The 55,689-nt window shown below is 58.2% G+C and carries 55 protein-coding genes and 4 pseudogenes; 23 read left to right on the forward strand and 36 right to left on the reverse strand.

Features of this window, described 5'->3' with window-relative positions; all coding sequences use genetic code 11:
- Positions 1-55: 55 nt before the first annotated feature.
- From GGE33_RS28040 to GGE33_RS23895, 5 genes and pseudogenes are all read right to left on the reverse strand, one after another.
- Positions 56-295 carry a DUF4167 domain-containing protein gene (locus tag GGE33_RS28040; RefSeq protein ID WP_183828949.1) on the reverse strand — a complete coding sequence of 80 codons (240 nt, stop codon included), beginning with the start codon at positions 293-295 and terminating at the stop codon, positions 56-58.
- A 456-nt stretch (positions 296-751) separates the two neighbouring features.
- Positions 752-979, reverse strand: a complete 228-nt coding sequence (locus GGE33_RS23880; RefSeq protein WP_183828952.1) for a hypothetical protein — start codon at positions 977-979, stop codon at positions 752-754.
- Between the two features lie 393 nt (positions 980-1,372).
- Positions 1,373-1,657, reverse strand: a complete 285-nt coding sequence (locus GGE33_RS23885; protein ID WP_183828955.1) for a DUF1488 family protein — start codon at positions 1,655-1,657, stop codon at positions 1,373-1,375.
- Positions 1,657-1,971, reverse strand: a complete 315-nt coding sequence (locus tag GGE33_RS23890; protein WP_183828960.1) for a hypothetical protein — start codon at positions 1,969-1,971, stop codon at positions 1,657-1,659. The genes GGE33_RS23885 and GGE33_RS23890 overlap by 1 nt, the downstream gene beginning before the upstream one ends.
- A gap of 248 nt (positions 1,972-2,219) precedes the next feature.
- Positions 2,220-3,680, reverse strand: a pseudogene (locus GGE33_RS23895) (ISL3 family transposase).
- Between the two features lie 554 nt (positions 3,681-4,234).
- On the opposite strand from GGE33_RS23895, the gene GGE33_RS23900 reads away from it, so the two are divergent.
- The 4 genes from GGE33_RS23900 (at position 4,235) to GGE33_RS23915 (ending at position 6,877) form a co-directional block, all read left to right on the forward strand.
- Positions 4,235-4,630: a DUF1236 domain-containing protein gene (locus GGE33_RS23900; RefSeq protein WP_183828964.1), complete on the forward strand. Its 396-nt coding sequence runs from the start codon at positions 4,235-4,237 to the stop codon at positions 4,628-4,630.
- Positions 4,631-4,700: 70 nt separating this feature from the next.
- The gene (locus GGE33_RS23905; RefSeq protein WP_183828967.1) at positions 4,701-4,853 is read left to right on the forward strand and encodes a hypothetical protein; all 153 of its coding nucleotides are present in this window, start codon (positions 4,701-4,703) and stop codon (positions 4,851-4,853) included.
- A gap of 51 nt (positions 4,854-4,904) precedes the next feature.
- The gene (locus GGE33_RS23910; RefSeq protein ID WP_343062644.1) at positions 4,905-6,257 is read left to right on the forward strand and encodes a sensor histidine kinase; all 1,353 of its coding nucleotides are present in this window, start codon (positions 4,905-4,907) and stop codon (positions 6,255-6,257) included.
- On the forward strand, positions 6,254-6,877 hold the full coding sequence (locus GGE33_RS23915) for a response regulator (protein ID WP_183828970.1): 624 nt from the start codon (positions 6,254-6,256) through the stop codon (positions 6,875-6,877). The genes GGE33_RS23910 and GGE33_RS23915 overlap by 4 nt, the downstream gene beginning before the upstream one ends.
- A 10-nt stretch (positions 6,878-6,887) precedes the next feature.
- Here GGE33_RS23915 and GGE33_RS23920 read toward each other — a convergent pair whose 3' ends face one another.
- From GGE33_RS23920 to GGE33_RS23945, 8 genes are all read right to left on the reverse strand, one after another.
- Positions 6,888-7,364, reverse strand: a complete 477-nt coding sequence (locus GGE33_RS23920; protein WP_183828973.1) for a hypothetical protein — start codon at positions 7,362-7,364, stop codon at positions 6,888-6,890.
- A gap of 135 nt (positions 7,365-7,499) precedes the next feature.
- A complete protein-coding gene (locus GGE33_RS23925) occupies positions 7,500-7,826 on the reverse strand; it encodes a hypothetical protein (protein ID WP_183828976.1) in 327 nt (108 codons plus the stop codon).
- Between the two features lie 177 nt (positions 7,827-8,003).
- On the reverse strand, positions 8,004-8,603 hold the full coding sequence (locus GGE33_RS23930; RefSeq protein WP_183828981.1) for a general stress protein: 600 nt from the start codon (positions 8,601-8,603) through the stop codon (positions 8,004-8,006).
- A gap of 16 nt (positions 8,604-8,619) precedes the next feature.
- The gene (locus tag GGE33_RS23935; RefSeq protein WP_183828984.1) at positions 8,620-8,937 is read right to left on the reverse strand and encodes a PepSY domain-containing protein; all 318 of its coding nucleotides are present in this window, start codon (positions 8,935-8,937) and stop codon (positions 8,620-8,622) included.
- Between the two features lie 188 nt (positions 8,938-9,125).
- On the reverse strand, positions 9,126-9,569 hold the full coding sequence (locus tag GGE33_RS27600; RefSeq protein ID WP_394353689.1) for a hypothetical protein: 444 nt from the start codon (positions 9,567-9,569) through the stop codon (positions 9,126-9,128).
- Between the two features lie 13 nt (positions 9,570-9,582).
- A complete protein-coding gene (locus GGE33_RS27605; RefSeq protein ID WP_246436436.1) occupies positions 9,583-9,975 on the reverse strand; it encodes a hypothetical protein in 393 nt (130 codons plus the stop codon).
- Positions 9,976-10,029: 54 nt separating this feature from the next.
- Positions 10,030-10,602 (reverse strand): hypothetical protein, encoded by a 573-nt coding sequence (locus GGE33_RS23940; protein ID WP_183828986.1) that lies wholly within the window; start codon positions 10,600-10,602, stop codon positions 10,030-10,032.
- 768 nt (positions 10,603-11,370) lie between these two features.
- Positions 11,371-11,622, reverse strand: a complete 252-nt coding sequence (locus tag GGE33_RS23945; protein WP_183828989.1) for a glycine zipper domain-containing protein — start codon at positions 11,620-11,622, stop codon at positions 11,371-11,373.
- 396 nt (positions 11,623-12,018) lie between these two features.
- On the opposite strand from GGE33_RS23945, the gene GGE33_RS23950 reads away from it, so the two are divergent.
- Both GGE33_RS23950 and GGE33_RS28045 read left to right on the forward strand, forming a co-directional pair.
- Positions 12,019-12,264, forward strand: coding sequence for a DUF982 domain-containing protein (locus GGE33_RS23950; RefSeq protein ID WP_183828992.1), 246 nt, complete (start codon positions 12,019-12,021; stop codon positions 12,262-12,264).
- Between the two features lie 185 nt (positions 12,265-12,449).
- A complete protein-coding gene (locus tag GGE33_RS28045) occupies positions 12,450-13,034 on the forward strand; it encodes a BA14K family protein (protein ID WP_425486666.1) in 585 nt (194 codons plus the stop codon).
- Between the two features lie 275 nt (positions 13,035-13,309).
- On the opposite strand, the gene GGE33_RS23960 is transcribed toward GGE33_RS28045, so the two are convergent.
- The 4 genes and pseudogenes from GGE33_RS23960 to GGE33_RS23970 form a co-directional block, all read right to left on the reverse strand.
- A protein-coding gene (locus tag GGE33_RS23960) for an IS3 family transposase (RefSeq protein ID WP_394353691.1) occupies positions 13,310-14,439 on the reverse strand; the annotation gives its coding sequence in 2 pieces (ribosomal slippage) (positions 13,310-14,211 and positions 14,211-14,439; 1,131 coding nt in all).
- A 171-nt stretch (positions 14,440-14,610) separates the two neighbouring features.
- The gene (locus GGE33_RS23965; protein ID WP_183829144.1) at positions 14,611-15,042 is read right to left on the reverse strand and encodes a type II toxin-antitoxin system VapC family toxin; all 432 of its coding nucleotides are present in this window, start codon (positions 15,040-15,042) and stop codon (positions 14,611-14,613) included.
- Positions 15,042-15,341 carry a hypothetical protein gene (locus GGE33_RS27610; protein ID WP_246436437.1) on the reverse strand — a complete coding sequence of 100 codons (300 nt, stop codon included), beginning with the start codon at positions 15,339-15,341 and terminating at the stop codon, positions 15,042-15,044. The genes GGE33_RS23965 and GGE33_RS27610 overlap by 1 nt, the downstream gene beginning before the upstream one ends.
- 128 nt (positions 15,342-15,469) lie before the next feature.
- Positions 15,470-15,709, reverse strand: a pseudogene (locus tag GGE33_RS23970) (IS6 family transposase); the annotation flags it as partial.
- A 48-nt stretch (positions 15,710-15,757) separates the two neighbouring features.
- On the opposite strand from GGE33_RS23970, the pseudogene GGE33_RS23975 reads away from it, so the two are divergent.
- A pseudogene (locus GGE33_RS23975) lies at positions 15,758-16,126 on the forward strand (TIM barrel protein); the annotation flags it as partial.
- A gap of 25 nt (positions 16,127-16,151) precedes the next feature.
- Here the strand turns inward: GGE33_RS23975 and GGE33_RS23980 are convergent.
- The 8 genes from GGE33_RS23980 to GGE33_RS24015 all read right to left on the reverse strand — a co-directional run bounded on the left by GGE33_RS23980 (position 16,152) and on the right by GGE33_RS24015 (position 25,630).
- Positions 16,152-17,195 carry a sn-glycerol-3-phosphate import ATP-binding protein UgpC gene (locus tag GGE33_RS23980; protein ID WP_183829000.1) on the reverse strand — a complete coding sequence of 348 codons (1,044 nt, stop codon included), beginning with the start codon at positions 17,193-17,195 and terminating at the stop codon, positions 16,152-16,154.
- Positions 17,195-18,043: a sn-glycerol-3-phosphate ABC transporter permease UgpE gene (ugpE, locus tag GGE33_RS23985; RefSeq protein ID WP_183829002.1), complete on the reverse strand. Its 849-nt coding sequence runs from the start codon at positions 18,041-18,043 to the stop codon at positions 17,195-17,197. Before ugpE ends, GGE33_RS23980 begins: the two co-directional genes overlap by 1 nt.
- A 9-nt stretch (positions 18,044-18,052) precedes the next feature.
- Positions 18,053-18,934 (reverse strand): sn-glycerol-3-phosphate ABC transporter permease UgpA, encoded by an 882-nt coding sequence (ugpA, locus tag GGE33_RS23990; RefSeq protein ID WP_148142978.1) that lies wholly within the window; start codon positions 18,932-18,934, stop codon positions 18,053-18,055.
- A gap of 68 nt (positions 18,935-19,002) precedes the next feature.
- Positions 19,003-20,307, reverse strand: a complete 1,305-nt coding sequence (ugpB, locus tag GGE33_RS23995; protein WP_183829005.1) for a sn-glycerol-3-phosphate ABC transporter substrate-binding protein UgpB — start codon at positions 20,305-20,307, stop codon at positions 19,003-19,005.
- 105 nt (positions 20,308-20,412) lie between these two features.
- On the reverse strand, positions 20,413-21,234 hold the full coding sequence (locus GGE33_RS24000; protein WP_183829008.1) for an inositol monophosphatase family protein: 822 nt from the start codon (positions 21,232-21,234) through the stop codon (positions 20,413-20,415).
- A gap of 10 nt (positions 21,235-21,244) precedes the next feature.
- On the reverse strand, positions 21,245-22,303 hold the full coding sequence (locus tag GGE33_RS24005) for an ABC transporter ATP-binding protein (RefSeq protein ID WP_183829011.1): 1,059 nt from the start codon (positions 22,301-22,303) through the stop codon (positions 21,245-21,247).
- The gene (locus GGE33_RS24010; protein WP_394353687.1) at positions 22,300-24,525 is read right to left on the reverse strand and encodes an ABC transporter permease; all 2,226 of its coding nucleotides are present in this window, start codon (positions 24,523-24,525) and stop codon (positions 22,300-22,302) included. Before GGE33_RS24010 ends, GGE33_RS24005 begins: the two co-directional genes overlap by 4 nt.
- A gap of 79 nt (positions 24,526-24,604) precedes the next feature.
- A complete protein-coding gene (locus GGE33_RS24015; protein WP_183829017.1) occupies positions 24,605-25,630 on the reverse strand; it encodes an ABC transporter substrate-binding protein in 1,026 nt (341 codons plus the stop codon).
- A 195-nt stretch (positions 25,631-25,825) separates the two neighbouring features.
- On the opposite strand from GGE33_RS24015, the gene GGE33_RS24020 reads away from it, so the two are divergent.
- On the forward strand, positions 25,826-26,827 hold the full coding sequence (locus GGE33_RS24020; protein ID WP_183829021.1) for a substrate-binding domain-containing protein: 1,002 nt from the start codon (positions 25,826-25,828) through the stop codon (positions 26,825-26,827).
- Positions 26,828-27,127: 300 nt separating this feature from the next.
- Entirely contained in the window at positions 27,128-27,595 is a 468-nt protein-coding gene (locus tag GGE33_RS24025; RefSeq protein ID WP_183829024.1) for an MgtC/SapB family protein, read from the forward strand.
- Between the two features lie 66 nt (positions 27,596-27,661).
- Here the strand turns inward: GGE33_RS24025 and GGE33_RS24030 are convergent, their stop codons facing one another.
- From GGE33_RS24030 to GGE33_RS24045, 4 genes are all read right to left on the reverse strand, one after another.
- Positions 27,662-27,958 (reverse strand): PRC-barrel domain-containing protein, encoded by a 297-nt coding sequence (locus GGE33_RS24030; protein WP_183829027.1) that lies wholly within the window; start codon positions 27,956-27,958, stop codon positions 27,662-27,664.
- A gap of 491 nt (positions 27,959-28,449) precedes the next feature.
- Complete coding sequence (locus GGE33_RS24035; RefSeq protein ID WP_183829030.1) at positions 28,450-28,770, reverse strand: hypothetical protein; 321 nt, start codon at positions 28,768-28,770, stop codon at positions 28,450-28,452.
- Positions 28,771-28,993: 223 nt separating this feature from the next.
- Positions 28,994-30,544: a PQQ-dependent sugar dehydrogenase gene (locus tag GGE33_RS24040; RefSeq protein WP_183829035.1), complete on the reverse strand. Its 1,551-nt coding sequence runs from the start codon at positions 30,542-30,544 to the stop codon at positions 28,994-28,996.
- Between the two features lies 1 nt (position 30,545).
- Positions 30,546-30,986 (reverse strand): DUF2231 domain-containing protein, encoded by a 441-nt coding sequence (locus GGE33_RS24045; protein WP_183829039.1) that lies wholly within the window; start codon positions 30,984-30,986, stop codon positions 30,546-30,548.
- Positions 30,987-31,191: 205 nt separating this feature from the next.
- Between GGE33_RS24045 and coxB the strand changes: the two genes are divergently transcribed.
- Genes coxB through GGE33_RS24070 form a run of 5 tightly spaced genes read left to right on the forward strand, consistent with a single transcriptional unit; the run spans position 31,192 to position 36,806 of the window.
- A complete protein-coding gene (gene coxB / locus GGE33_RS24050) occupies positions 31,192-32,223 on the forward strand; it encodes a cytochrome c oxidase subunit II (protein WP_183829042.1) in 1,032 nt (343 codons plus the stop codon).
- Entirely contained in the window at positions 32,223-34,736 is a 2,514-nt protein-coding gene (gene ctaD, locus GGE33_RS24055) for a cytochrome c oxidase subunit I (RefSeq protein WP_183829045.1), read from the forward strand. Before coxB ends, ctaD begins: the two co-directional genes overlap by 1 nt.
- On the forward strand, positions 34,733-35,116 hold the full coding sequence (locus tag GGE33_RS24060; protein WP_183829048.1) for a hypothetical protein: 384 nt from the start codon (positions 34,733-34,735) through the stop codon (positions 35,114-35,116). Before ctaD ends, GGE33_RS24060 begins: the two co-directional genes overlap by 4 nt.
- The gene (locus GGE33_RS24065; RefSeq protein ID WP_183829051.1) at positions 35,113-35,754 is read left to right on the forward strand and encodes a cytochrome c oxidase assembly protein; all 642 of its coding nucleotides are present in this window, start codon (positions 35,113-35,115) and stop codon (positions 35,752-35,754) included. The genes GGE33_RS24060 and GGE33_RS24065 overlap by 4 nt, the downstream gene beginning before the upstream one ends.
- The gene (locus tag GGE33_RS24070; protein ID WP_183829054.1) at positions 35,754-36,806 is read left to right on the forward strand and encodes a c-type cytochrome; all 1,053 of its coding nucleotides are present in this window, start codon (positions 35,754-35,756) and stop codon (positions 36,804-36,806) included. Before GGE33_RS24065 ends, GGE33_RS24070 begins: the two co-directional genes overlap by 1 nt.
- A gap of 79 nt (positions 36,807-36,885) precedes the next feature.
- Here GGE33_RS24070 and GGE33_RS24075 read toward each other — a convergent pair whose 3' ends face one another.
- Positions 36,886-37,137, reverse strand: coding sequence for a YMGG-like glycine zipper-containing protein (locus GGE33_RS24075; protein WP_148148365.1), 252 nt, complete (start codon positions 37,135-37,137; stop codon positions 36,886-36,888).
- Positions 37,138-37,196: 59 nt separating this feature from the next.
- On the reverse strand, positions 37,197-38,924 hold the full coding sequence (poxB, locus tag GGE33_RS24080; protein ID WP_183829057.1) for a ubiquinone-dependent pyruvate dehydrogenase: 1,728 nt from the start codon (positions 38,922-38,924) through the stop codon (positions 37,197-37,199).
- Between the two features lie 203 nt (positions 38,925-39,127).
- Between poxB and GGE33_RS24085 the strand changes: the two genes are divergently transcribed.
- Positions 39,128-39,451: a hypothetical protein gene (locus tag GGE33_RS24085; RefSeq protein ID WP_246436439.1), complete on the forward strand. Its 324-nt coding sequence runs from the start codon at positions 39,128-39,130 to the stop codon at positions 39,449-39,451.
- 6 nt (positions 39,452-39,457) lie between these two features.
- Complete coding sequence (ligD, locus tag GGE33_RS24090; protein WP_183829060.1) at positions 39,458-42,091, forward strand: DNA ligase D; 2,634 nt, start codon at positions 39,458-39,460, stop codon at positions 42,089-42,091.
- 8 nt (positions 42,092-42,099) lie between these two features.
- On the opposite strand, the gene ku (GGE33_RS24095) is transcribed toward ligD, so the two are convergent.
- Positions 42,100-42,915, reverse strand: a complete 816-nt coding sequence (ku, locus tag GGE33_RS24095; protein WP_183829063.1) for a non-homologous end joining protein Ku — start codon at positions 42,913-42,915, stop codon at positions 42,100-42,102.
- 14 nt (positions 42,916-42,929) lie between these two features.
- Positions 42,930-43,814: a non-homologous end joining protein Ku gene (gene ku / locus GGE33_RS24100; RefSeq protein ID WP_183829065.1), complete on the reverse strand. Its 885-nt coding sequence runs from the start codon at positions 43,812-43,814 to the stop codon at positions 42,930-42,932.
- Positions 43,815-44,040: 226 nt separating this feature from the next.
- Here ku (GGE33_RS24100) and GGE33_RS24105 point away from each other — a divergent pair.
- From GGE33_RS24105 to GGE33_RS24130, 6 genes and pseudogenes are all read left to right on the forward strand, one after another.
- Positions 44,041-45,110 (forward strand): annotated as a pseudogene (locus GGE33_RS24105) (LacI family DNA-binding transcriptional regulator).
- Positions 45,107-46,717, forward strand: a complete 1,611-nt coding sequence (locus tag GGE33_RS24110; protein WP_343062650.1) for an FAD-dependent oxidoreductase — start codon at positions 45,107-45,109, stop codon at positions 46,715-46,717. The pseudogene GGE33_RS24105 and the gene GGE33_RS24110 overlap by 4 nt, the downstream one beginning before the upstream one ends.
- 36 nt (positions 46,718-46,753) lie before the next feature.
- On the forward strand, positions 46,754-48,025 hold the full coding sequence (locus GGE33_RS24115; protein ID WP_183829071.1) for an ABC transporter substrate-binding protein: 1,272 nt from the start codon (positions 46,754-46,756) through the stop codon (positions 48,023-48,025).
- 12 nt (positions 48,026-48,037) lie between these two features.
- A complete protein-coding gene (locus GGE33_RS24120) occupies positions 48,038-48,970 on the forward strand; it encodes a carbohydrate ABC transporter permease (protein ID WP_183829074.1) in 933 nt (310 codons plus the stop codon).
- The gene (locus GGE33_RS24125; RefSeq protein WP_183829077.1) at positions 48,960-49,802 is read left to right on the forward strand and encodes a carbohydrate ABC transporter permease; all 843 of its coding nucleotides are present in this window, start codon (positions 48,960-48,962) and stop codon (positions 49,800-49,802) included. Before GGE33_RS24120 ends, GGE33_RS24125 begins: the two co-directional genes overlap by 11 nt.
- Positions 49,803-49,818: 16 nt before the next feature.
- The gene (locus GGE33_RS24130; protein ID WP_183829080.1) at positions 49,819-50,883 is read left to right on the forward strand and encodes an ABC transporter ATP-binding protein; all 1,065 of its coding nucleotides are present in this window, start codon (positions 49,819-49,821) and stop codon (positions 50,881-50,883) included.
- A 185-nt stretch (positions 50,884-51,068) separates the two neighbouring features.
- Here the strand turns inward: GGE33_RS24130 and GGE33_RS24135 are convergent, their stop codons facing one another.
- Genes GGE33_RS24135 through GGE33_RS24145 form a run of 3 tightly spaced genes read right to left on the reverse strand, consistent with a single transcriptional unit; the run spans position 51,069 to position 54,891 of the window.
- The gene (locus tag GGE33_RS24135; RefSeq protein ID WP_183829083.1) at positions 51,069-52,115 is read right to left on the reverse strand and encodes a glutathione synthase; all 1,047 of its coding nucleotides are present in this window, start codon (positions 52,113-52,115) and stop codon (positions 51,069-51,071) included.
- Positions 52,115-54,004, reverse strand: coding sequence for a flavohemoglobin expression-modulating QEGLA motif protein (locus GGE33_RS24140; RefSeq protein WP_183829086.1), 1,890 nt, complete (start codon positions 54,002-54,004; stop codon positions 52,115-52,117). The genes GGE33_RS24135 and GGE33_RS24140 overlap by 1 nt, the downstream gene beginning before the upstream one ends.
- Positions 54,001-54,891: an N-formylglutamate amidohydrolase gene (locus GGE33_RS24145; protein ID WP_183829089.1), complete on the reverse strand. Its 891-nt coding sequence runs from the start codon at positions 54,889-54,891 to the stop codon at positions 54,001-54,003. Before GGE33_RS24145 ends, GGE33_RS24140 begins: the two co-directional genes overlap by 4 nt.
- Before the next feature lie 476 nt (positions 54,892-55,367).
- On the opposite strand from GGE33_RS24145, the gene GGE33_RS24150 reads away from it, so the two are divergent.
- A complete protein-coding gene (locus tag GGE33_RS24150) occupies positions 55,368-55,589 on the forward strand; it encodes a response regulator (RefSeq protein WP_183829093.1) in 222 nt (73 codons plus the stop codon).
- Positions 55,590-55,689: the final 100 nt, after the last annotated feature.

Consider the following 55,689-nt stretch of genomic DNA (forward strand, 5'->3'; position numbering starts at 1 on the left):
TGACGATCTGTAGCCAAGCTTTTCCTGAAAGTCCTGCGGGCCGGTTTCAGCTGCTTCATGTTAATTGTTGCTTACGCGCTTTCTGGAGGGCTGCCGTCCGATAGAAGTGTTCTGCGTGCTGATAAAGATTCTCCGCCTCGATTCTGTCTCCCGCCTGGGCAGTTTCCCGCGCCAGAGCGAGGTATTGCTCATATCGCTTGGTCAGGCTCTGCCAGTTAGGAGTTTCGGTTGCGGTCAGGCGAGCCTTTGCAGGCCTGATGGTCGATGGGCGGCAATTTTGGCGTGATGAATTCAAAAGAACACTTCAAGCCTCACAAGGCTTGCCTCTTAAACGGAATTATTTCTGAGAATGATTGAGTGCCACGAATGTCGGCGAACGCGCCAATGACATAGCCGCATCGGCGCGGCGTCATGAGCTGAAGGGACTAAGCTCTCATTGCGGCTTAATGTTGTGCCCGCCCAACGATAATAAACTCGCACGGCAGATGATTATCTGTTGCGCTTAACTCATTCGCGACGAGTTTAAGAAAATGACTGCAGCCCTGGAGTGCCCCCGTCAGAGCGCTGTCGGAATGCCCGACATAAAGTGCATCGGGCGCAGATTCAAAGCCTCGCCCCTTTAATTCACCTGATCGGCGTGGATGCCTTCCAGAGTTTCAGATACGGTTCTCGACCCCAGACGCGCAGCTTGCCGAGTTCGGTCTGCCGACCGGAAGGTCTCGTGTGAGGCGGCCAAAACAGAGGGTCAGAATCAATGCGACGCCATCGCCTTGTCCAGTTCTTCTTCAGACACCGGCCATGCCTCGGTCAGGCCATCCGAGGTCAGGAACAGCGTCATCGTTCGGTGATAGGCTTCCCACACCACATCGAGAGGTTCCTCGTCGATTTGGAGCTCGAACGTCCCTGGCGGATGTGGTGCGGCCATCCGAGGCAGTTGAAACGGTCGATCGATGGTAACCGTTTTTATAGTGGTCGTCATGGTTGAGATCCGTTTCTTGAGATGGAACTGTCTAGTGAAGCCGTGATCCGCATCGCGCCTTCATGGTTTGCAAGGCGCTCGGTTTTTGGAGCTATTTCCAGCCCGATGCGCTGTGACATCACGAAGTCCTGCAAGGTCATCGCAGTCGCCGCTGTCAAAGTGAAAATGCGATCCGTCCTGTAAGGGCGAACCAATCCTTCACAATCCGCGCCTATCGGCCCGCGTTTCTGAGAAGATCTGTCTCTCTGGCGATTGGTCCGAGAAGCTTCCGTAATCTGTTCTCCTCGACCCGATCAAGTCGAAACCGTCTTGCGAAGTCGCTGACCAGAACCATTTTCGCTGTGCCGGGTGAGCTGGTTCCTGGAATGGTTGGCTGGCGCATGATCATATCCTTTAAGAAGACAGTCTGCTCAACCGAAATCCTGTAAGCTTAAGGAGATGGAACTCGATTGCGCTTTCAAGTAAGCCACTTGTGGCCACTTTTAGAATTCTCGGTCGTAACGCATCGAACGAGGTCAGGTAGTCGCTCTCGCTGGCGTGCCTGTGCGCTTTCCCACAGGCGAGTACGTCGGTCGCGAGATAGAATTTGACCTCGAACATCCCGTCGTACCCGCTAAATCGAACACAGCGGTTCTTGTCATTGAAACTTCGAGCTTCATTCGGAAACCTGATACCCATCAACGCCCACCTTCATCCCGCCACCGGTCAAGGGCATCTTCTTTCGAAAAACGGCCGAACCGGGCGCCGACCGTTGAAGACCGGCTGCGCCGAGTGAGCGCGTCCAATAGGTTGGCTTTGGTCCTGACCCCACTGCGAAATTCGGAGGTGAGAAAGATCAGTGCGTCGCGCTTCATATCGGAACTCGCATCGGTTTCGACGCCACGAAGACCGGCGGTCCTCAAGACGTCCCGGATCAGCTTGAAGCCGTCGTTGTCGATCTGCGCTGCTGCTGGTGGATTGGAAGACTTGCTGTCCTCCTTTAGTTGGGGCAAGGATCTGCGCCCTTGGCGACAGCGCCCTGAAGACAAGCCGTCGCTGCACTATAAGTCGTGCTAATAAATTCGATTACAAGGCTGGGTCGTGGTAATTGATCGCCCTCGAAACCGCGAATGAGAAGGAGGCCCGGTTGCTCGGCGCAATTCACATCATAGTCGGCAGTTACTCGTACGCAATTCAGATGCTTAGTTTGTTGATTGCCACTGAGAACTGGCTCTGACGCACATTTGCTGACGTTCCGCTCCTACGATGCGCCGATCAGTCTTGCTTGCAGCAAATCGAGCTTTGCTCTTCCGTACATCTGGCGCTTGATGAGCTTTAAGCGTGTGATCTGACCTTCCGTTTGCCCATTTGACCACGGTGATATGATTGCATTCCTGACAGCGTCGAGGTCTTTTTCGACGCCGCCCGCAAACGATCCGACCAAGCTGTTCTTAGCGGCTTCCAACCACTCGTCGAGCTTCCGCGCTGTCTTCGAGCGGATCATGGACTGGAAGTCACCGATGGCCGTACGGGCGACCACAAGCTCCGGGACGTTCACTTCAATTGCAGCTACCAAGATGGCTTCTGCCTTTGCAAGGTCATCACGCGCAGTGGTCATCAGCCGGGCGATTACCCGTGCCGATGGCGTCCTGGCGAGCCCGCTCTGATTGGCCTTTTCCGCAAGACGTCGGCGTTATGCCCATTGCGAGACGACGCCACTCTGCCCCGAAAAACCCTTCGTCTTCATCTCACGCCAGAGTGCCGAAGCATTCCGTGCCCCTTCCTCCCAGCGGCTGTTGAGCCAGGGCAGCCAGCTATCCAGAGAGCTGGGTCGAGTTCGGAATACGTCGAGACGCTGCCCCCTTAAAACGTCGCGAACGAGCTTACGGCTATGGCCGGTTTGCTGCACGATCTGTCGAATGGATGTTCCCTTCTTCGACAGCCCCCGGACCGCCTCGTTCGTTTCCTGGCGGCGTAGGTATCCCTCAGACTGCAGCTTCTCAGCGTATGTCAGAAGCTTGGGATCAACGACATTGCTGCCGACCGCCTGCCTGATCTGCCGCATCGATTTGCCGACAGCGTCCAGGAAGGCCCGACTGGAATTCTCCATCAGGTGCCACCGATCGGCGACCTGCGCAGCATCGGGCAAGGCCTTTGCGATGGCCTCACCATAGCCACCGCCGCGATCACGGGCGACTATCGATATCGACGGATGCTCGGCAAGCCATGTTCGAGATGTATCCAGCGCACGATCCGGCAACAGGGTAACGGGTCTGCGCCGTTCAAGGTCACAAACAATCGTGCCGTAGGTTTGCCCACGCCTAAAGGCAAAGTCGTCGATGCCTATAACGTTGAGGTCTTCGTTCCGATCACCAATACGGCCGCGAACCACCCGCAATAACGTGTCGTTGCTCACTGGCACCATCAAGCGATTGGCAAATGCTGCGGCAGGTCTACCGCCAAGCGCCAGGCCGAGATGGTGAACAATCGTCTCCAGCCTCTGGGTGCGTCGACCATAGCGAGCCAGCACGTTGTTACCGAATTGTTCGCAGAAGATACGCCGGCCGCATAGTACGGCATCGCACCAGAACCGACGCGTCACGACCGTCAGCTCCACCCGCCGGCCACTGAGAGGTAAGTCAGCAGGTCTCTTGCAGCAGCTGTTTTCTGACATTTTTTGGCCGGCAATGGCGCAGTACCGAGGGGTGTGCGGAACGCGCAAATGGTCCCTCAGCCCGAAGAGATCCGCGCGTTCGCTCTCGACGTACTACATGGCGTCCGCGGGAGCCCTTCCCAACGACGGGAAGCTGGCGCGGATACACCCCCGCTGACCGCGCCAGCATCTCATCTGACGCCGGTCGGATACCGCCCCTTTTCCAGTTGCGCTGTCGGCTTGTACATCGGACCAGGGTGCATGGTTCGGAGACGGCAACTACGCAACTTTCAGCCGGGAGCGGGCTTCTGGCGAAACATGATCAATTCATCACGCGGAGGATTGGGCGGATCTCCAGGTCAGCTGTTGCGGTCTGCCGCTGTCTGACGACCTATCGATACTTTCAGTGAAACTGATCGAATGCGGCTTGGAAAATGCTTTTGCTCACACCGTCGGCTTCATTCTTTTGGATGAGGGCCGTCGGTTTGTCATGGATCCGGCACATTAGGCCTAAAGGCGTAATGATCGGCAAGGGATTGGGCACAAAGTCCCACTCTGGAACTTGTTGGATAGCTTCTCCATTGGTTGGGCGACGAACACCTCGGTCAAAAAGGAGAAAGCAGATGAACAAGAAGCGAGCCGTAGTTTTTGCCACCGCAATGTTCGTGGCAGGTGGTGCATTGGCGCAGCAGTCCACGGTGAACGGGGCTGCAGGCGGCGCGGTGACGGGAGCAATTGTCGGCGGTCCGGTTGGTGCAGCTGTTGGCGGGGTTGTCGGTGCAATCGCGGGAACCGCTATTGACCCACCGCCGGAACGTGTTGTGACTTATGTTCGTGAGGCTCCCATGCCCACCGATACCGTCGTCGTGCAGGAAAAGGTGGTCGTCGGTGAACCGCTTCCGTCGACCGTCGTCGTCCAGCAGGTTCCGGACAATCCCAACTATTCCTACGCCATCGTGAACAAGCAGCGCGTCATCGTCGAGCCTTCAAGCCGCAAGGTGATCCAGGTGATTAACTAACCGGTCGGTTTGGCCAAGATGGTGTGGTGGATAGTATCTGCCACACCAATTTTCTTATGGGAGGTGGAAGATGAAGTCGCTTGTTGCAGGCATCCTTGTCATTATGGGTGGAATGGTGTTGGTGCTCATAGGTCTTAACGATCCCGTTAACCAGCCACGCGTCGGCTTCATCCCCGAGGCTCCCGTGAGCGGATCGAGCCTGTCTTCCGAATTAATCCGCTGATATTCTATATAAGTCTCCCAATACGCGGATCTTGGAACTTGGAACGGGCCGGTGAAGTCAGCTCTAGATTTCGTGAACTCACTCAGTCTCGCCAAGCAGTTTTTTCTGGCAGGTGGTATAGTTACCGCAATTGCCACGATCATCATCGGACTTCATGTTACAGAGCAAATCGCACAGACGGTTACGCGGAATGCTGCCGCTACCACAGCCTTATATGTTGACAGCATTATCGCGCCAGTTCTGCCGGACCTGACCCGCGAGACGAAGCTCGATGAGTCCATAGAGCGGACGCTCGACGAAACCCTGGGCCAGGGCGCTCTCGGAAAGCGGCTGGTCTCGTTTCGCCTATGGCGCAAGGACGGCCTGATCCTGTATTCGAATAACAAGAAGCTTATGGGCCGTGTCGTACCTCCTGGCGAAAATCGAAAGCGGGCCTTCAATGGCGAACTTGTGGCGAAATTTGACGAGGTCGATGATCCTGAAAGTGATGCAGAACGAGCGGTTGGTGAGCCTCTGCTTGAGATTTACAATCCGATCCTACAGCCCTGGTCGGGCCAGGTTGTTGCCGTCACAGAGTTTTACGAAAGGGCGGGAGAGCTCGAGCGCAGCCTGACACGGGCGCGTTTTAGAAGCTGGGTCGTGACCATCACTGTGACGGCCGGTTTTTTCCTGATCCTCTCGGCAATCGTCCTGCGCGGAAGCCGAACCATAGAACGTCAGCTTCATGAAAACCTCGATCTTACCCTCCGTGTCAAGAAAGGTTCTCAGCGAGCGGTCGCCCTCAATGAAAAATTTCTCAGGAGGGTGGGCGCGGACCTGCACGATGGGCCAGCACAGCTAATGGCCTACGCTGCTCTGCGCATGGATAGCGAACAGATCCTCAGCGACGACAGCAATAGAGCCACCCGCGAGGAAGAGGTTGCGACAATCAAAGCTAGCCTGGACGAGGCTATACGCGATATCCGCGTCATCTGCCGTGGCTTGATCTTACCCCACATCGAGACCTTGTCAGTCAGCGAAGCGGCCCGCCGAGCAGTCGAGCACTACCAATCACGTACAGGCGCATCGGTCGATACTGCGATCGAGCCGTTGAATGAGGAGATACCAGCGGCGGTGAAAATCTGTGTCTACAGGTTCATTCAGGAGGGACTCAACAACGGCTGGCGGCATGCCGAGGGCAAGGGGCAACGGGTTGAATTAAGGCTTCCTGGCGACGAGATTACAGTCGTCGTGCAAGATGCCGGCCAAGGTTTTAAAGCAGAAAACGCGTCATTTCTCGGTCTAGGCCTGTCAGGGTTGCGTGAACGCGTTGAAAGCCTTGGCGGGAAATTCGAGATAAATTCGTCTTTTGCCGGAACTACTCTAACTATGTTCCTCAATATCCAGGATCCGATGGTGTCATGACCGAGAAAATCCGCCTTGTGCTTGTCGACGATCACCCGATGTTTCGCGCGGGGGTCTACAAGAGTTTGGGAGATCTAGGCTTCGAAATCGTCGGAGAGGGAGGCTCGGCGAGCGATGCCGTGTCATTAGCCACGACGCACTGTCCTGAGGCTGTTTTGCTCGATATATCGATGCCGGGAAATGGGCTCTCCGCGGTTCAAACTATCCTTGCCAACGCTCCTGCTACGAAAGTGATAGTATTGACTGCATCAGAAGACGGGGACGACGTGCGTGCCGCGATGCAGTCGGGAGCTTGTGGCTATGTTCTTAAAGGTATCGGGTCTCGCGATCTGGCAAGCGTGGTTCGGACAGTTGTACTTGGCGGAAGTTACGTCCCCCCCAACCTGAGCGCAAGACTGATTTCAGAACGCAAGCCGCATCCAGCAGCTATGCAAGAGCATGATGGGCTTAGTGCGCGCGAGCGTGAGGTCATGGATCTGATCGCGGTGGGTATGAGTAACAAGTTGGTTGCGAGAAAGCTTGGCCTTCACGAGAAAACGGTCAAGCACCACGCAACTCGCATCTTCGCAAAGCTAAGCGTCTCAAATCGAACCGAGGCCGCCCTGCGCTGGCGTAGGTAGATCCCTTTTCTCATTTGAGCAGAGATTGAATCCGTGCCCGGTCGTCAGATGTTGCAGGGCGGTCTACGATTGTGCGCCCCCGCCGATCAGTCATCGAGAAGCGCCGATTGGTAAGGCGTTCCAGGATCCCGTTCGCATAGCGAATTTCAACGATCCCGCCTCTGACAGAAACTGAGTAGCCCCCCGGCAGCTGATTGGCTTCGGTGACACCCGCAGAATTATTAAAACTGCCCTTGCTATTATTATCTCCTGCGGGATTGCTTCTTCCGAAGCCTTGGTCGCCGTTTCCACCGCCGTTTCCACCGCCGTTTCCACCGCCGTTTCCACCGCCGTTTCCACCGCCGTTTCCACCGCCGTTTCCACCGCCGTTTCCACCGCCACCCCTTGCAAGTACCGGGCTAGCGGTCGCAACAGTCTCCAGCGCGATGAGGCTAGCTGGTCGCGCAAAAAAAGCCAATGCAGCTATGAGCGATCTGCGTGAAATCATCGGTCACTCCATCTCAGACTACTTCGCGCGCCCTTTTTAAAACTGTTGGCGTGGCTCTGGTCCCTGTTAGAGGGAAGTTGTCAGCGCTCCCATAGGCTGTTGCTCCCGTGCCTCGACAGAGCAGTGCCTTGAGGATCAGTGTATGGTCACCGTCGCGTCCTCATACTCTGATGGGATCGCTTGAATGGTGAACTCGCAGGCAAGTTCCACGGCCTTAACCATCGAGCAGCCCTCGGCGTCGTGAGGCACACGCTCGAAGAATTCTAAGATTTCGGTGAGCTTCTGGGCTGAGGTAGCCCATCGTCTCTGTGCTTGAGGATCGAGCATGCAGAAGCTGCGATTAACCTCATTTTTGAGCCCCGCGAAAAGTAACTGTCTTTGCTGATAAGAGAGACAGGTAAGGGCAGTCCGCTTTGCATTTTCCAGCTGCACTTCCGTTTTTCCCCTGTAGACCATCTGCATCTTAGCAAAGGTATCGGTGTTCGATAACCGACCAACGTCTGAGCTAGGGTAGCTGATGTGCCCATACCGCCCACATAGATAATTGGTCTTCGAATATGTTGCACTATCGACGTTATACGAAATGAGACCACCTGTCGGGCGGCGAAAGGGGCGCCTTGAGGCGCCCCTCTGCTGAGTTCAGATGCCGCCTCGGCGGTAGCGAAGCCTTTCCTGTTCGACCTGTTCAGCATCATAGGGATCGAGCGTTTCGTCGAACCTTGTCCAGCCTTGCTGTTCATACGAAACGCGACGTTCTGCAGGATCGACCCAGTTGGAGCGTTTAAGGATAGCTTCAGCTTCCGGCGCCAGAGCGTCCTCCACCTTGGCAGTCACAAGTGTGCCACCGCGACGGACGCCTTCTGCATAGAAATGCGCATCGCGTTCCGAGACGCCGGAGCTCGTCAGCCCACCGATAATACCGCCGGCGGCCCCACCAGCAACTGCGCCGACTGCAGCACCGGCCGCCGTTGCGGCAAGCCACCCTGCTGCGACAACCGGGCCAACGCCTGGGATTGCCATCAGGCCGAGACCGGTGAGCAGGCCACCCGTGCCACCAACGACCGCGCCGATCCCGGCGCCGGTTCCTGCTCCTTCTGCGGCGCTGGAGTCGCCGTGCCGCCGATCCGCGTTGTTTGAAACAATGCTGATATCGCTGGACCGCACGCCCGCGGTTTCCAGCTCGCCAACCGCGGCGCTGGCATCGGCATAATCGTCAAAAAGTCCAGTAACAGTTCTCATCGATAGTCTCCCTTCGCTACTTGGCGACGACATTGCCCTGATAGTCGAGTGCGATTGAAACGCTCTTGCCGTCTTTCATGCCAGCGGCATTCCAGATGCCCTTGTCATCCTTTTTAAGATCCTTGACGCCGGTGTAGCCGGCCTCTTCGATCCGTTCCTTGGCTTGATTTTCTGTAAAGCTGTTGGCGCCTTCTACAGGGGCTGTCGGGTTCTTGGTGTCGGGCGTAGCGACAGCAGGTGTGTTCCCCTCGCTATTGGCTGCAGGCGCGGTCTGCGAGAATGCTGACAAAGCTGAAACGGAGACAAAGGCGGCGGTCAGAATAAGTCTACGCATGGTTTCCTCCTAGCTCGGATCTTCGTCGATGAGATCCGCAGCGTTAAAATCCCTTGATGGTACGATCGTTCCAGCGTCGGACTTAAGGCCGAAGCTGTGGGAGAAGCCGCGGCCGCGAAGCAGCCAGGTGCCTTTCACGGTGCGCCTCACGTTACCGGTCTGCGCCCATACGCCAGACTTGTGGCTTCTCACGGTTGCGGTAGCACAACGTTACTGTCTGTGGTGCTCTTTACCGGCTTTTCGCCTGGCACATGGGACATGCTGCGTGTCCTGCTCTGAAGTTCATCACCCTTCACACGAGTCTTTGTCTGCGACTTACTAAAGGTGCCCTTATCCATCGCTTGCGCTCTGGATTGCGCGCGCAACTGTTTCGGGTTTTCGTTCACCTTCGTCTGGCTTTTCGACTTGCCGTCCACGGCGGCAGCACTAGAGCCTGAACCGATCGAGGCTGTCGTACCCCCGTCTGTCTGGCAAGCACCCGCTGTGCCAACTGTGCTGGCTGAGGTTCCGCCTGCGGCGGCGCTGCCAGCAGAACCCACAGTGCCCGCGGCACTACAATCTTGTGCGAGTACCGGCGTGGAGAACACCGAGGCGAGCAGAGCGATAACTCCCATTGTGATCATTTTAGGCATAATGATTTCTCCTCTATTTCGTAGGTTTCGTGACGTCGCAGGTCCCGTCGGAGCGGCGGGTGATGATGGTCCCGTCAGGACGGGTGACGCTCGCTGTCGAAAAAGACTGCGTACCAGCCGGGCCGGTCGTAATCGACGAACCCGCGCTTGAGGATGTTGAGCCATTGCCTGACTGTACTGTTGTCGTAGTGCCGCCGATCGTCGTCGAAGACGACACGCCACCGCCGCTAGCGGTAACTGACGTCGATGACCCATTTCTCGCCGAGCTGCCGCTGTCAGTAACGCTACACGTAGTACCGTCGGTGAGCTTGATGGTTTCGTTGGCCAAAGCCGCACCGGCTATCAGGATCGCGAAAATCAGCGGCAGGGCGAAAGCGCTCTTATGTAAGAATGATGCCGAGGTCATACCGGGTCCTCCTGAAGAAAGGACGGAAGCGCTATGGCTTCCGCCCATTGACGATTAGCAGGAACTGCCGTCCTTCTTGGCTTGGCCAGGAGGGCAACCTTTTTTGCCTTTGCCATGATCGTCGCCGGATGCCCCCGCCGAACTCCCGCCGGTACCGACCGAGCTTGAGGACTGGCCGCCGCCAGCCGAGGCGCCTCCTGTTCCGAGTGTGGACGCCGAACCAGAACCACTACCTGATCCCGCAGCCGAACCACCGGTTCCGACAGAACTGCTGGACTGCCCGTCACCGGCGGACGTGCCACCGGTACCAAGCGTCGAGGCGGAGCCCGAACCGCTGCCGGAGCCTGCGGCCGAACCGCCGGTGCCCACGGAACTGCTGGACGTGCCGCCGCCGGCAGAGGTGCCACCGGTACCAAGCGTCGATGCGGATCCGGAGCCGCAATCGGTGCCAGTCGCACAATTCGTACCGCCGGCAGAGCTGCCACCGGTGCCAACGGAGCTGCTGGATGTTCCGCCACCCGCTGATGTGCCCCCGGTACCGACCGTGCTGCTGGTTTGGGCATAAGCCGACAGGGCTGTACCTGTGAGAAGTGCTGCGGCTAACGCCGCACGTACTGCGATATTCATGCTCATCTCCTTGGTTTTCCTCCAGCTTCTGACGCACATTGCGTTCTCGAAGCTGGTTGAGAAACAGGAGATAGACACTGTTGTTCCTACTTTGGGCCGTCAGTCGGACTGAAGGTGAGACCTTAGGCCCAGCTGTACTGATCAATGTCCGAACGAGATCATGCTCCTGAAAATGGAAGCAATTGGGAGCTCGCCGGTGCCGTAATCGCAAGCATCCAATCAACGAATTTTGCCACTGGAAGATTCCGGCACCACTAGTCCTCTGGACGCCCAGGAAGCTTTGCAACTGTGTCAGCGCGACGGAGACTATCTGGATGCCTCTTTTATCGGGTGGTTGGTCAGCTTAGGTATTTTAGAGGGTTTAGGAGACGAGGATTCGCTGTCCTTTGAAAGTCGTCGGCCTATGATTGGCCTGATCCTAGAGATTTGGGTATTTGATTAAGCGAGAGCGATCGGCTGGATGCTAGTGCTAAAGCGAGATTTGAGCCCGGAAGACGGGAGACGAGTGACGGACTATATTCGGAGCTTTAGCCACTTGTTCCCCCAGGAAAATATGACGGATGGGAGAAGCCACCGCGAGGTCGTCAACGAACCCGATCTCAGTTTGCACTCGCATCGCAAGTTCGCGGAGGTTCGTGGGATGCTGATATCGGTACTCTGCAGTCAGCGATCCACACACTTGGTAATTGTTCGCCGGCGAGGTTTGTATCTTGGCGGAGATACAGGCATGTGAAACATCCGCTTCACATGCCCTAGATTGCGTACTGGTTAGCAGCGGTCGACATATCGGCGTCCGTATTGGTCGCGGTAGTAGCACCGGCCAGGCTGCTCTGCGACCCTGCCGATCAATGCGCCCGAGACACCGCCAATTGCGGCGCCGACGGCTGCGCCGCGGACGTTGCCGGTGGCGACGCCGCCGATGACAGCACCGGTTGCCGCTCCAACCCCCGCCCCTTGTTCGGTTGCCGTGCAGGCGGCGAGAGATGCCGTCATAAGGCTGATGATTACGATGCGTTTCATGGATATCCTCCCTGTTGAATCCACCACGCCTGTTCCAATCCTCGATTGGGAGGCAGTGCCGATGCCCTTGGAAATATGTTGCGGCACCGCTCAAAGACCATTCCCGCTGGACCTTTGGCCCGAAAGCTCAACCTAACGGGCGGCACGGAGTTGCAAATGTCCCGCGGATGAATCGAAGCAATTCCGAAGCGGCCTTTTTCGGCAAAATGGGAGAAAAGCTAGACTTTTCGACATAGCGACCGAGCTTGTCGAAACCTATCCTTCGCCTTCCTACCGGTACCTCGTAGATCGCTCCTGTAGCATAGCAGCGTGACGGTGGGACTGAAGTCCTAGTCTGGAACGAGCCGAGAGCACTTCACGTTCGAGGGAAAGGAAGTTGGGACCAGGAGGAACGTCATGCAGAACGACCTATGGGAAGTCACTTATGAGATCAGCCTCGATTGTGGCGACCACTTCAAACGCGTTGGCAATAGCCGTGAAGCTTTGGAAGTCTTGATGACCTGCTGGCCCCGACCCGCCGGAAAGAATTTCAAGGTCGCAAAAAAAGCTTGCCTCGGTGCGCTTAAGGGCAACGTCAGCTCTGTGGTCGCGGCCCAAGCTTTTCTGAGTGCGGCGAAAGAAGTTGGGCTGCTGAGACCTTGAGCGACCATGCCAGAAACATGATGAAGCACTGATGCAGGGCCAGCCGATATCGGACTTTTGGCCTAGGAACAAACCAGTCTCTCTCGACATTTTGGATAGCGAATTCCGAAGGTTGATGTCCTATGCGCGAACTACTAACAGGTCTCGTTCTAGCTTCTTGTCTCCTGCCGATTGCAGCGGCTGGGATGCGGGTGTCATCCTACTTGGCGGCACCTTTTGCGCCGCATCGATTTGCTGATATTTATGGCGAGCCACTGTGGTCGCCCGAGGTTCGGAGGGTTGATTCCAGCTTGCAGGCTTACGAGAGGCTTCCCGCTGTGTTGCCCGAGAATACACTCGTGGCCGAAGCGAAGTCCGAGCAGCGCGTGAATGTGCCGCTAATCCCCACGAACAAACCCGATGTGACCGGGGCCCAGGTTGCTTTCCTGTCCGAAACGCTATCTGCCAAGGCGCAGGAGTGGTGTGGCGCTCGGTACCGCTCATATAATGCTGCCGACAACACGTACCAGCCATATGGGGGCGGGCCGCGGCGCGCCTGTGCCGCTCCGATCGAAGCGGCCTCCGTCCCCGTTCAGCAGGTTGCCGACGGCGGTGCGAGCGAGCCAGACGTCAACGAGCGGTGGTGCATGGAGCGATACACCTCATATCGGATAGAGGACAATACGTACCAGCCTTTTTCGGGTGGCAGGAAGGTGTGCTCCAGGCCGATATCGGAGTCGGCAAATAACTCGATCAGGAGTGCTGCGGACACTACCGTTGCCCAGTTCTAAAGTCTCCCGGCTCGCTGGTACCGGGGATATAGGACCTCGGGGAATCACGACGCGAGATAGCCCTCAACCGGGGATTCGTCAAATGCACACCAAAACGCTCGTGCAATAGCCGTACGGGAAGCCGATGGCGAGCAGGCAGGCGATGGATTCCGTTCGAAGTATTTGAGTGAGATGCCCGCAGCGAAGTTCAAAGACGAAGTTCAACTTTGATGACTGGTTCTTCCTGCATGATGATAACCACATGAATAGCCCCGAGTTTCGTAGACACCCTCGGGTTAGATTTTCTGCTGCTTCTCGAACTCGATGGGCGACAGCATTCCGTATCTGACGTGCTTGCGTTTCGGGTTGTAGAACATCTCGATGTAGTCGAACACATCCTGACGAGCTTCATCGCGTGAGCGGTAGACCTTGCGACGTATCCGCTCTCGCTTCAGAAGATTGAAGAAGCTCTCGGCCACCGCATTGTCATGGCAGTTGCCACGTCGGCTCATCGAGTGAACAAGATTGTGGTGCCTGAGGAACGATGCCCAGTCCATGCTGGTGAACTGCGAACCCTGATCCGAATGAACCAGCACCTTGTCCTTCGGCTTTCGCCTCCACACCGCCATGAGCAGAGCCTGTAATACGACGTCCGTGGTCTGTCGGCTCTGCATCGCCCAACCGATGACCCGGCGGGAATAGAGGTCGATGACAACCGCAAGGTAAGCGAAGCCCTCGCAGGTTCGGATGTAGGTGATATCCGTCACCCAGGCCTTGTCGGGAGCCGCTACGTCAAATTGCCGGTCGAGCGTGTTCTCGATAGCGACGGCAGGCCTGCCGCCATAGATGCCGGGACGGCGTTTGTAGCCGATCTGCGCCTTGATCCCGGCGAGACGCGTCAGACGCGCGACCCGGTTCGGGCAGCACACCTCTCCCTGATCGAGAAGATCATCGTGCAGCTTGCGATAACCGTAGACCTTGCCGCTTTCTTCCCATGCCTTCAGGAGCAGATCGGTCTGTCGCTTGTCCTCGCTGGCTCGCATGCTCAGCGGGTTCTTCAGCCAGGTGTAAAATCCGCTGGGATGAACCCGCAGAAGACGGCACATCGTCCGCACGGAAAACTGCAAGCGATGCAGGGCGATGAACGCGTACTTCACTTTGCATCCCTGGCGAAATACGCGGCCGCTTTTTTTAAGATGTCTCGCTCCTCGGTGACGCGGGCCAATTCCTTCTTCAGCCGCCTGATCTCCTCGGCCTCGTCGTTGCCCTTGGCGTTCGACGCGGCAAACCTCTTCTTCCATTCGTAAAGCGAATGCTGGCTGACGCCGAGGCGCTGCGAAACCTCCGCAACCGGATAGCCTCGCTCCGTGATCTGACGCACGGCGTCGCGCTTAAAATCTTCGCTGAAATTCGATTTGCTCTTGATGCTCTTCTTGCCTCAAAATTAGGAAAGAAGGCGTCTACAAATCTAGGGGCTATTCACAGCGAGTAGCTAGGCCGAGTTCATCTAAGGGTGATCGCTTTCCGTCATTTTCTTGCCTAACAACGGGGTCGGGAGTTCGATGCCGCTCAAGAGCTAAAAACTTTGGCGAGTAACTTAGATTACGGTCGCACGGAGTGGATTGATAATGTCGATCCCCTGAAAATCTCCCTCATTATCGGTGACAACGATGCAGCTATTGGATTGCGCAATAGCAGCCACGATTGTGTCCAAGGCACTCCGTGGGCGGCCCGTCGCCTTGCCGTGTGCCATTAGCTCGCCCCAGATCAGAGCTGCCTTTTCGTCGAACGGAAGGATGCGACCAGCAAAGAGCGATTGCGGCCCTTCATTGCCAACAAACCAAGCTTCGAGAGCAGCTCGCTTCTTTCCCGCCGGCTTTTCAAGTATTCCTCGGTGTATCTCGGCGATAGTAAGCGAAGCGATGCACAAATCATCGTCGGCCTGCTCGGCCATCCATGTCATCAATGACGTCGAAGGCTCTGGTTTGGTGATATTGCTAAGGATGTTTGTGTCGAGCAAGTAGCGCATCATAGATCTATCGCGCGACCTACCTCGCGTGAACGGGCTGTGTCGAGATCGGCTCCGACCATCGGCGATCGGCGGAGAGCCGCGAGAATACCACCCTTTTTAGGCGGCTCTCCGGCAAGCGTTTCGCTGACAACGGCACGCAGATTGGCTGCTTCCGGGCCATCTTCTGCCAATCTACGCGCGAGTGATCTAATTAAACCGCGATCACTATCGCGCCCAAGTACCTCGAAACGGGCGAGGCCGCGGTCCCCCAAGCGGCTTCTGTAGTTCTGAATTGCACGTGTCTGAGAGCTGGCCATCGGATCCTCCGGATATTTCCAGTAATATAGCCAGATACGACGGTGTCTGCAAGTCGCCTGCAGAAAGGATGGTTGGGCTCGGCTTGCGAGCCACATAATCACAATCGTGGGCCACTGGTTCTGATCCCATCAAGATACCATTTGTCGCAGAACTGACCTTGCGAGCGTCGCTGGAGCTGATGAGCGAATTTGAGACCGAACTTCGCAGCCCATTCACAGACGGTCTGGAACGAGACGTCTGTGCCGCGTTCGGCCAACAAATCTTCAACATCGCGAAGGCTGAGCGGAGACCGGGAATATAGCCACACCGCATGCACGATGATTTCGGCGGGGAAGCGATGGCGATGATAGTGAGGCTCTTGCATCATGCCCACCAAATAGCAACTCCATCAGCAGAATCCGTTGAGGCGCCGCCGCCCGTTGATCACCCCGGCACGCCCTTCGGCCGGGCCGAGGACACGCTGGCGCTGGTATCGAGCGTCGATCATCAGCACCTGCAACTCAATCTCGATCTCTACCATGTGCAGATCGACGAGGGGAATTTGATCGAGACCTGCCGCGCCTGCCTGCCGTGGATCGGCGAGGTGCAGGTGGCGGACGTGCCGGGGCGGTGCGAGCCGGGGCGGTGCGAGCCGGGGACGGGAGAGATCAATTATTCCATGATCGTGCAGAAATTTCACGACATGGGATATCGCGGGCCCGTCGGTCTGGAAGCCTATGCCAAAGGCGATGCCGAAAAAGCGCTTGGGGCATTTCGGACAGCTTTCACTTTGAACACAGCATGAATGCTGCCTGATACGGATGTCGTTGCTAAATCCGCTTGCCCTGCTGGTCGAACAAGTGAAACCGCTCGCGGTCGGCGATCAGATCTAGCGTTTCTCCGATTGCGATTATCGACCTGCCTGACACGCGAAAGACGATCGCGCTGCCGTCCTCAGCCACGCCATGGACGTAGCTTTCTGCTCCGACGAGTTCTACTGCGACGACCTCCACCCTGGTGCTGAATCCGGTAGGCGAGGATCCATTGGCAATAACGAGGTCTTCGGGCCGTATCCCGATAGTGGCAGCGTTACTGGGCAGCCCGGAACGATCTCCTCCTGTCCATGCTGAGCCATTGCCAAGCTTCATCAGGTTCATCGACGGAGAACCTATGAAGGTTGCGACAAAGGTGGTGGCCGGCTTTTCGTAAAGCTCGATCGGTGTGCCGACCTGCTCGATCCGTCCGGCATTCAGCACCACCAGCCGGTCGGCCAGCGTCATGGCCTCCATCTGGTCGTGGGTGACATAGATTGAGGTGGTGGCGAGCGACCGTTGCAGACGGCGGATCTCCACCCGCATCTGCACGCGCAGTTTGGCGTCGAGGTTTGAGAGCGGCTCGTCGAACAGAAAGGCCGATGGTTTGCGCACAATGGCGCGGCCCATGGCGACGCGCTGGCGCTGGCCGCCGGAAAGCTGGCGGGGTTTCCGTTCGAGAAACTGTTCGATTTCCAGGGCGCGGGCGGCTTCCGTGATACGCCGGTCGATCTCGTCCTTCGGCGTGTTGCGGTTCTTCAGTCCATAGGCGAGATTCTGGCGAACGGTCATATGCGGGTAAAGCGCATAATTCTGGAAAACCATGGCGATATCGCGCTCGGATGGTTCGAGATTGTTAACCCGCCGACCGGCTATCGTCACGTCGCCTGAGGTGATGCTTTCCAGCCCTGCGACCATGCGCAGAAGCGTCGATTTTCCGCAGCCGGATGGGCCAACCAGAACGATCATCTCGCCATCCTTGATATCGAGCGATACGCCCTTGATCGCCTCGATATTGATGCCATAGGTCTTGCGGACGTCGTTCAGTTCAATCGTTGCCATTACTTTTCGGTCTCCACCAACCCCTTGACGAACCATCGCTGCATCAGCACAACGACGATGACGGGAGGAATGATTGCCAGGATCGCCGTCACCATCACGTAGTTCCACGGTGTCGAAGCATCTGCGAAATCCACCATGCGGCGCAGGCCGATGATGATCGTGTTCATGTCTGCCCTGTCAGTAACAAGCAGCGGCCAGAGATATTGCGTCCATCCGTAGATGAACAGGATTACGAACAGCGCCGCGATATTGGTCATCGACAGCGGCAGCAGGATATCCTTCATGAAGCGGAATGGTCCGGCATTGTCGATGCGCGCGGCCTCCAGCATCTCGCCCGGAATGGTCAGGAAGAACTGCCGGAACAGGAAGGTCGCCGTCGCGGATGCCATCAACGGCAGGGTGAGGCCCGCATAGGTGTTCAAGAGCCCGAGATCGACGATCACCTTGTAGGTCGGCAGGATGCGCACTTCCACCGGCAGCATCAGCGTGATGAAGATCATCCAGAAGAAGCCCATGCGGAAGGGAAAGCGGAAAAACACGATTGCAAAGGCCGACAGGAAGGAAATGACGATTTTGCCGATGGCAATGGCGACAGCGACAACAAAACTGTTGAACAGCAGCCTTTCGAGACTGACGCCAACGACACGTTCGACGCCGCCAGAAATGGATTCCGAATAGTTTTCCATCATATGCCCGCCGGGCAGAAGGGAGAGCGGCGGGCGGATGATGGCGCCGGAGGGCGCCGTCGAGGCGATGAAGGTGTAATAGATCGGGAAGGCGACGATGATGATGCCAAGGATCAGCATCAGATGCGCCATCAGGCTCGCAATCGGTCTGTTTTCGATCATCTTTTCACCTCACGCATAATGCACGCGCCGCTCGACGAAGCGGAACTGGAAGGCGGTCAGCGCAATGACGATGACCATCAGGATGACAGACTGGGCGGCCGACGAGCCGAGATTGAGGTTCACGAAACCGTCGTTATAGACCTTGTAGACCAGCGTTTCCGTAGCTCTGGCCGGACCTCCGCCGGTGACAGAATGAATGATACCAAAGGTGTCGAAAAAGGCGTAGACGGTGTTGACCACCAGCAGGAAGAAGGTGGTGGGCGCCAGAAGCGGAAAGACGATGGTCCAGAACCGACGAGATCCGCGCGCTCCGTCTATGGACGCCGCTTCCAGCAGCGATTTCGGGATCGCCTGCAGGCCGGCGACGAAGAACAGAAAATTGTAGCTGATCTGTTTCCACGCAGCGGCCACCACGACCAGCGCCATGGCCTGATCGCCATTCAGGAGCGGATCCCAGGCAATGCCGTTGCGGCGCAGGATATAGGCGAATGTGCCCATGGCCGGGTTGAACATGAACAGCCACAACATGCCGGCGACCGCGGGCGCCACCGCATAGGGGATGATCATCATCGTGCGGTAAAAGCCTTTGCCGCGCACGACGAGATCTGCGGCGGTCGCGAGCAGCAGCGCGATGCCCATGGAAAGCACGGCCGTGGCGATACTGAAGACGACGGTGACGCGCAGCGCATGGAGATAATTGGCGTCCGACAGGATCGTCGTGAAATTGGCAAGGCCTACAAACGTGCTTTGCAGCCCAAACGGGTCTTCCCGCATAGCCGACTGGTAAAGCGCCTGGCTGGCCGGCCAGAAGAAGAAGACGATGGTCAGCACGATCTGCGGGGCGACCAGAAAATAGGGAAGGATCTTGTTCGGAAAGACGGTGCTTTGCACGGGCAGGCTCCTTGAGGATCAGGAAAGCCGCCCGCATGTTTGTCTCATGCGGACGGCAAAGACCGATGTCAGTTCCCAAGCGCCTGCTGGATCGCCGCATTACCGCGTTCGACGGACTTGTCGAGAGCGGCCTTGGCGTCCTGCTTGCCAGCGAGCATCGCCTCAAACTCCTCGTTCATGATGTCGCGCACCTGCGGCAGGTTGACGAGGCGAACGCCCTTGGAGTTTTCGGTCGGCGCCTTGCCCATCATCTGCAGAAGCGGGGTCTCGCGGCCCGGATTCTTGTCGTAGAAACCGGATTTCTTGGTCTCTTCATAAGCCGCCATCGTGACCGGCATATAGCCGGAGACCTGATGCAGACGGGCCTGTATCTTTGTCTGCGACAGGAAATTGAAGAAGGTGGCGACACCCTTGTATTCCGCATCGCTCTTGCCACCGAATACCCACAGGCTTGCGCCGCCCGGAATGGTGTTCTGCGGCCGTCCTTCGCCCTCGTAATAGGGCAGCTGGCCGATACCGTATTTCATACTGGACTTGATGATGTCGCCAAGACCACCGGAGGATTCCGTCAGGATGCCGCATTCACCGGAAGTGAACAGCTGCTTGGCTTCCGACGTGCGACCGCCATAGCGGAAGGTGCCGTCCTTAGCGAGATCTGCGATTGACTGGAAATGCTTAACGAAGGGCTCGGAGTTGAAGGCGAGTTTCACGTTGGTGCCACCGAGACCGTTCTCGTCACTCGCATAGGAGAGATTGTTCCATGCCGCAAAGTTCTCGGTCTGGATCCAGGTCAGCCATGTCGAGGTGAAGCCGCAATTGGCGGCGCCGCTCGACTTGATCTTCTTTGCCGCCTCAAAGACTTCCGGCCATGTCTTTGGTGGCGTATCGGCATTCAGCCCTGCCTTCTCGAACACATCCTTGTTGTAATAGAGGATCGGCGAGGATGAGTTGTATGGGAAGGACAGCATCGTGCCGTCCGGTTTCGAATAATAGGAGACGATACCGGGCAGGTATTGGGCCTTGTCGAACTTGAAGCCGCCCTTTTCCAGCACTTCCGCCACCGGGACTACGGCGCCCTGCGCGCCCATCATCACGCCGGTTCCCACATCGAAGACCTGGATAATGGCCGGTGGCTGTTTGGCACGGAAGGCGGCGATGCCGGCATTCAGCGTTTCCGGATAGGTGCCCTTGAAGACCGGCAAGATCTTGTAGTCGGACTGGCTTTCATTGAACTCCTTGGCCAACTGGTCGACGACTTCGTTATTGGTGCCGGTCATGGCATGCCACCACGAGATCTCGGTGGCGGCGAGCGCACTCGATGCCATCAGAGCCAAGGCTGCGGTTGAAAGAACTGATACGAAAGCGGTTTTCATGGTCGATTTCCTCCCTTTCCATGAATTGGCCTGCCGACGTCCGGCGGTATTTCCGGAACCCTCCCCGGTCCCGTCATTTGCAGCGTATATTCACATGGTGCGCGATCAGGCGGCGGCAACGCCATCCGAGCCGATGCCGGCGATCCGACATAGGTCCTCAATCGCGCCTGGACCGGCTGCCAGAACCGGCGCGCCTTTCGTCAACCTTTCGCCTTCGCTTGGAAATGGCAGGAACCAGCCGCCGGCTTCGCGCACGAGGCAGTAGCCGCCGAGACAATCCCAAGCATGCATATAAGGCTCGTAGTAGCCCACGAGACGACCGGCCGCGACATACGCAATCATTAACGCGCCCGAGCCGAGCCGCACGAAATTGCCGCCGCCTGCCAGCAGATCCTCGACGATCTTCCCGACCGATGCCGGCGTCACATGATGGTTGGCGCCGATGCCGGTCACGGCGTTACGGATCGTTTTGGTGCTCTCGAGCTCCAGCTGCCTACCGTTCAACGTCGCGCCCATGCCGGAAGCGCCCGAATAAAGCTCGTCATGGCAGGGGACATGGATGACGCCGATCACGGGCTCGCCCTTATAGAGAACGGCGATCGAGACGCACCAGTTGGGCATCCCGTGTACGAAAGGACTGGTGCCGTCGATTGGATCGACCACCCAGGTATAACCGCTATCGCCAACGGTCAGCCCGTATTCCTCGCCGAGAAAACCATCGGCGGGAAAGGTTTCCCCCGTTCTTTCCCGGATCAGGTTCTCGACGTTGCGATCAGCGATCGACACCACATCCTGCGGGTCGCCCTTGATCTCTATGACCAGCGTATCGCGCCGCTGATAATAACCGAGCGCCAGCTTGCCGGCTTCGACGGCGATGGTTTCCGCCAGCTTGTGGCGTTTGACGATCTCGTCCTGTTCCGATGTCATGGGGCGTTCCTCACTGCGCGATAATGGCGATGCCACGGTTTTTCAGGCCGATCGCCACGCGGGTACCGGGGGCAAGAGGGCGGTCGACCGACGGGGCCACGATAAACAGGGTCCCGCCGCTCGTTTCCGCCTCGTATTCGATATGATCGCCGAGATAGGCGGCATGGCTGATCCGGCCCGGAAAGGCCGCCGTTTCAGCCGGTTCCAGCGTGATGGCGCTGGGGCGCACGGCCAACTGGCTTCTGCCGGGCCTTGCACCGCGCGCCGGCACGACATGTTGCAGCCCCTCGATGCTGATCGTCGCCTCATTACCGCTGATATCGATGATCTCGCAGGGCACGACATTCGCCTCACCGATAAAATCGGCAATGAAGGGCGAGGCGGGGGCTTCGTAAAGCTCGCGCGGCGAGCCCTGCTGGGCGATCTCGCCATCCTTCATGACGATGATCCGGTCGGAGACGGCCAGCGCCTCGTCCTGATCGTGCGTGACGTAAACGGCGGTGAACTGCAGGCGCTGCTGCAATTCACGGATTTCCGTGCGAACCCGGCGACGCAGGCGGGCGTCGAGATTGGAAAGTGGCTCGTCAAGCAGCAGGACCTGCGGCTCGAGAACCAGCGCGCGGGCCACGGCCACGCGCTGCTGCTGGCCGCCTGACAATTCTGCCGGAAGCCGGCCGCCCATGCCGGCAAGGCCGACGAGTTCGAGCCCGTGTTCCGCCTTCTGTCGGGCTTCCTTTATCGAAAGACCGGAGGATTCCAGACCATACGCGACATTGTCGAGCGAGTTCATATGCGGAAACAGTGCATATGACTGGAACACCATCGAGACATCGCGCTCGTTGGCCGGCAGCATGGTCACATCCTTGCCGCCGATCAGGATGCGGCCCGATGTCGGGTGTTCGAGACCGGCCAGCATGCGCAGCGTCGTCGTTTTGCCGCAGCCGGAAGGGCCGAGCAGCGTCACCAGCGTGCCTGGTTCAACGGTCAGCGACAGGTCATGGATGGCCGTGAAGGCACCGAACGATTTGCGCACATTCTGGAACGTGACCGAACCGGCATTTTTGCTCATGCGGTTTTCTCCTTTGCCTGAGCAGTCGGAAGGCGGACGCGGGACGCCGAAATGCGGTTCTCCCGTCGCAATCGCCGCTCGCCGACCAGAAGCTGGAACCCTGTGATGACGGTTATCATCACCACGATCAGCATGGAGGAATAGGCGATGGCGACGCCGTATTCGCCGTTTTCCACAAGCCCGACGATATAGGATGTCGCCATGTTGTACTGGGCGCTGACGAGGAACACGACGGCGCTGATCGAGGTGATGGCGCGCACGAAGGAATAGACTAGTGCGGCCGTGATCGCCGGGCGCAGCAGCGGCAGGATGACCTTGCGGGCGGTGCGGAACGTGGTGGCGCGCAATGTCATCGAGGCTTCGTCCAGGCTCTTGTCGAGCTGGCTCATCGCCGCGATGCCGCCGCGCACGCCGACCGGCATATTGCGGAACACGAAACAGGCGATCAGGATCAGCGCCGTACCGGTCATTTCGAGCGGCGGCAGGTTGAAGGCCATGATGTAGCTGATCCCGATGACCGTGCCGGGAATGGCAAAACTCATCATTAGCGCGAATTCGAAGAGTTCGCGCCCAGCGAATTTTTGCCGCACAATTACGTAAGCCGTGGCAAGCCCCACGGCCGCCGTCAATGGTGCGGCTATCAGGGCGATCTCCATCGTCGTCCAGAACGAGTTCCAGGCAACGCCGGTCCACACAAGCGAACCATCGCGGAAGGTGATGGAAAAGGCCTTGGCGTAATGCGCGAGCGTCAGGCTGTTGTCGAGACCCCAGGTTTTGACAAAACCGCCGAACAGGATCATGCCGTAAACGACGAGCGTGAAGATCATCCACGGAATAACCACGGCATGCACGCCGATCGACAGGGGCCGGGGCAGGGCGATATGGGCGCCGCTATCGCCCTTGCCGGTTACGGTGGCAAAATTCTTGCCCGACAGCCAGATGCGTTGGGCGAGGAAGGCCGACAGCGTGAAACCGAGCAGGATCATGGCGAGCACGGCGGCACGGGCCGGATCGTTCTGCGAACCGACGACCGCAAAGAAAATCTCCGTCGACAGCACGCCGTGGCTGCCGCCAAGCACGAGCGGATTGCCGAAATCGGCCATGCTTTCGATGAAGCCGATCGGAAATGCATTGGCGAGACCGGGCTTCATCAGCGGCAAAGACACTCGCCAGAAGGTGCGCCAGCGATCGGCCCGCAATGTTTGCGAGGCCTCCTCCATCGACGGGCTGACGCCCTCGACAACGCCGATCAGCACCAGAAACGAAATCGGCGTAAATGACAGAACCTGTGCGATCCAGATGCCGGTCAGGCCATAAAGCCAGCGGCTCGGTTCGATGCCGAACGTCGTGGAGAGGCCTTGCGTGACGATGCCGGCACGGCCGAAGAGGAGGGTGAGGGCAAGGCCGATGACGAAGGGCGGCGTGATGATCGGCAGAATGGTCAGAAGCCGCAGGCCCTTCTTGAAGGGAAAGCGCGTGCGGGTGGCGACAAGCGCGAAGGCAAGGCCAAGTGCTGTCGAACCCGCCGCCGTCATGATGGCCAGAAACAGCGTGCGCCATGCCACGCCGCAGCGTGCGCCACCAATCACACAATCAAGGCTCCAGATCGATGGATCGACGAAATTGCGGGAAAAGCCGCCAAAACTCACCGAGCCATCGAAATCCTGAAAGGCGCCGATAAACATCGAGCCGATCGGATAGAAGACGAAGACGGCGACGAGAAAGACCAGCATAGAAATGGTGGCGACCACGAAGGCATCACCATGCATGACGCCGCGTTCGGCAAGACCGAAGGCGAACATCAGCACGAAGCAGATGGTGGAAAGAACCGCACCCGCCCCCATCGACGGCTGGCCGTCGGCAAGCGGACCAAAGACCGTTTCGCTGATTGTCCAGGTAAAACCGGTGGCCCCGATCGCCAGACCCTGCAGGGTAAGCAAGGCGACGCCGAAACCACCGGCAAGGGCAAGCATTTTGCCACGTCGCATTGGATCGACAATGAACCGCGCGGCAAGCGCCAATCCGTAAGCGAGAAGGACCGCGATCAGCCAGAGACGGCCTTTCAGAAAAATCTGCAGAAAACCGGGTGCTGCCGCAGGCTCTCCGGGGAAATCGGAAAGCCAGGTAAATGAATAAAACCCCTGTTCGATGCGATACCAGGGAAGGAGCAGCATCGCGGCAGCGCCGAGCGCCAGCACAATATCCAGTCTGCGATTGTTCATGGTTCGATGCGACCTCATCACAGGACAAGTCGATCATGCCGCGCCCCTTTCAGCCGAAGCGCGGCAGAGACGGATGGGATCAGTTGGCGTTGGCGCCGATTTCCTTGTCCCAGCGTTCGAGCAGCTTTTTGCGCTCGGTCGGGTCGCCATAGGTCTTGAAGTCGTAATCGATCAGCTTGATGTCTTCGAAGCGCGGCGATTCCTTCGGGACCTCGGCCGTCTTGTTGGACGGAAGCTGGAAGGATTTTGCGTCCTTCATGTGAGATTGCACCTGCGCCGTCAGCGCCCAGTCATACCACTTTTTGGCATTGTCCAGATTGCGTGCACCCTTGATGATCGACATGGAACCGATCTCGTAGCCGGTGCCCTCGCAGGGCGCGATCGACTTGACCGGAAAGCCCTCGACCGTCTGGGCCACTGCATCATGCATGAATACGATGCCGAGACCGGTTTCTCCGCGGGCTGCGGCCTTCACCGGTGCAGAGCCGGATTTCGTGTATTGCGAGACATTGGCATTGAGCTGTTTCAGGTAATCGAACGCCTTGTCCTCGCCCATGATCTGCACGAGCGATGCGAGCGCCGTGTAGGCCGTGCCGGAGGAATTCGGGTTGGCCATCTGTATCTCGCCCTTAAGCGAAGGGTGGAGAAGGTCGGCCCAGCATTTCGGCTCCTTGTAGTTCTTCTGCTTGAAGAGATCGGTGTTGTAACCCCAGCCGAGCGCACCGGCATAAACGCCGACGGTCTTATAGCCGGAGCTTTCCGCCTGCTTCTTTGCCCAGTCCTGCAGTTCATCGAGATGCGGCGACTTGTATTCCTGCGTCAGTCCTTCCGACGCGGCCTGAAGATGCGGGTCGCCGGTGCCGGCCCACCAGATATCGGTTTTCGGGTTGCGGGCCTCGGCGCGGACCTTCGCATAGGTTTCGCCAGACGACAGGCGCACCATGTTGACCTTGATGCCGGTGTCCTTTTCGAACATCTGCTGCATCATTTCGCAGATCACCACATCGGCGGAACATATGAGATTGAGGTCTCCGGCAGCCTTCGATGCCGGTGCATTCGTCAAAAGGCCGGCAGCCGCGACCGATGCCATCAAAGCAAGACGCATGATAATCCTCCCAGATTTTTGGATGACGCCTCCACATCATCCCGCTCTTGCAAGCGTGTGCAATGGTTCCACGCATACCTGCGGATTGTCAATAAGCAATACTGCATAAAATGCGCTTCAGAATACGTCATGTGTCACGAAGTTGTTGCACTCGATTGCAAAAAGAGGCAGGAAACTTTGCGGGAGAAAGCAGACGTGAACCAGAAGATCTTCGTCAGCGCCAAGGAAGTGGCGGATCGTGCCGGCGTGTCGCGTTCGGCTGTCTCGCGCACGTTCACTCCTGGAGCGAGTGTTTCGGAGGAAACGCGGCGACGTGTGATGGAGGCTGCGGAGGCCTTGGGCTATCACGTCAATCATCTCGCCCGAGGGCTGATGCGCAACGAAAGCGGCCTTGTCTGTCTCATCGTCTCTGAGATGGACACGCCTTATCGGTCAAGCCTCATACGGGCGATTTCCCATCAATTGCAAGCCGTCTCCAAGATCGCCATGCTGATCAACACGGATCGTTCCGATAAAAGCGTCGATGATGCGCTCAGGCTTGCGATCAGCTATCGCGCCGATGCGTCCATCATTCTCTCCGGAATGCCGGACAAATCGATCACCGATCTTTGCGTGAAAAGCGGTCAGCGGCTTGTGCTTATCAATCGCGACGAGGAGCGCGAAGGGGCGCTGATGATCAATCTAAATGACCGCGAGGCCGCACACCGAGCATTTATCGCGTTTCAGCGCGCCGGGTGTCGCCGTCTTGCCTTCGCAAATTCTGATGTCGGAACACCAAGTCTAAAGGCTCGTGAGGAAGGGTTTGTTGCTGCCGCGATCGAAGCCGGTGTTGAGGTCATCGTAGAGCGTTTCGGTCCGACCCGTTATCAGAGCGGCGTCATTCTGGCGCAACGCCTTCTCACGCGAGAGGCGCGCCCGGATGCGATCTTCTGCGCCAACGATCTTCTTGCCTGCGGTGTTATGGATACCGCCCGTCACCAGTTCAAACTCACTGTGCCTGACGACATTTGTGTAATCGGTTTCGATTACATCGAACAGTGCTCATGGTCTTCTTATGATCTGACGACATTCGCACAACCAGTCGACCAAATAGCGAAAGAGGCGGTCTCGTGGCTTACGCATCCAGCCAAAACGGATAGCATTGCTTCCCAGATTTCCCCGGAACTGGTCTGGCGCGGGTCGGTGCGCGGTGGTTAGAGCATTGTCCTTCAACCGCACAGGTAAATTATACGCATACCAAAAAACCAAATTCAAGGAAACTGCGTGAAGATCAACCATATTGGTGCTTCTTCAATGCGTTATCCTTTCTGAATAGCTTCGCTTTCTGTCGATACATGCCCATTGCTGTCCTTCAATCCTCCGACCCAAACTTCTCGATAGCCATGCGAAGGCTCCTCACTATAGTCGAACCAATTTTGTGTAACTTTCTGATTGATCGGACGTTTGCAACATTGGCGACCCGTAAAGTCGGTCGCTCTGTTATGGGGATGGATTGCAATGATCGATTTGGTGCAGGGCCTCAGACTAGAACTCGACTTTTTGCCTCATCTGGCAGCACTCGTTTTTGCTTATCTGCTCGCTCTGCCGATCGGTTGGGATCGAGAGCGCAACGAAAGAAGTGCAGGTTTGCGAACATTTCCCCTGGTGGCGATCGCGGCCTGCGGATTTATTCAAGCGGCTGAAACGGTGACGGCCGGCAACGCTGAGGCAACCGCGCGCGTGGTCGAGGGACTTATCAATGGTGTCGGGTTTATCGGCGGTGGCGCGATCCTGGTTGGAAAAGCGAGTACCCGAGGGACGGCGACTGCTACGAGTTTATGGGCTACCGGCGCAATTGGTGCCGCTGTCGGGCTTGGTGCCTTCGATACTGCCATTGTTCTATCCGTCGCGACATTTGCCACATTACGAGTTATGGCTAATTTCAAATCCGCCGAAAACGAAGGCGGCAGGACGGATCACAGCTGAATACTGCACTTCACAAAGAGCGTGAAAAAGCCCGGCTTTGGAGCCGGGCTTGCATGTGGGTGTCAGTCAGTGATGATGCTCAGGCATTTCTTTTAGCTGATCCTTCGTCCATGCAGTCACGGCATGAACGTCACCATCTTCATCGCGCATGAACTGAAGATCAGACAGCGGAACAGCGACAGGTTTTGCGCCGATCCCAAGGAACCCGCCGACATCAATGACTGCAGAACTGCCCGGACCTGTCCCATGGATATGGTCGACCTTCCCGACCTTGTGGTCGTCAGCGCCATAGATGGTTGCACCTTCGAGAACTGCCGGTGTCAGTTCCGCGGGGTCCAGGCGAACGTGATTGGTGTGGTCCATGTCGTTTCCTCCGTGCGTTTATTTGCGGGGAAAGAACCACGAATTCGCTGGTTTGTTCCTGAGCTTTCGCGATGGTCGATTACAAAAAATCCTGTTGAATCAAATCAGGTCGTGCCGCAATTCGTCCAGTCCACGGTGCCAAGACACGGCTTCCCGCAAAGCGAGCACGGTGTCGTTTCCTTCACGAAAAAGATTAAAGATAATGGCGGTGGCTAGCTCTGCCTCCGGACTATCTTTTTCACGTTTGCACGTTCTGTCCATTCATTGAAAACCGAATGAATAATTGCGAGTTCAGTCGCCGAACCTCGTTTCAAAGAACTTCTTTATGTCATGCGCCATTGGATTCAATGAACGTATTTGGAACAGGCGATAAGCCCTTCAAAAGTCTGCAGGAACATAGCGCCTATGCCCGCCTCGCAAACATGCTATAGTTAGTCTGTCTAACTTTCTCTCGTATTGGATTATTGCAGGCGTCAATGCTCATTTCCCCCTCATGGCTTTGTGGTATCTCCGGAGGGTGCATTGCTTTGCGACGATCCGACAGTGCCGCTTTGGGCATGCGGCGTTCGATCGACCGAGTTGGGGGGCGTCGTGGTCTCGCTCGGGCTTGCTCCGGATTTTGGAGTGTTGTGACCGGCGGGCGGTGTAGCAGTCTGTTGGGCGGGAGCATCGGTCGCCTCACCCCAAAACTCGGCACCGACCCAAGCGACCGCTGCGAGGCAAAGGCCAGCACACAGCACGATCAGCACAGGCTTTCCAGTCATTCCCTGACGGGCATCCGTCGCATTTTCAACGACCTTCCGATCAGTCATTTTCTTTCCTCCTTTGAGGAAGAGTAACCGAGTGGATTGGCAAATGTTCCGCTCTCGTCTGCAGGCGGCGTAGATGGAGTGCCTCCCGCCTGGCTCCGATCATGGCCTACAATGGAGCTTCAACGATTCGACATTACCGACCCGCCGCCAGAACGAAAATCCGCGTTTGCGACCAGTGAGCTCTGAAGTATAAGCGGCGATAAGCCCCACATCCGACCGGTTGCTATAGCCCTGTTGCAGGCGCGATTTGCATCTGGGCGGGGCGCAGTTTTTCAGGTGCACCGGACATCGCCTCCTGTCCCGTCAACCGCTCCCGCGATGTCTGTGGCGTGCCTGTATCAGTTACGATCGCGGAAGCCGTATCCGCAATGCGACCGGTCCTCAAACTTGTGGAGCCTTGAGCGCTTGTAGAGACACCGTCAGTCCCTCTCGTCTGGGGAGTGACGGTTCCGTCCGAAGACGCGACACGCCAGACCGTATTGCCTGCATCATCGGCCACCAGTAGCGCGCCGGTGCCATCAATGCCGAGTCCTACAGGTCGCCCGCGAGCCTGCTCACCATTGATGAAATCTGTGACGACGTCTTGTGTTTTGCCCGATGGCTTACCGTTCTCAAACGGAATGTAGACGACCTTGTAGCCGTTGAAGCTGTCGCGGTTCCAGCTGCCACGGTTGCCGACAAATGCTCCATTGGCATAGGCTTGCGGCATGGCCGAGCCTTCGGCGAAGGCCATGCCCAGCGCCGCGACATGGCTCGACAGCGCATAGTCCGGCTTGATTGCCTTTTCGACCATGTCCGGACGCGGGGGGTAAACACGCGGATCGACGTGATCGCCATAGTAGCTCCATGGCCAGCCATAAAAGCCGCCATCCTTAACCGAAGTCATATAGTCCGGCACAAGGTTGGGGCCGAGCTCGTCGCGCTCGTTCACAACTGTCCAGAGTTCGCCGGTTTGCGGATGGAATGTCAGCCCGTTCGGATTACGCAGGCCGGAGGCGAAGACACGTGCGGCACCCGTCTGTCGGTCGACCTGCCAGATTGCGGCCCGGCCTTTTTCTGCCTCAAGCCCGTTTTCCGCAACGTTCGAATTCGAACCGACGGAAACATAGAGCATGCGGCCGTCCGGACTGAGCGCCATATCCTTCGTCCAGTGATGGTTCAGCGGACCACCGGGAAGCGGCGTAAGGGGCCTCGGCGCCTCGCTAATCTGGTTTTGGCCGAGTTCGTAAGGATAGGCGAGAATGGCACTGGCAGACGCTACATAGAGCGTGTTGTCGGCCCAAGCGAGGCCAAAGGGAGAATCGAGGCCGGTCAGAAGATCATGACGTTCATCTACCTCTCCATCGCGATTGGTATCGCGAAGCAGAGTGATGAGGTTAGTTTCCTTCTGCTCGCCGCCACCGCCTGAAGCCATCGCCATGATCCAGCCGCGGATGAAGTCCTTCGGACGACTGAGCGGCTTTCCCTCCGGCGCCTTCGACTGCACAACCAGTACATCGCCATTCGGCAGCGTGTGAACCGTGCGTGGGTTGGCGAGGTCTTTGGCATAGGCTGTCACCTTGAGGCCTTCCGGTACGGACGGCGTTTCGCCATCCTTCCAGCCGACTACCTTAGCCACCTTGAGGTCCGGTAGCAATTCCTGCTGCGGTTCCGGCAGGACTGGGTCGGGCCCGATCTGCTGGGACGTATCGAATGCTGGAGTCTGTGCCATTGCGGTGCCTGTGAGGCAGGCTGTCAAAGCAAGGGCGGACACGCCAGGAAAGAACGATTTCATCTCAGACCCTCCAGGCCAGTCTTGCGTATTTTCTTGCCGACGTGACGGCAGCGAAAACGATGAGCACGAATGTTGCCGTCGAAATCGCCAGGCCGAACGGAATGACTGCCGTCCAGCCGTCACGGGCGTGAACGAAGCTGTTGGCGAAGGCGAGCATCAGGATCGCGATGTAGAGCAGAATGGCCATGAAGCCGGGGCGAAGAGGCCGTGTGCGCCGTCGAAGAATATCAAACAGGCCCGCCAGCAGGCCAATGGCCCCGAACAGAAGTCCCGCAAACAGAAGCCATGAGGCGAAGGTCAACCAGATGAGGTTGCCGCTGCTTTGCCAGTAAGCGATGTCTGCTGCCAGCGTGAGCGTGAAGCAGACGACGGGGAAAGGCACGAAGAGCGACTGCAAAGGGTATGCGGCGGAATCGCGGTTTGGCGAGGAAAGGACGGCCATCTGTCACTCCGTGGCACAGGTGCGGTTGTGTCAGTCAACCGCATCGCGGCGGGAATTGTTCCCGCCAGCCGTCGCGTCTGAACTACATGGGCTCCAAAGCACAGGCCGCTCTGAACAGGGCGGCATGAAAATGAGAGTCGCTTGGAACAACGACGTTCCGCCACCGTTTTGCCACGAATGTTCAGATGCAGAGGGGCGATTCTGAATGACAGATGGCTGGGCGACAGGCCTAAACCAACCGAGACGGTCGCAAAGGCAATTGTCGCGGCTCTGTCCCAGCCTCATCGCACTGCTCGTCTTTCTGCTCACATCCTGCTCCGGTAATCACTCCGCACTCGACCCCGCCGGCCCGGAGGCTGTAAACGTCGCGCAGCTTTTTTTCGTCATGCTGGCCGGCGGCGTAGTCATCTGGCTCGGGCTTGTCGCTGCCCTTATCTACGCCGCCCGGAAGAAGCGAGAGCACAGCGAGGAGAGCGCCGGACGTGTCATTCTCTGGGGCGGCGCGGTGATCCCGACGATCATCCTCTGCGCGCTCCTCTCCTACGGAATGTGGCTCATGCCGGCGATCCGGCCTTGGGTGCCAGACGATCAGCAGGTACGCCGCATCGAAGTGACCGGTGAACAGTTCTGGTGGCGGGTGCGCTATTTGAATGAAACCGGTGAAGTGATGTTCGAGACGGCCAACGAGGTGCGTATCCCCGTTGGCCAACCGGCACATTTTTCGCTCAAGGCCGCGGACGTCATCCATTCCTTCTGGGTGCCGTCGCTCGGCGGCAAGATGGACATGATCCCCGGTCGCACCAATCCGCTGACGCTGACGGCTGACCGCGAAGGCACCTATCGAGGTGTCTGTGCAGAATTCTGCGGCGAATCCCACGCATTGATGGCCTTTACCGTGCGCGCGGTGGCGCCAGATGAGCATGACGCCTGGCTTGCCAAGCGAATAGCCTCCACCCCACATAATGCAGAAGGGCTTGCGGTATTCCTCAACAATGGCTGCGGCGCCTGTCACGCGGTTTCCGGCACGGCCGCGAATGGTCGTATCGGTCCGGATCTAACCGCATTCGGAGAACGATCGACGCTTGCGGCCGGGACGCTGCCCCACACCGCCGAGGACATCGCCAGCTTCATCGCCTATCCGGGCGAGATCAAGCCGGGTGTGAAGATGCCGCATTTCGGCATGCTTCCTGAAGACGACATCAAGACAATCGCAGCCTTCCTGAAGGAGCTCAAGTGATGGTGGAGCTCGGCAATTTTTCGCCCGAGGAGCGGGCGGCGCAGGAAGAGCGGTTGCGCAAGGTGTGGAAGACACCGGGCGGCTGGCGTTACTGGACCTCGGTGAACAATAGCGAGATCGGCCTCTGGTACGGCATCACCGCCTTCGCCTTCATGCTGTTTGCCGGATTGCTGGGTCTGCTGATGCGCGCCCAACTCGCGGTGCCGAACAATGATCTGATCTCGGCCGAGCTGTTCAACCAGGCCTTTACCCTGCACGGCACGGTGATGATGTTCCTCTTCGCGGTGCCGATCTTCGAAGCGATCGCAATCTTCCTTCTGCCCTCCATGCTGGGCGCCCGCGAGCTGCCGTTCCCGCGTCTTTCCGCCTTCGGTTACTGGAGCTTTCTGCTCGGCGGCATTTTCGTCTGCGGATCGATCTTCTTCAATGCGGCACCCAATGCCGGCTGGTTCATGTATCCGCCGCTCGCTACCGACAAGGAATATGCCGGCATCGGCGCCGACATCTGGCTGCTCGGCCTGTCCTTCATCGAGGTGGCCTCGATTGCTGCCGCCGTCGAGATCATCGTCGGCATCATGAAATGCCGTGCTCCGGGCATGCGCATCAACATGATGCCGATGTTCGCCTGGTATCTCCTGATCGTCGCCGGCATGATCCTCTTTGCCTTCCCGCCGCTGATTGCCGGTGACATCCTGTTTGAAATGGAGCGGATGTTCGACTGGCCGTTCTTTGATGTCTCGCGTGGCGGCGATCCGCTTCTGTGGCAGCACCTGTTCTGGATCTTCGGTCACCCGGAGGTCTACATTATCTTTCTGCCGGCCATCGCGTTGATGGCGATGATCGTGCCGACGTTCTCGCAGCGGCCGATTGTCGGCTATTCGTGGATCGTACTCGCGGCGGTCGGCACAGGCTTCTTGAGTTTCGGCCTGTGGGTGCATCACATGTTCACCACCGGCCTGCCGCAGATCTCGCTCGCATTCTTTTCCGCTGCATCGGAGGCGGTGGCGATCCCGACCGGGGTGCAGATCTTCGTCTTCATCGCCACCATGCTGGCGGGCCGCGTGATCTTTTCCGTGCCGATGCTGTTCGGGGCAGGGGGGCTGGCGATCTTCACCATCGGCGGGTTGACCGGGGTGATGGTGGCGCTCGTACCCTTCGACTGGCAGGCGCATGACACCTATTTCATTGTTGCGCACCTGCATTACGTGATCATCGGCGGCATGTTCTTCCCGATCGTCGCCGGCATCTACTATTACTTCCCCTTCGTCACCGGCAAGAAACTCTCCGATGCCTGGGGCAAGATTGCTTTCTGGCTGATGTTCGTCGGTTTCAATGTCGGATTCTTCCCGATGCATTTCTCCGGCCTACGCGGCATGCCGAGGCGTGTTTTCACCTATCCGGAAGAATTCGGCTGGGACCTGTTCAACATGATCTCGACGATCGGCGCATTTATCTTCGCCGCCGGGGTCATGACCTTCGTGATCGATATCTTCCGACCGAAAGCCAAGCCCGTGGAACGAAATCTCAACCCCTGGAATGCGGGTACACTGGAATGGACCAACGATCCTGACGAAAGCTGGGGCATGCGTTCGGTGCCAATCATCGCCAGTCGCTATCCGCTCTGGGAGCAGCCGAACCTGCAGGCCGATATTGAGGCGGGGCGCTACTATCTCCCCGATGCGAAGTCGGGCAAGCGCGAGACGCTTGTGACCTCCGTGCTCGATGCCGAGCCGATCCAGTGCCTGCGCGTTGGTGGTGTCTCCCTGGTGCCGATGGTTGCCGCCCTGGCGCTTGGCGGTGTGTTCATCGCGCTGACCTTCCATTGGTGGATCCTGACCCTTATCTGCGCCAGCATAACCTTCATCGCGATCATGGTCTGGCTCTGGACGGGGACGGCACAGATTCCGGAAGCGGACGAGGTGGATGTCGGCCTCGGGCAGAAGCTGCCTGTCTATGTGTCCGGCCCGGCCTCTGTCGGCTGGTGGGCGATGTTCATCACCATGGTCGGCGACGGCACAGCCTTTGCCAGCCTGGTCTTCGGCTATTTCTTCTATTGGACGGTGCATGACGATTTCACCGCCGGTGCTGTAGGTCCCGGCATGCTGTGGCCGATGCTGGCGCTTGCCCTTTTTGTCGTCGCATGGCTCCTCACCATCACGGCACGGGAACTGAACGAGAAGGGACCTGCCGGCTGCCGCATTGCGCTCGTTTCCGGCATCCTCGTCACCATCGCCGCCTGCCTTGCAGGACTTGCCGGTCCCTATGTCCACGCCATGGACCCGACCTCCAACGTCTATCCCGCCACCGTCTGGATCATCGCCATCTGGACAGTCGTCCATGGTGCGGTCGGGGTGATCATGCAGGCCTATTGCCTCGTCGGCAGCCTTACAGGGCGGGTGACTGCTTCCTATGATCAGGATATCCGCAACGTGACGCTCTACTGGCACTTCATGGCCTTTACTGCCGTCGTCACATTCGCGGTGCTCGGCCTCTTTCCGATGGTGAGCGCATGAAGAGCGTCATTCCGCGCGAGGTTGAAAGCCTCTGGACCCTGTTTACCGCTCCGACCGTGTGGGCGGTGCATTTCGTCGGCTGTTATGTGACCGTTGCCGTCTATTGCGCCAAAGCCGCATCGCTCGATTTCGGCTTTGACGCGGTAAGGCTTCTTCTGGCAGGCTTTACCGTCATCGCATTGGCCGTCATCGTCCTCTCCGCCTGGCTCGCCTGGCGACAATGGGGTTTTGGCGTGCATGACCCGCCGCATGATGAGCCGACGAGGAAGGGGCGTACCCTGTTTCAGGGCTATGCGACGCTGCTTCTTTCGGGCCTCAGCTTTGTCGCCGTCATCTATGCCGCCATTCCTCTGATCTTCATCGCGGAGTGCCAGCGATGAAACGCGCTTCGCTTTATTCCGGTTTGATCCTGCTCGCAGCGCTTTGGGGGCTGTTGCTTCCCTTCGCCGACCGGGCCTCCTTCACAATCCACATGATCGCCCATATGGGTGTCGTTGCCGGTGCAGCACCGCTCATCGCCATCGGTCTTTCTGGAACGCGTTTGGATTTACCGGCGCGCTGGCCATGGTTCTCGCCGATCGTTGCCTCGATCGTGGAACTTGTCGCCGTCTGGATCTGGCACATCCCCGCCCTTAGGGCATTTTCTGAAAGCTCTCCGCTCATTGCCGTCCTGGAACAGCTTACCTTCCTTGTTGCAGGGCTGGCGCTCTGGCTCTCCTGTCTTGGCGGGCTTGAAGCGGGCAGGGACGGGCGACGCATGGCCGGAGCCGTCGGGTTGTTGCTCACCTCCATGCACATGACGCTGCTCGGCGCGTTGTTGGCGCTTTCGCCGCGGGCACTTTACGGCGGGAGTGAGGTGAGCTGCTTCGGGATCCCGCTCGCCCCGATCGTTGATCAGCAGGCAGGAGGGGTCATCATGTTGCTGGTCGGAGCGGCGGTCTATCTCGCCGGTGGCGTCTCGCTTCTGGCCATGACGCTCAACTCCGGCATTCCGCAAGCATCGCGCAGGAGAGGCTGATGACCATTCGCTGGAAACACCTGATCGTCCTCGCCATCATCGCGCCTCTCCTTGGGCTCGCGGTCGGCTGGTCCGGCCTGATGAGCGTGCGCGCCTCAACTGGCCATTGGGCAGTTACCGACTGGTTCCTGCATTGGGTCATGCGCAATTCCGTGTCGGCCCGTGCTGTGGCGGTCGGCGACGTGCCCCCGCTCGACGATCCTGGGCTCATCCCGGGTGCGGCCGGCCATTTCGAGACCGGCTGTGCCGTCTGTCACGGTTCGCCGGCTCAACCGCGGCCGGATTCAGTGCTCGCCATGTTGCCCCCACCGCCGAACCTGAAGGTCGTGGTACCTGAATGGACGGATGCCGAACTGTTCGAGATCGTCAAGCACGGTGTCCGTTTCACCGGCATGCCGGCATGGCCCGTCCAGTCGCGAGACGACGAAGTCTGGTCGATGGTGGCGTTTCTTCGCAAACTGCCGGATATAGACGCGGAGGCCTATCTCCAGGCATCAGGCCTGCATGGTTTAGGTCATGCAGGCGAGGTCTCGCCTTTGCCGATCACTTGCGAGAGCTGCCACGCGGAAAGCAAGCTCAATGACGGCAGCTTCGTTCCGCGGTTGGCCGGCCAGTCGGAAGCCTATCTTTTGAACGCGCTCAAAGCCTATGCCGGAAAGACGCGCCCAAGTGGCATTATGCAGGTGGCGGTCGGTACATTGTCCGTTGAGAGCCTGCCAGAACTGGCTGCCTATTATACCAAGCAGACTCCGGCGGCTCGTGCAGGTGCTGTTCATGATCCAATTTTGATCGAGAAGGGTAGGATACTCGCGGAGCAGGGACGTTATGCCGACAAGATCCCGGCGTGCCTGAGTTGCCATGATAAAGCAGATGCGAATCCGGCCTACCCAAAATTGTCCGGTCAAAACTCAGCCTATCTGCAAAATCAGTTGGCCTTATTTCGATCCGGTGGGCGCGGTGGCTCTCAATACCACCATCTGATGACCGGGGCTGCCAAGGAACTAACGGCCGATGATATTTCAGCTGTAGCAGCCTACTTCAGCGCCAGATAACGCAAGAGGCATGTCGCCAAATTGGAGATGGATAACGGTGGTTGAGAGGTAGGAGCCTGTCCTACCTCTCAACAAAAGATCAGCAGCGATCCACATATCTGTTGCCGTTTCGATCGCGATAGTAGCAGCGGCCCGGCTGATCTGCGACATTGCCGATCAACGCGCCGGATACACCGCCGACAGCCGCGCCAACGGCTGCACCTCTGACATTGCCGGTGGCAACACCACCGATGACGGCGCCACTCGCAGCACCGATGCCGGCGCCCCGCTCTGTCGAAGAGCATGCGGTTAACGCCAATGCCGCCAACAGCGGAATGATAATTTTATGCATTGAAGCCTCCTTCTGTACAAACAGCAAACGTCGCGAGGTGTGATGCGTTCCGCCCATCTTTAGCGAGAGAAGAAGTTGGACCTTGCAACATCGATCAGCTCGTCGCCGCGGCCACTCATCACGGCCTTGGCGGCCCAAAGGCTCATGCCCATCACCTGCGCGGCCTTGATCTTCGGAGGAATGGATAGCTCTTGCGGATTTGTGACAACATCCAGAAGTGCCGGGCCTGGATGGCGTAAAACAGCTTCAATGCCGCGTTCCAGCTCAGCCGGATCCTCGACACGGAAAGCATGAATGCCGGCGGCACGCGCGACCGCTGCAAAGTCGGGGTTCTCGAGATCTGTTCCCGTTTCGATGTAGCCGGCCGCCTTCATCTCCATGGCGACGAAACCCAGAGACGAATTGTTGAAGACGATGACCTTTACGGGAAGATTTTCCTGTTTCAGCGTCAGAAAATCGCCCATAAGCATGGTGAAGCCACCGTCGCCGGACATGCTGATAACCTGCCGATCCTTATCGGCAGCCTGCGCTCCAATCGCCTGAGGCAGCGCGTTGGCCATAGAGCCATGAACAAGCGATCCAATCAGGCGTCGCTTTCCGTTCATTTTGAGATATCGTGCAGCCCATACCGTGGGCGTTCCGACGTCAAAGGTGAAGATCGCGTCGTCCGATGCCTGTTCGCTGAGCAGTCTCGCGACATGTTGCGGGTGAATTGTCCCTCCAGCTTTACCGGTCGCGAGGTCGTCCAGACCTTCACGGGCCTTCTCGTAGGCTGCCAGGCAACGATCGAGGTGTTTGGTGTCGGTCTGTTCTCGAAGCTTGGGAAGTATTGCGCCGAGCGTCGACTTGACATCACCGACGATCGCCAGATCGAGCGGTGTTCGTCGGCCAAGGTTTTCGGGCCGGACGTCGATTTGCACGACCTTCGCATCGGCCGGATAAAACTGTCTGTAAGGGAAGTCGGTCCCGAGCATGATCAGCGTGTCACATTCGAGCATCGCCTTATAACCGGACGAAAACCCGATCAGGCCGGTCATTCCCACGTCAAACGGGTTCTCCCATTCGATATGCTCCTTGCCACCGAGTGCATGCACGATCGGTGCCTTGAGGCGCGAGGCTATTGCTACGACCTCGTCGTGCGCGCCCTGGCAGCCACGACCACACAGGAGAGTGATTTTTGAACTTTCACTCAGCATTTCTATCAGGGCATCGACTTGATCATCAGCCGGGACCACACTCGGCAAAGCCAATTTCAGGGCTGCCGGAGACGAGATTTTTGCGGAAAAATCGGCAAGGGCGATATCGCCGGGGATGACGATAACTGCAACGCCGCGTTTGCCGACTGCTGCCCGAATGGCGGCCTCCATCACCCCAGGCAGTTGCTCGGGTTGGCTGACGAGCTCGCAATAATGGCTACACTCCCGAAAGAGTTGATCCGGATGCGTTTCCTGGAAATAGCCTCTGCCGATTTCTTCCGACGGTATCTGTGCTGCAATTGCCAGAACCGGGACACCCGACCGGTGGCAGTCAAACAACCCATTGATCAGATGCAGGTTACCGGGACCGCAACTCCCTGCGCAGACGGCGAGTTCGCCGGTGATATGAGCTTCCGCGCCAGCGGCAAAGGCTGCAGTCTCTTCGTGGCGAGTATGAACCCACTCGATATCGCCTCGTTTGCGCAAGGATTCCGTCAGCCCGTTCAAGCTGTCGCCGACAACTCCATAGATCCGTTTTACGCCAGCGGAATGCAGGATCTCGGTCATTACGTCGGCGACTTTGGACTTCATTTCGATACTCCTTCAAAAATGGGTTCACGGCGGGGTTACCAACCCAATTAGTCCCTGAAGTGCTCATTCCAACCCTCACACAGAGGCTCGGCGTCGCTACGAAACTGATTTCGGAGTTTTTGTACCTGTTACGTCCGTTTGAGCGGCGATCGAGTTCTGCTCTCACGCGACTGGAGGTGTGTTTGCTGGATTTTACTGATTGAATGGAACCCGCCATCGGCCAGCGTCTTGTTGGAGATATGAGAGCACCATCGAAAAAGCCCGAGCACAGCAAAACTGATCTCCAGGTCCGAGAGCAGATAATTCACGCGCTTTATCTCAAGCTGAAATCCGAGAGGGAGACGCGTGAAGCTCTTCTCGATGCGTCTCAAGCGGGGTCCGGGCCTGAGGTGCTGGAAGCAATTGCATCCGATCCTATCCCCGTAATCGATGACTTGGGACAGGAAGAGACAGTAAGGGCGCTCGTCGATCGGTTTGTTATGAAATCGGATATGCAGTCCGTCGACGACAACGGCACTGGCCGGTGACGCGTGATGCCCAGCAAGGTTCCTGCCTATCAAGCCAAGCGCGATTTCAAGAAAACTAGAGAACCGTCCGGCGATGTTGAGGTTAGGCCGTCCAACCGCCTCCGGTTTGTCATTCAGAAGCATGATGCGACACGGCTCCATTACGATCTTCGCCTCGAACTTGATGGTGTCTTCAAATCCTGGGCGGTAACCCGAGGCCCATCTCAAAACCCGGCCGACAAGCGGCTGGCCGTCGAGGTGGAAGACCACCCCCTCGACTACGGCGACTTTGAAGGCACGATCCCGAAGGGCGAATATGGCGGCGGTACCGTTATGCTGTGGGACCGCGGTTACTGGGAGCCGGAAGGAGATATGTCGCCCGATGCCGCCCTTAAGAAAGGCGATCTGAAGTTTGTTCTCCACGGCGACCGCCTAAAAGGCAGCTTCGTGCTGGTCCGCATGAAGAAGGGCCGCGATGACGACAAGCGTACCAACTGGCTGCTGATCAAGCATCGCGACGATCATGCCGCTAGCAGGAATGGTGCAGCGATACTCAACCGGGAGAAAACATCGGTCGCCTCCGGCCGCGACATGGCAGGCATCGCGTCGGGCAAGGGGCGCAAACCCAAACCATTCATGCTGAGCGAGGCCGCTGTGGATGCAGATGCCGTCTGGGATAGCAGTGTTGGTTTGGCCGCCGAAGAAAGACGCGGCGGGAAACACTCTGCATCGAAGCAAGGTAGGCGCTTCAGCGCGTCCCCACTGCCTGCCTTCATCCCGCCGCAGCTCTGCAAATCCCAGGATCGGCCTCCATCTGGCTCCGGCTGGCTGCACGAGATCAAGTTCGACGGCTACCGGATCCAGATGCGCATCGAGGCAGGCAAGGTTAAGCTCATGACGCGCAAGGGGCTGGACTGGACGAAAAGCTTCAAGCCGATTGCGGCGGATGCAGAGGTCTTGCCGGATACCATCCTCGATGGCGAGATCTGCGCGCTGGACGAAAGTGGCGCGCCGGATTTTGCGGCACTTCAAGCCGCGCTATCGGAAGGCCGGACCGAAGATCTGGCCTATTTCGCATTCGATCTGCTTTTCCACGCTGATGAAGATCTACGCGACATACGGCTGGACGAGCGCAAGTCCCGGCTGGAAGCACTGCTGGCTGACGCCAAGCCCGGGCCACGTATCCGCTTCGTTGAGCATTTCGAGACGGGAGGAGATGCTGTGCTCCGTTCGGCTTGCCGGCTTTCACTCGAAGGCATCGTGTCGAAGCAGCTCGACGCGCCTTATCGATCGGGCAGGAGCGATAGTTGGGTCAAATCTAAATGCCGGGCAGGGCATGAAGTGGTGATCGGTGGTTACACCACGAATGGCAGCCAGTTCCGCTCCCTGCTGGCGGGCATCTATCGCGGCAAGCACTTCGTCTATGTCGGGCGGGTTGGGACCGGCTTCGGCAATGGCCGGGCGAGGATGTTGCTCGAAACCTTAAAGCCGCTGAAAACCGGACGCTCCCCGTTCACCGGTATCGGTGCGCCCAAGAAAGACGAAGGTGTCCATTGGGTGACGCCGGACCAGGTTGCTGAAATCGAGTTTGCCGGATGGACAGCCAACGGGCAGGTGAGGCAGGCCGCCTTCAAGGGGCTCCGTGAAGACAAGCCGGCGAGCGAGGTAGCGGCCGAAGAGCCTTCACCTAAAGAGCGGGCCGCGCCGAAGGTCGAGCCCAATCACGAAGCCACTACGAAGATGTCGGGCCGGAAAGGCGCTAAGGCGGAGGTAATGGGCGTACTAATCTCGAACCCTGACAAGCCGCTGTGGCCGGAAGAAGACCCTCCAGTCACCAAACAGGACTTGGCGCTCTTTTATGAGGCCGTCGGCGCATGGATGATCGACCATCTGCGCGGCCGGCCCTGTTCCGTAGTCCGGGCACCTGACGGGATCGACAAAGAGCAGTTTTTCCAGCGCCACGCCATGCCCGGCACATCCAACCTGCTGGAACTCGTCAAAGTTCCCGGCGACAAGAAGCCTTACCTGCAAGTCGATCGCATAGAAGGCCTTGTAGCGCTGGCGCAGGTGGCAGCCGTCGAACTCCATCCATGGAACTGTCAGCCCGCCAAGCCGGATGTGCCCGGTCGTCTGGTGTTCGATCTTGATCCGGGCCCGGATGTGGCTTTCTCCGCGGTCGTCGACACCGCCCTTGAATTGCGTGATCGGTTGGATGCTCTCGGTCTCGTCAGCTTTTGCAAGACGACCGGCGGTAAGGGGCTCCATATCGTCACCCCGCTTGACGCAGGCGGAAGCAAATCTATCAGTTGGGAGGGCGCAAAGGATTTCGCCTATCGCGTCTGCCAGCAAATGGCTGAGGATCAGCCGGATCGCTATCTTACGAAGATGGCGAGGAAGTTGAGGGCAGGACGGATCTTTCTCGACTATCTTCGCAACGATCGAATGGCGACGGCTGTCGCGCCCCTGTCACCACGAGCCAGACCGGGGGCAACTGTATCCATGCCGTTGACCTGGGCCCAAGTGAAGTCAGGCCTTGATCCCAAGCGGTTCACTATCCGCAGCGTGCCAAGCCTCCTGGGCAAAAGCGACGCTTGGAAGGATTATGATCAATCCAAGCGCTCGCTTTCACAAGCGATCAACCGGTTCGACGGGAAAACCTGACCTCGCAGTTACTTCTTCTTGGACTGGCGATTGTCGGCTTCGACCGACCTTCGAAGCGCATCCATGATGTCGATGACGTTGCTCGGTTTTTCAGCCTTTTCAGGCTCGGGCGTTTTTGCGGCTGTTGGCCTTCGGTGCTTTTTCTTCGACTTAATGATGTCGAGAAGGTTTTCCTGAACGGGGTCCGAGACCATCTCGGCATCCCAGTGGCGGGTCTGGTTCTTGATAAGCTTGCGAATGAGCGGCAGCGCGTCCTTGTCCGGCTTTGCCTTAGTCAGGTCATCGAAGTAGTCTTTCGCCTCACGCACCTCATCGCCGTAGCGGAGCGTCCATAGGACGATGCCTTTGCCTCGGGGCTCAAGCATCACGGCACGCTCTCGGCGGCCGAGGACGAGCCGGGAAATTCCGACCATTTTCTGACTTTCCATGGCAGCACGGATGACGGCAAACGCCTCTTCACCGACCTTGTCGTTTGGCGTCAGATAATAAGGTTTATCAAGCCAGATCCAGTCGATCTCATCGCGAGGCGCAAAGGTCGAGATGTCGATCGTCTTCGTGCTCTCCAGTGCGATATGCTCGAGATCGTCGTCTTCCAGCATGACGTAATCGTCTTCCGCCCGCTGATAGCCCTTCACCTCGTCCTGCTCGCGAACAGTTTTGCCCGTGACCGAGTCCACGTATTGGCTCAAAACCCGATTGTTCGTCTCGCGGTTCAGCGTATGAAACTTGATCTTCTCGCTATCGGAGGTAGCCGGGGTCATTTCGACCGAACAGGTAACGAGCGATAGCTTGAGATAACCTTTCCAATAGGGACGCAGTGGCATCGTGGTTTGGCCCTCTAGCCAGCTTTGCGACGAGACGCTGCGGCGGAGTTGGACTTGCCGCTCCTAGCCGCTGCCTTCCGGGTGGTGTTGGAGTTGACGGACTTCCGTTTGGTCGTCTTCTTCTGAAGCGCCCCGGCGCTGTCGCGCAATGCCTGAAGGAGATCGCCCGGCTTCGATGCCTTAGGTGGTGTAATCTTTTTGAACGGTTTACCCTCGATCTTCGCCTTCACCAGCTCGGCTAGAGCTTCCTCGTAACGATCATCGGACTTCGAAGGGTCGTACGAGCCCTTCTTCGTACCGATGATATGGGAGGCCAATTCGAGCATTTCCTTGTCGATCTTGATGTCAGCCGTGTCCTCGAAGGCCTCGTCTGCCGATCGCACCTCGTAATCGAAATTCAAGGTGGTTCCGATCAGGCCGTCGCCATGGGGGCGGATCAGCACCGTTCGAAGCCGACGGAACAGCACGGTGCTGGCAATGGCGGCGACCTGGGCCTCTTTCATTCCGTCACGCAGCAGAGCAAACGCTTCTTCGCCGGTCTCCTGTGGCGCCAGATAGTAAGGCTTGTCGAAATAGACGTCATCGATCTCGTCGCATGGGATGAACGCCGTAATTGAAAGGGTCTTGTCGCTGTCGGGAACCGCTGAAGCGATCTCGTCTGGCTCCAGCACGACATAGCGGCCATTGCCGGTCTCGTAACCCTTCACCTGTGCGTGATGTTCAACGACATCGCCGGTCTCGCTATCCACAAACTCGCGGCGCACCCGATTGCCGGTCTTGCGGTTGAGTATGTTGAAGCTGATCCGCTCGGAGGATGAGGTGGCTGTGAACAAGGCCACAGGACAAGTGACCTCGCCGAACCTGATGTGGCCCTTCCAGTTGGCGCGTGGCGATGCCATGTCCAGATATCTCCTATACAGCTTCGCCCATTAACAGGATAGGCGCTGAATCGTTCCGGGAACGTCGCTGTTCTGGTTTAAGACCTCGATCCTCGCGTCTTTGTCGATGTCAGATAGTAGTTAAGTCTCCCACAATCACCTCTTGACATATCGCTAGGCTGTCGTGCTAATACGTATAAGCGCTAATGCGCATTAGCATATACTTTGATGCTTTGGAGGGCATCGCGTGACCCGCCACAAGCGACTGACCCAAAACGATATTGCCAAGCTTGCCGGCGTCAGCCAGGCTACGGTGTCGCTTGTGCTCAACGGGGCGCCTACCGCGTTGGCGCGTATCCCTGCCGAGACCCGCGACCGGGTCCAAGCCGTCATCCGCACGACCGGTTATGTTGCCGACCCGATCGCGAGGCGGATGGCGAAGGGGCTGAACCGCATCCTCGGCGTCTTCACCTACGAGCCGGCTTTTCCGAGCGCTCAGGCCGACTTCTTCACACCCTTCCTGCTCGGCATCGAGGAGGAGGCGCAGCAGCAGAACTACGATCTCCTGCTCCTGACGAGCGCCGGTGTCGGCAATAACCGCAAGATATTCTCCGAGAACAACCGGCTCCGCATCGCCGACGGCTGCCTCGTGCTCGGCCGCGAATTCGACCGCAAGGAACTCGCCCGGCTGGTGGCGGAGGATTACCCGTTCGTGGCGATCGGCCGTCGCGATGATGCTGGCGGGCCGGTTCCCTATGTCGGTGGCGACTATGCGGCCGGCACCCGGCAACTCGTCGAAAAGGCCGTTTCGCTCGGCCATTCGAAGCTAGCCTATGTCGGTCCGGAGGGGCCGGCGGAATCCATTGCCGATCGCTGGCGGGGTTTCGCTTCTGCGCTAGGTGAGGGGGCGGGGCTTGCCCTGCATGTTGATGCCGTCAACAGGCCGGCGGACGAGATTCTCGAAGGGATACTTTCAAGCGGTGCGACTGTCGCCTTCTTCATCGAGCTGGCTGATGCCGTTCGCGTCGAAGCACTCGCACGCGAACGCGGGCTCTCGGTACCCCGGGACTTCTCGATGATCGTGCTTGGCAGCCATATCCGCGCGGGACGCAGCCTGGTGCGCTTCACGTCCTACGAAATTCCCCGCGAGGAGATGGGACGACAGGCAACGGCGATGCTGGTCAACCGCATCGAGACCGGCAGTCTTGGCAGCCAGATTCTTCTCACATGTGAGCCCGTCGCGGGCGAAACACTGGGGCCATGCCCTTTGGATTCCGCGGAAAAACGCCAATCAACGAAACGGATGTGATGACGTGAAAGAGTTGCAAGCAGATATTCTTATCGTGGGCGGCGGGCTTGGTGGCGTGGCAGCAGCATTGGGCGCAGCACGCGCCGGCAGCCGGGTCATCATGACGGAGGATTTCGACTGGATCGGCGGGCAGCTGACCAGTCAGGCGGTTCCCTCCGACGAGCATAGCTGGGTCGAGCAGTTCGGCATCACGCGGTCCTATCGCAAACTGCGCAGTGGTGTCCGGCAATATTACCGCGACCACTATCCGTTGACCGAAGGCGCCCGCGCCTGGGGTGACCTCAATCCCGGCGGCGGCTGGGTGAGCCGCATCTGCGCCGAACCACGCGTCAGCCTGGCGGTGATGGAAAGCATGCTGATGCCTTATATCGGTGCCGGCCGTCTGACGGTGCTGAAACCCTACCGGCCGGTTGCCGCGGATGTCGAAGGTGACACGGTTCGCTCGATCACGGTCCGCCACCGCGACACAGATGCCGAGATCGTCATTTCCGCCGACTACGTTCTTGACGCGACCGAACTCGGCGATCTTCTGCCGATGACGGGTACGGAATACGCGAAAGGATTCGAAGCGCAGTCCGACACAGGCGAACCGAGTGCGCCGGCAGAAGCCCAGCCCGATAATGTTCAGGCGGTCTCGATCTGCTTTGCGATCGATCATGTCGATGGCGACCAGACGATCGACGAGCCGGAAAACTACGACTATTGGCGCAATTACCAGCCGCATTTCTGGGGCGGTCCGCTGCTCGGCCTGACGGCGCCGCATCCGCGCACGCTGGAACACACGACCCGGTTGTTCACGCCGAACCCGGACGACGATCCGCTTCTCGTCGATGCCGACCAGCGCAAGGGAGGCGGTGATGAAAACCTTTGGATCTTCCGCCGCATTGCCGCACGAAAGAACTTTGCGCCGGGTTTCTATCAGTCCGATATCTGCCTCGTGAACTGGCCGATGATCGACTATATGGACGGCACAATCATTGACGTCCCGGACGAGGAAAAGGCGCGGCACCTGAAATCGGCGGCCGACCTTTCCTATTCGGTTTTCTACTGGCTGCAGACGGAGGCGCCGCGTCTCGACGGCGGCCAGGGTTACAGCGGCCTGCGTCTGCGTGGTGATATCACTGGCACCGAACATGGCCTTGCCATGGCGCCCTATATCCGCGAGGGCCGGCGGATCAAGCCGGTGACGCGGATCGTCGAACAGTATCTGTCTTTTACCGTGCGCGGTGAAAAGGGCGCGCTGCGGTATCGCGACAGCATCGGCATCGGCATGTACCGCATCGACCTGCATCCTTCGACCGGCGGCGACAACTATGTCGATGTGCCGTCCTGCCCGTTTGAGATTCCGCTCGGTGCGTTGCTGCCGCAACGGATGAAGAACCTTATTCCTGCAGGCAAGAATATCGGCACGACGCATATCACCAACGGTTGTTACCGCCTGCACCCGGTCGAATGGAATATCGGCGAGGTGGCCGGCATGCTGGCGGCCTGGTGCCTGGAGAAGGGGCTGACGCCGCATCAGGTGCAGGAGGCTGACAGCCATCTGGCAGAATTTCAGGCGGCCTTGACCCGCGAAGGCATCGAAATCCGCTGGCCGGAGATCGCCGCCTACTGATTGTTGATCGAACCCATCTTTGGAGGAGGACTGGGAATGCTTTATCAAAGGACCTTGAAAACAACCGCCTGGGCACTGGCAATCCTTGGAACGTTCGCGCTCGGTGGAACTGCCCTGGCACAGGACGCGATCAACCTGCGCATGACGATCTGGAGCGCCAACGAGGCGCATCTAAAACTGTTCAACGAGATCGCGGCGGGCTTCAAGCAGAATCATCCGAATGTCAGCGTAACCTACGAGTCGCTGCCGTTCGAAACCTATACGACAGCGCTGACGACCCAGATCGCCGGTGGAAACGCGCCCGACATGGCGTGGATCTTCGAAACCTCGGCCTATGATTTCATTAAGTCGGGTGCGCTTTATCCGCTGACCGACATATTGAAGGCGGCAGAAGGCTACAATCTCGACGAGGTCAGCGCCGGCGCCACCGAACGCTGGACGGAAGACGGCAAGCTCTACGCCTATCCGTTCTCGACGTCGCCCTTTGCGGTCTTCGTCAATAACGAACTGATTAAGGCTGCGGGCGTCAAAACACCGGCCCAGATGATCGCTGCAGGCGATTGGACTTGGGACAACGCGATCGGAACGGCCGCCGCCGTTGCCAAATCCGGCAAGGGCGGATTGGTCGTGCGCGACTTCAACTATCAGGCATGGCAATACCTTACCTCTGTATGGAACGGCTGGGGCGCATCGCCCTGGAGTGAAGATGGCAGGACCTGCACCATGGCCGACAAGCCGATGGCGGATGCGCTGAGCTTCATCCACGACGCCGTGTTCACCAAGAAGGCGATACCCGGTCCGGGCGAGACAGTCGATTTCTTCGCCGGCAATGCTGCAATGACGATCACCCAGATCAGCCGTGCCTCGCTTCTGCCGAAAGAAAAGCCGTTCAGCTGGGATCTCGTGCCGCTGCCGAGGGGATCGGCGGGGGAATATGCGTTGATCGGCCAGGCGGGTATCGGCGTCATGCAGTCCGGCAAGAATGCCGAAACGGCCGCCGAGTTCGTCGCTTACATGACCAATCCGGAAAATTCGGCCAAGCTCAGCCAGTTCTTCCCATCTGCGCGAAAGTCGCTCCTGAATGCCGATATACTGAAAAAGACCAATCCGTTGCTCAGTCAGGAGCAGATCGAAAAGGTCGTAATTTCAGGAATCGCCACCGGCAAGGTTATGCCCGGTCATACCGGCTTTGCTCAGATCCAGCAGATGGTTCGCTCCAATCTCGACGCCGTGTGGCGGCCGGAGGCAGACGTGCCGGCTATTCTCCAGAAAATCTGCGGCCAGATCGGCCCGTTGCTGAATCGCTGAAGGACGTTGCTCATGGCTGTCGCGCAGGAAAACGCCCATCCGCCAGACCGTTCCTCATCGCCGTTCTGGACGATCGCGCGGCGCGACAGCCTCGCAGGCTTCCTCTTCATCGCACCGCAGTTGATCGGGATCGTTGTCTTCGTGCTGGTCCCGCTTGGGCTGGTTTTCTGGTATTCGCTGCATGAGTGGAACGTGCTCGCGAACACCTTCACCTATACCGGTGCGAAGAATTATCGGATGCTGATGGAGGACGAGAGCCTTCTCGAAGTGCTAGGCGCGACGGCGATCTTTTCCGCCGGGCTGGTGATCTTCAACCTGTCGCTGGCCTTACTGCTGGCCGTGCTGCTGAACCAGAAGCTCGCCGGCATCGCAATCTTCCGCACCCTGTTTTTTTCGCCAGTCGTGGTTTCGTTGGTTGCCTGGACGATCGTCTGGGGTTTTCTCCTGCAGAAAAACGGCGGCATCAATGGCATGCTCCTGACGTTCGGCATCGAAGGGCCAAACTGGCTCAGGGAAGAAACGACCGCGATGATCTCGGTCATCGTCGTGCAGGTATTCAAGAATGTCGGCCTGAACATGATTCTGTTCCTGGCCGCCTTGCAGGGCGTACCGAAGGAACTTTACGAAGCGGCGCGCATCGATGGCGCGCCGGCCTTCAAGCAGTTCCGTCGCATCACGCTGCCGCTGATCAGCCCGACGATCCTGCTGACCTCGATCATCACCATCGTCGGTTCACTGCAGGTCTTTGCCCAGATCGCGGTGCTGACCCAGGGCGGGCCGGGCCTCTCGACCACCGTGCTGGTCTACTATCTCTACCAGCAGGCGTTCCAGTTTCACTTTTTCGGCTACGGCTCGACGCTGTCCATCCTGCTGTTTGCCATCGTCGCCATCCTGACATTCGCCCAATGGCAGATGCGCAAGAGGATCGTCTTCTATGAGAACTGATATTTCCCCGCGCGCAAAAGTGGCGCTCTACGGAGTGATGTGCGTATTGCTCATCCCCTTTGTTTTCCCGACATGGTGGATGGTGACGTCGTCGATCAAGCCGATCAGCGATATCTTCGCCTTCCCGCCGCAGCTCGTGCCGCAAAACTACGACTGGACGACCTATTCGAAGGTTTTCGAACTGCAGCCCTTCGTTCGGCAATACTGGAATTCCGCCTATATCGCAGCGGTGGTGACCGTCGGCACGATGATCATCTCGTCCATGGCGGCGTACGCCTTCGCGCGGATCAGATTTCCCTATGCGAATGGGGTCTTCATGATCGTGCTGCTCGGCCTGCTGATCCCGTCCGAAGTGACGATCGTGCCGCTATTCCAAATGTTTTTGAAGGCCGGCATGGTCAACACTCACTGGCCGCTGATCCTGGTACCGATCTTCGGCGCGCCCAGCGTATTCGCCACCTTCGTCATGCGACAGTTCTTCGTGACGCTTCCGGCCGAACTGGAAGAGGCCGCTCGCGTCGATGGTCTCGGACGGTTCAAGATCTTCACCAGCATCGCCCTGCCGCTGGCAAAGCCTGCACTGGCATCGGTGGCCATCTTCACCTTCCTGCATTCCTGGAACCTGTTCCTCGAGCCTATCGTGTTTCTTTCCAGCGCCGAGATGTTCACGCTGCCGCAGGCGCTTACCCAGTATACCGACGCCTATGGCGGGCCAATGTGGAATATCCAGCTCGCGGCCGCCACCCTGACGGCGCTGCCCGTCCTCATCGTCTTCATCATTGCCCAGAAGCAATTCGTCGAAGGCCTCGCCCATACAGGCCTCAAGGGCTGAACAACCGGATCACATCATGGCAGACGTCACCCTTTCCGATATCCGCAAGAGCTATGGCGCAGTAAAGACGATTCACGGCGTCGATCTCGACATCAAAGATGGCGAGTTCGTCGTGCTGGTCGGGCCGTCAGGCTGCGGTAAGTCCACACTTCTGAGAATGATCGCCGGTCTGGAAACGATCACCGGCGGTACGCTGAAGATCGGCGGCAGGGTTGTCAATAACCTCGACCCGAAGGACCGCGACATCGCCATGGTGTTCCAGTCCTATGCGCTTTATCCGCATATGACGGTTGCGACCAATATGGGGTTTTCGCTGGAGCATCGCGGCGCGGCAAAGATCGAGATCGCCGAGCGGGTGAATTGGGCGGCCGGCATTCTGGGCCTGACCGATCTTCTCGATCGCTATCCGCGCCAGCTCTCCGGCGGCCAGCGACAGCGCGTCGCCATGGGCCGCGCGATCGTTCGCAATCCGCAGGTTTTCCTGTTCGACGAACCACTTTCGAACCTCGACGCGAAGCTGCGTGTCGTGATGCGCGGCGAGATCAAGGCGCTGCATCAGAAGCTGAAGACGACCACTATCTACGTCACCCACGACCAGGTGGAGGCGATGACCATGGCCGACAGGATCGTCGTGCTGAACGGCGGCAGGGTAGAGCAGATCGGTGCGCCGCTCGATCTCTACGACCGCCCGGCCAACCAGTTCGTTGCGGGTTTCATCGGATCGCCGTCGATGAATTTTCTTGAGGGCAGGATAGCGGAGTCGGGCTTCCAAGCGTCGGGCGTGATTTTACCCCTGCCTAAATCGATAAACACAGTCATTGGGCAGGCTGCCGTCTACGGTATTCGTCCCGAACACTTTCGATTTTCTGACCATCCCGGCCACACGAGTGTTGCTGCCGAAATCGTGCTCATCGAGCCGATGGGACCTGAGACGCAAGTGACGATGAGGTTGGGAGAAACCCAGGTAACCGGCGTCTTCCGTGAGCGGATCAATGGTGCGCCTGGCGAAGTTATGCACGTCTCGCCGGAGGTCGGCTCCATTCACCTGTTTTCCGAATATGGTGGTACCCGCCTCAACTGATGACGCGCTCATACCGCCATTTCAACTATGAGTGCAAAGCGAACTTGCGGCCGCGATCATAGATCGATCGGCCGTTTTCGTGGAACGAGCGGTTTCTTAATTGCTTAGGGATAAAAGAGGTACGGGTCGAAGGTTCAGGTCCGCTCAAGACCGCAGTGCCCGATCTACGAAGGATATCAGGCACCTTACAGCGTGGCGAGAGCGCGGTTATTGATCAGACCTGCATAATTTTTCCGGATTTCGACCTTCTGTTCCAGCGCGGCGATGACATCGACCGAAAGGTCCACTCTGTGAAGCCCGGCAATGTCCGGAAGGCCACCCGGAGTGAAGACGTTGATCTCGAGGATCTTGTCACCAACGATGTCTAGCCCGACGAGAAACATGCCATCTTCGATCAGTTTAGGGCGAACCATTTCCGCCACAGCAAGAATTTCGGGTGTGATCTCGGCGGTTGCCGCAGTGCCAGCGGCATGCATGTTAGAGCGCACCTCACCCTTCGCCGGAACACGACGCAGCGCCGCGTAGGCACCGTCCCGCTGCAACGGGCGACCGTTCATAAGGAAAAGACGGATGTCGCCGGCGGTCGCGTCGGGGAGATAGCCTTGCGCGATCAGGTAACCTTCGCCGCTGACGGCCTCGAATATCTGGTTGAGATTGGCTTCCTTGCTGGAAGCGATCTTGAAAACGTTTTTTCCGCCGGAACCTTGCAGGGGCTTGAGGATGGCGCCCTGCTTCTGCTCGTCAATAAAGGCGCGGATCTCCTCGATGCTTTTCGAGATTAGGGTCGCTGGGCGAACGGCCTCAGGGAAGCCCTGGAAATAGAGCTTATTCTGCGCGCGGGCCAGGCCGTCAGGGTCATTGAGCGTAAGCACGCCGCGTTCGGCCGCCAGACGACCGAAAATGATGCCGGCATGGGCTGCCCAAGGCCGCTCTTCAGCGTCCTGCGAGGGGTCATTCCGCAGGAATAGGACGTCAACGTCCTCGATTGGGATCGTCTGGACCTCAGCCTGCTCGCCCTGCAGTGCTGCTATGAATGCATCAGGCTTCCTGGTCTTGCCCTTTTTGACAGTGGTCGCCCGCACCATTAGGCTATCATCTGGACGCAGCACGAAATCGCCGGGTGTCAGGTAGCAAACCTCGTGGCCGCGGGCGATTGCGGCAAGCGCAAGCGCGGTCGTCGTGTAGAATGCGGCCTCATCGGCAATCGAGTTCACAAAAAATGCAATCCGCATCACGTCTCCTGTCGTTGAATCATGTCGAGAGGACGCATGCCGTCTCTGGCGCGTGCCAGTCGGGTGCTGCCGTCTTCGGTTTCGAGAAAGATGGGACGAACCGCCGGTAGGCGCAGCAGGCCGCGCTCTGCCAACTCCTGCATCACACCGAAATGCGAGGCGGCTATCTTGCCCATCCAGAAGGGTTCGAGTGCGCCACCGGTGCGCAGGTGATCTAGCAGGGCGAGCAGACCGCGCAGATAGATCGCATCTTTTGCAAGGCCGCCGCCGCGATAGAGCCGCAGAACGAGATTGAACGCAGCCGGAGGCGTAAAATTATGCTTCTCGACAAGAAGAGAATAGGTTTCAGAAAAGCTTGCTCCGCCCAGCATGGACGCACATCCGACCACCCGTCCGGCAATCAGCTTCAAGCGCGCCGGTGTCATGCCGCCCGACAGGTATTCGGCAAAAACGGCCAGACCTTCCTGCATGCCCTCATATCCTGCAAGACCGGAGCGAAACAGTCGCAGGCCCTGTGCCGATCCGTTGAAGTAGGTTAGCAAGTGGACACCGATCTCATGCGACAGGAGCGGCTCGATCCGGCTCTCGTCCATCACCGTGCTGCTGGCGATCAATAGCCGATGGCCAGATACCATGAGGCCGGACGGAAGGTCGTCGCGAAGCTCGACTGAGACATCAAACTCCTTCAGCCGACGGTTATAGGCTGCAATCATCGCGCGGGCATGTCGTTCCACCTGAAAGCAGTCGGCCATCCGGCCCTGTGCCGCCCCGTCGTCGTCACCGCTCGGTTCCATATTGGTAAGCTGCGACAGAATGATCTGCGCCTCGCGCAGCAGCAAGGGTTCCACCGGACCGTATAGCGCGCGACCGAATTCGACGAACTGCGGTTTCTGGCGGGAGGAAAGGAGCGAGAGCTGAAGATCGAGTTCCTGTTGTTTTTCGCGATAAAGCTGGTGCAGGACCGGGTCTTCGAGATGGTCGAAGGAAATCGAAAAGAGCTTCCGTTTTGCCGCCTCGACCTGCAGGGCAAGAGGACGGTACAGAAAGACGGGTTGATGGCCCTCTTGCTTGAACGCTTCGAAAGCCGACTCGGCATTGATCGGCGTGACCGCCAGCAGGAAATCGAATGTCGAGGCCACCTCGTCAATGCTTCGGTCGACACGCGAGACCGCATCCACGAAGGCCCTGCGTCCGAGTGCCCGATGCGTCTTCGGCTGGAGGATTTTTCCGGCTTCGATGACACGCGCGATGGCTCGCAGACCCGCGTCGAACAGGACCGAAACCAATTGGTCGTGAAGTTCCGGATAAATCTGGTCGCTGCCGGGTTGCCGGTAGACGGGGGCAAATCTGACGGCAAGTGTCGAACAGCCGAGGTCACGCCCCAACGCCTTATCTTCGCGCGCCGGAGGCGCTTCCGCGCGTTCGACTCGCGGCGTTCGAAACCTTGTCTCGCTGTCGCTTATCGCGGCGGAGAATGTTTCAGCCGCCTCCGCCATGTCCGCGCTCGCCCATATAGCAATCTCGAATGGAGGCAGGAAAGGCGCATCTTCGGTCAGGAACCGATCCTGCTTCAACTCGCCGATGTCGAACAGGATGAATGCGCCGAACTGTTTGCGCAGCGGAGCCTCTATGGCCTCGATCACCATGATCGCGGATGCCGCATGCGGAGTTATGAGATAGGACGCGTTTGCTTGTGCAATGTCGCGGGCGGCCGGCTCTGCTCCGTCCTCGGCGATATGGACGCACAGGAAGGGGAGCGGCCGGTCGATATGCAGCCGTCCTCCCCCGGGCAGGTCGCGCCGGATCGACTTGCCGTGGGCAAGGCAGAATACGATCTCGTCGAGCCAGTTGTCGTCACTGCTGCGAGTTTGCGACGAGGCGTTGGTCATGGCTGGCTCGCGAGCGTCTTCTCGAGTATCGGGACGGCTGTTGCAACGACCTGGCGAAGCTGGTCGAGGACACCAGTATTTAGTTCACCCGTCCATTCATCCATGAAAAACTTTTTAAATTCGACCGCGATTGCGCAGCCCGTTTTGGGAAAATGCTCGTGGATGAACCGGGTCTGTTCTCCCTTGCCCTGGAATGCTACGTTTTCGCGTACGTCCAGCGGGCTGCCGTTGATCGTATGCGATCGGAAATGGGCGATGAGTGCATCGACTACCGGCGCCCAGCGCCCGCGGTCCATCGAGGATGTGCCTATATTGATGTCCGGTGCCAGCTCCGGCGATGTAGGTCGAGCGGTTGGCCCGTTACGGCGATGATTGTAGCTGTGGATGTCGAGAACGACAAATCGGCCGAACTGGCGCTCGATTTCACTCAGGAAAGCCAGCAGCATATCGTAATAGGCGTCATGGGTTCGTAGGGAGGCTTCTATCTGGTCGTCCGGAAGCGCTCCTGCCCACACATTCAAACCCCATGCCTGCTCCGGCGTCAGATATATGGCGCCCTCGCGATTGCGGTTAATGTCCACCTCGAAGCGCGAGCGATGAAAGACGATGCGATTGGGAACATCGCGAATGGTGAACTCGGTGTAGGGATCCTCCTCCCGTAACCGCTCTCGATCATCCAAACCGAACAAGGGCTGTAGCTCCAGTCGTGTAGAGTGTCCCTCATGGATCGCGGTCGCGATAATAGGCGACATGCCACGTTCGATGGTCCACAGCGCTGTAGGGGCAACTGGTGGTGTGATCAGAGTTTTCGGCGAGAATACCCGTTCGAGCTCGACTTCCGTTGTCGACGCAGTTTTGAAGTGATTGGCAGACCTTGCGGATTGCATAGTTTGTTCTCCAGTACGACTGGAGAACGCGCGCGCCCATCGTTTGTTACGAACGATAGTCAGAATTTGATCACCGGAGCAAATTAGCGGCAGTCCAACCAGATATCGCCGATGTCGGATGGTTCGGTTCCGTTCGAGAGCTTAACTTTATTTCAGAGTTGTGGGCCATCATAACCAGTCGATGCCTCTGGATCGCAGGGCGGCCGATTACGACCTAGTGTAAACCTTTCTCGTTTCGGTTCCAACGAACGAGCCGTCGTCTTGCGGATCTAGGCTTTCTCCAGCTTCCACGCTGAAGCGCCGCCCCAAAGGGCGCTCGGTACCCTGGTGTGTCTTGTCAATACCCGACACCGTCGTCACCTCGATAATCGTCGCGCTGTTACCATCGCCGTCGACGGCGTTGATTTTCGGATGCTGGCTACGGGGTTTTTGAGGCCAGCGATGCCGATGAGGCAATCGCGATACTGGAACGGTAAATGTCAATCCGTGTCGTACTGACCGATATCCAGCTCCCCGGCACGATGGATGGCTTGAAGCTCGCTCATTACGTCCGAGACAGGTATCCTCCGACAGTTCTGATCGTCACATCGGGGACGGCGAGCCTGGGACCGGAGGAACTCCCGCTGAAAACCAGCTTTATCGCCAAGCCCTTCGATCCAGCTCGAATTCTGCAGCAGATCGGACAGATGACGCGATAGCGTGCTGTTGAGATACACTTGCCTCAACCGTTGCACCAGCCGCGGATGGGGCCTGCGGTCTCCTCGGCGGGGTTTTTATTTTGTCACAATTTTCTTCTCC

It is taken from the genome of Aliirhizobium cellulosilyticum, assembly GCF_014198105.1.
Classification (GTDB): Bacteria; Pseudomonadota; Alphaproteobacteria; order Rhizobiales; family Rhizobiaceae; genus Neorhizobium; species Neorhizobium cellulosilyticum.

What these genes read in the sequence shown, in the direction of transcription:
- GGE33_RS23935 (WP_183828984.1), bottom strand. Translation starts at nt 8,937, where the DNA reads ATGCGTAGACTTATTCTGACCGCCGCCTTTGTCTCCGTTTCAGCTTTG.
- ugpB (WP_183829005.1), bottom strand. Translation starts at nt 20,307, where the DNA reads ATGAAAACCGCTTTCGTATCAGTTCTTTCAACCGCAGCCTTGGCTCTG.
- GGE33_RS24065 (WP_183829051.1), top strand. Translation starts at nt 35,113, where the DNA reads ATGAAACGCGCTTCGCTTTATTCCGGTTTGATCCTGCTCGCAGCGCTT.
- ctaD (WP_183829045.1), top strand. Translation starts at nt 32,223, where the DNA reads ATGGTGGAGCTCGGCAATTTTTCGCCCGAGGAGCGGGCGGCGCAGGAA.
- GGE33_RS23965 (WP_183829144.1), bottom strand. Translation starts at nt 15,042, where the DNA reads ATGCGCTACTTGCTCGACACAAACATCCTTAGCAATATCACCAAACCA.
- ugpE (WP_183829002.1), bottom strand. Translation starts at nt 18,043, where the DNA reads ATGATCGAAAACAGACCGATTGCGAGCCTGATGGCGCATCTGATGCTG.
- GGE33_RS23880 (WP_183828952.1), bottom strand. Translation starts at nt 979, where the DNA reads ATGACGACCACTATAAAAACGGTTACCATCGATCGACCGTTTCAACTG.
- GGE33_RS24085 (WP_246436439.1), top strand. Translation starts at nt 39,128, where the DNA reads ATGGAACCCGCCATCGGCCAGCGTCTTGTTGGAGATATGAGAGCACCA.
- GGE33_RS24125 (WP_183829077.1), top strand. Translation starts at nt 48,960, where the DNA reads ATGAGAACTGATATTTCCCCGCGCGCAAAAGTGGCGCTCTACGGAGTG.
- GGE33_RS24030 (WP_183829027.1), bottom strand. Translation starts at nt 27,958, where the DNA reads ATGGACCACACCAATCACGTTCGCCTGGACCCCGCGGAACTGACACCG.
- GGE33_RS27610 (WP_246436437.1), bottom strand. Translation starts at nt 15,341, where the DNA reads ATGGCCAGCTCTCAGACACGTGCAATTCAGAACTACAGAAGCCGCTTG.
- ku (WP_183829063.1), bottom strand. Translation starts at nt 42,915, where the DNA reads ATGCCACTGCGTCCCTATTGGAAAGGTTATCTCAAGCTATCGCTCGTT.
- GGE33_RS24000 (WP_183829008.1), bottom strand. Translation starts at nt 21,234, where the DNA reads ATGACATCGGAACAGGACGAGATCGTCAAACGCCACAAGCTGGCGGAA.
- GGE33_RS24035 (WP_183829030.1), bottom strand. Translation starts at nt 28,770, where the DNA reads ATGACTGATCGGAAGGTCGTTGAAAATGCGACGGATGCCCGTCAGGGA.
- GGE33_RS24015 (WP_183829017.1), bottom strand. Translation starts at nt 25,630, where the DNA reads ATGCGTCTTGCTTTGATGGCATCGGTCGCGGCTGCCGGCCTTTTGACG.
- GGE33_RS24010 (WP_394353687.1), bottom strand. Translation starts at nt 24,525, where the DNA reads ATGAACAATCGCAGACTGGATATTGTGCTGGCGCTCGGCGCTGCCGCG.
- ligD (WP_183829060.1), top strand. Translation starts at nt 39,458, where the DNA reads ATGCCCAGCAAGGTTCCTGCCTATCAAGCCAAGCGCGATTTCAAGAAA.
- GGE33_RS23945 (WP_183828989.1), bottom strand. Translation starts at nt 11,622, where the DNA reads ATGAAACGCATCGTAATCATCAGCCTTATGACGGCATCTCTCGCCGCC.
- GGE33_RS24075 (WP_148148365.1), bottom strand. Translation starts at nt 37,137, where the DNA reads ATGCATAAAATTATCATTCCGCTGTTGGCGGCATTGGCGTTAACCGCA.
- GGE33_RS24150 (WP_183829093.1), top strand. Translation starts at nt 55,368, where the DNA reads ATGTCAATCCGTGTCGTACTGACCGATATCCAGCTCCCCGGCACGATG.
- GGE33_RS23940 (WP_183828986.1), bottom strand. Translation starts at nt 10,602, where the DNA reads ATGAATATCGCAGTACGTGCGGCGTTAGCCGCAGCACTTCTCACAGGT.
- GGE33_RS23930 (WP_183828981.1), bottom strand. Translation starts at nt 8,603, where the DNA reads ATGAGAACTGTTACTGGACTTTTTGACGATTATGCCGATGCCAGCGCC.
- coxB (WP_183829042.1), top strand. Translation starts at nt 31,192, where the DNA reads ATGACAGATGGCTGGGCGACAGGCCTAAACCAACCGAGACGGTCGCAA.
- GGE33_RS24120 (WP_183829074.1), top strand. Translation starts at nt 48,038, where the DNA reads ATGGCTGTCGCGCAGGAAAACGCCCATCCGCCAGACCGTTCCTCATCG.
- GGE33_RS24060 (WP_183829048.1), top strand. Translation starts at nt 34,733, where the DNA reads ATGAAGAGCGTCATTCCGCGCGAGGTTGAAAGCCTCTGGACCCTGTTT.
- GGE33_RS23925 (WP_183828976.1), bottom strand. Translation starts at nt 7,826, where the DNA reads ATGCAGATGGTCTACAGGGGAAAAACGGAAGTGCAGCTGGAAAATGCA.
- GGE33_RS23900 (WP_183828964.1), top strand. Translation starts at nt 4,235, where the DNA reads ATGAACAAGAAGCGAGCCGTAGTTTTTGCCACCGCAATGTTCGTGGCA.
- GGE33_RS24140 (WP_183829086.1), bottom strand. Translation starts at nt 54,004, where the DNA reads ATGACCAACGCCTCGTCGCAAACTCGCAGCAGTGACGACAACTGGCTC.
- GGE33_RS23915 (WP_183828970.1), top strand. Translation starts at nt 6,254, where the DNA reads ATGACCGAGAAAATCCGCCTTGTGCTTGTCGACGATCACCCGATGTTT.
- GGE33_RS23950 (WP_183828992.1), top strand. Translation starts at nt 12,019, where the DNA reads ATGCAGAACGACCTATGGGAAGTCACTTATGAGATCAGCCTCGATTGT.
- ku (WP_183829065.1), bottom strand. Translation starts at nt 43,814, where the DNA reads ATGGCATCGCCACGCGCCAACTGGAAGGGCCACATCAGGTTCGGCGAG.
- GGE33_RS24135 (WP_183829083.1), bottom strand. Translation starts at nt 52,115, where the DNA reads ATGCGGATTGCATTTTTTGTGAACTCGATTGCCGATGAGGCCGCATTC.
- GGE33_RS23980 (WP_183829000.1), bottom strand. Translation starts at nt 17,195, where the DNA reads ATGGCAACGATTGAACTGAACGACGTCCGCAAGACCTATGGCATCAAT.
- GGE33_RS24145 (WP_183829089.1), bottom strand. Translation starts at nt 54,891, where the DNA reads ATGCAATCCGCAAGGTCTGCCAATCACTTCAAAACTGCGTCGACAACG.
- GGE33_RS24045 (WP_183829039.1), bottom strand. Translation starts at nt 30,986, where the DNA reads ATGGCCGTCCTTTCCTCGCCAAACCGCGATTCCGCCGCATACCCTTTG.
- GGE33_RS27600 (WP_394353689.1), bottom strand. Translation starts at nt 9,569, where the DNA reads ATGCCTAAAATGATCACAATGGGAGTTATCGCTCTGCTCGCCTCGGTG.
- GGE33_RS23885 (WP_183828955.1), bottom strand. Translation starts at nt 1,657, where the DNA reads ATGGGTATCAGGTTTCCGAATGAAGCTCGAAGTTTCAATGACAAGAAC.
- GGE33_RS23905 (WP_183828967.1), top strand. Translation starts at nt 4,701, where the DNA reads ATGAAGTCGCTTGTTGCAGGCATCCTTGTCATTATGGGTGGAATGGTG.
- GGE33_RS24040 (WP_183829035.1), bottom strand. Translation starts at nt 30,544, where the DNA reads ATGAAATCGTTCTTTCCTGGCGTGTCCGCCCTTGCTTTGACAGCCTGC.
- GGE33_RS24025 (WP_183829024.1), top strand. Translation starts at nt 27,128, where the DNA reads ATGATCGATTTGGTGCAGGGCCTCAGACTAGAACTCGACTTTTTGCCT.
- GGE33_RS24005 (WP_183829011.1), bottom strand. Translation starts at nt 22,303, where the DNA reads ATGAGCAAAAATGCCGGTTCGGTCACGTTCCAGAATGTGCGCAAATCG.
- GGE33_RS27605 (WP_246436436.1), bottom strand. Translation starts at nt 9,975, where the DNA reads ATGACCTCGGCATCATTCTTACATAAGAGCGCTTTCGCCCTGCCGCTG.
- poxB (WP_183829057.1), bottom strand. Translation starts at nt 38,924, where the DNA reads ATGAAGTCCAAAGTCGCCGACGTAATGACCGAGATCCTGCATTCCGCT.
- GGE33_RS24115 (WP_183829071.1), top strand. Translation starts at nt 46,754, where the DNA reads ATGCTTTATCAAAGGACCTTGAAAACAACCGCCTGGGCACTGGCAATC.
- GGE33_RS24130 (WP_183829080.1), top strand. Translation starts at nt 49,819, where the DNA reads ATGGCAGACGTCACCCTTTCCGATATCCGCAAGAGCTATGGCGCAGTA.
- GGE33_RS28045 (WP_425486666.1), top strand. Translation starts at nt 12,450, where the DNA reads ATGCGGGTGTCATCCTACTTGGCGGCACCTTTTGCGCCGCATCGATTT.
- GGE33_RS24070 (WP_183829054.1), top strand. Translation starts at nt 35,754, where the DNA reads ATGACCATTCGCTGGAAACACCTGATCGTCCTCGCCATCATCGCGCCT.
- GGE33_RS23920 (WP_183828973.1), bottom strand. Translation starts at nt 7,364, where the DNA reads ATGATTTCACGCAGATCGCTCATAGCTGCATTGGCTTTTTTTGCGCGA.